Raw genomic sequence first — 54932 nt, 5'->3', positions numbered from 1 at the left:
AGTCGCCGATATTGCGGGTGAAATAGTCGCCCGGCGGCGGCTGATTCGGCGCGCCTATCACCAGATCGGCGCGATCGTCGTACAGCGCGTCCCAGATGCCGCCAAAACTCTCGCGGATGAAATACAAGCGGGTAGCCGATTCCAACTTATCGAAGTCCGCGATGGCCGGCAGCAGGTTCGAGAAATCGACCAGATCGCCCACCACGATGCGCAAGGTATCCTCCCAGCCCTGCGCCTGCTTGCTGACGCGCAACTCCAGTTGCCGCGCCGCGTCCAACAGATGGCGTCCGTCTTTCAGCAGCCGCTCGCCGGCCGGCGTCAGCCTGGCGCGATGCCCGCTGCGGTCGTAGATGGCCACGCCCAGGCCCTGCTCCAGCTTCTGCACGGTATAGGTCAAGGCCGACGGCACCTTGAACAAGGCCTCCGCAGCCGCGGCGAAACTGCCGTGCTGTTCGATCGCATCCAGCACCTGCAACGCTTCCAATGTCAGTTTCATCTAGCCACTTCATTCAATAATTTTGACAGCCTGCTTCGATTCTTTCCGATTTTATCGCAGACAACTTGACCATAGAATGAATTCCGTCAAGAGCACACCAGCAAAACCACAGAATCAGCATCAGTAATTTTGATGCATAACCGTTTGCTGGACACACATCAAAAAGGAAACCACCATGCTGAAGCAAACCGCCATCGCCGCCCTGTCCCTGATCCTGCTGTCCGGCGCCGCCGTAGCCGGCAGCGACGGCTACGACAATATGAAAACCATGCGAGACCGCATGAACGGCCAAACTGCGCAGACCAGCCAAGTCCAGGCTCCGGCGCAAAAGTAAGCGCCTGTTTGAGACAAGAAAAGCCGCGCGCTCCATGAGGAACGCGCGGCTTTTTATTGTTTCACCCCGCTTAAGCTGACAGCGTGCTCCGGTACAGGCACTCGCACGCCAAACTATTTCGGTCCAAGCGATACACCGACAAGCTCTCAACCCTTGCACTTGATGCAGGCGCTTCCGCCCTCATCAACAAGCCGTGCTCCACCTCGCCCAAAGGCGGGCCATTGCGCACGGTGCAGTGCGGCTCGTAGGTAAAAGCGGAAGTCCGCCAAGGCAGACCAGACACCGCCAAAGCCTGGTGCAAACGATCAAAAGGCTGCCTATCCCAGGGCGGCAGATAGTATATGCCAGTCCCCGCGAAGCGATGGACAGACCCCAGGCGCAAGTCGAAGGGATGGTGCCAAGCGCACAGCGCGTCCACCACCTGCGCGATGCTCTCCAGCGACGTATCGGCCGGCATAGGCCCCAGGCCGGACGAACCCGCCAGCGTGATTTCCACCGGCAGCCGCGCGCTGCGCGGACAAACCGCATCACGCAGGGCCTGCACTTGCTCTTTCAAGGGCGTTGGCACATCCAGCACCAGATAAATCACCCGAGACTCAAGCATGGCTCACTCTCGCCATCAGCAACGTGTCCCAATACTCGCCCTCGCGCAGCGAATGGGCTCGCAGCCTGGCCTCGGTCTCGAAGCCGAACTTGCGATACAGCGCGATGGCGGCGGCGTTGTCCGGATACACGCCCAGCTCGATGCGCTGCAGGCCCAGCCAGTTGTCAGCCAAATCCAGCATCGCCGCCATCAAGGCGCTGCCTACGCCCTTGCCTTGCCATTCCCGGCGCACCGCAATGCCCAAGCCAGCGCCATGGCTTTGCCGCGTCCCCTCCAGACGCCACAAGCCGCCATGGCCCAACAGCTTGCCGGCCGCATCCACGCATACCAACTGATAACGGCCCTCGCCCAGCAGGCGCTGAATGTTCTTCTGCCAATGGCTCAGCGAGGGGTGCGGCATCTGCAGCGTGTTGCGCACCACGCTGGCGTCCGCCATCAGCTCGCGCAAAGCGGGCGCGTCGTCCAGCTCGGCATGGCGAATTCGATAGTCGCTCATAAACCGCCCTCCCACAACCGCGCCATCGCCAGCACGTCGTGATAGGCACCGTCTCGCAGGGCGTAGGCACGCAGCCTGGCTTCAGGTTCGAAGCCAAAGCGGCGGTACAATGCCTGTGCGCGCGCGTTGTCGGCGAACACCGTCAGTTCGATGCGGCGCAAACCCAGCCAGTTATCAGCCAGCGCTATCGCCTCTTGCATCAGCAGCTTGCCTATGCCTTGTCCCTGCCAGTTTGCCGCCACGCCTATGCCCAGCTCCGCCGCGCCCGCCAGCCTGGGCTTGTCATGGGGCGACAGCATAACGGAGCCAGCCAATTCGCCCGTCGCCGATACCGCCAGCAATTCGACGCGGCTCGCATCGCGCTTGGCCATGCGCTGCCGCCGAGCGTGCAAACAGGGAAAGGGCAAACCCAGCATGGTGCCGAAGGTGCGGACATCGCTCATCATTGCATGGATCGCCTCGGCATCTTCCACTTCGGCATGACGTATGGTGATGCCATTCATGATTCCGCCCTCCTCGGCCAGTGCAGCCGCGACATCGCCAGCACGTCCTCCAGCTTGCCGGCGCGCAGCGTTTCGCGCTTGAGCCTCCCTTCGTACTCGAAGCCGAATTTTTCGTACAGCGCGATGGCGGGCGCGTTGTCATGCACCACTTTCAGCTCGATGCGGATCAGCCCCAGCCAGTTGTCGGCCAGATCCAGCACCGCCCGCATCAGGGCCGAGCCCACGCCCCTGCCCTGCCAGTCCTGGTCCACCAGCATGAACAGGCTGGCGGCGTGACGGGTGCGCGCCCGATCGTTGCCGATCAGGCCGCCCCAGCCCACCACGTCGCCCGCCTCGTTGCAGGCAACCAGCGCATGCACATGCGCCGGCTGTTCCAATAGCTGCTTTTCCGTGGCGGATAGCGGCTGGTAAGGCAGCTGCAAGGTGCCGGGGTAGACGCCGGGCTGGGTCTTGATGCGGTGGATGGCGGCCGCGTCGGAAGGCTCGCTGGCGCGGATGGAATAGGAATGGGCTTGGGACATGGTGGTCTCCTGAGTTGATGGGCATTGGCGGGATCGCCGCCAGGCCCGGCAGACCATCATGCCAAATAACTATTGTGCATTGCAATATAATTTTTATGCGGACAAGAACCTTCCCGGCGTCTGGCCAAAGCAGCGGCGGAAGGCGACGATGAAGGCGCTGCTGCCGGCATACCCCAGCTCCAGCGCGCAGTAACTGACGGATCGCCCCTCCGCCAGCAGCGCCTGCGCCCGCAACATGCGCAGCCGCTCGCGCCACTCGGCCACGCCCATGCCGGTTTCGGCGCGAAAGTGGCGGATCAGGCTGCGGCGCGACATGCCGATATGCTCGGCCCAGCGCTGCAAATCCCAGTCCAGCGCTGGGTCGGCCTGCAAAGCCTGCGCCAATTTGCGCAGCGCCGGATGGCGCGGCCAGGCCAGCGCCGCCGGATAGGGCGCGGCACAGGCCAGTTCGTCCGCCAGCACGCCAAGCAAGCGGCGGGCCGCTTCATCGCCCGCCTGCCGCGGCCAATCGGCCAAACGCTGGAAGAGGCCTTGCAACAGCGGTGTAGCCTGCCATACCCGCAAACCGGATGGCGCAGCTGGCAGCCACGTCATCTCCAACTGCAGGCTCCAGCCGCGCAAGGCGCCGTGGTAATGCGCGCCATGAGGCATGCCCGGCGGAATCCAGCCGACGCAGTCCGCAGCCAGCAGGATGCGTTCCGTTTCCGCCTCCAATTCCAGCGCGCCCTCGCGCACCCAGGTCAGCTGTCCGGCAGCGTGGGCATGGCGCTCGGTATGGTCGCCGACGCCATGCCGCAACTCGGTCATGCTCAGTCCGGACAGAATGGCTGGCTCCATATTGGCTCTTTTTGAATAGATATTGGCACTATATTTAAAGCAGGCCATTCGCGCCAGCGCGATACTAAGGGCTCATTTCCCCCCAGGAGCTCGACATGGACCGCATCGCACACACCGAAGAACTTTCCTCGATCAACCACAAAATCGTCGCCGACGGCGAAACGCTGCCTGCGGTGAAACTGCGCGACGGCAGCCTGGTGCAAACCGGCACCGTGGCGGCCATGCTGGTCAATCTTGCGGCCTATAACCAGGGCGAGCGTGGCGAGGTGGAACATCAATTGGCGCTGGCGGTACCCACCTTGCTCAAAGTGGGCCTGTTCGATCTGTTCCCGCCGGAGGAGTGGATGCGCGGCGACAATCCCGGGCGCCGCCTGATAGGAAAGCTAGCGCGCGACTGGCTGAACGAACAGGCCGTCAAGGCATAAATGCATTCACCAGCCGCCGCCGTCCACAGCGGGCGGCTTTGGCGTTAAGCTGTCGCTTCAAATCGACTGGAGTGGATCATGCTGATGCAAAAACAGAACGCCGGCCTGCTGGTGGTGGACATCCAGGACAAGCTGCTGCCGGCGGTGCACGATGCGGACGGACTATTGGCGCGCAGCCGCTGGCTGATTGCCGTGGCGCGCGACCACGGTCTGCCCATCGTGTTTTCCGAGCAATACCCGCGCGGCCTGGGCGGCACGCTGGCGACGCTGCGCGAAGCCGCGCCGCAAGCGCAGGTAGTGGATAAGCTGCACTTTTCCTGCGTGGCGGCAGAGTGCCTGCCGCCCACACTGATGGAAAGGCAGCAGATCATCGTATGCGGCATGGAAGCCCATGTTTGCGTGCTGCAGACGGTGTTGCAGTTGCTGGCTATCGGCAAGCAAGTGTTCGTGGTGGCCGATGCCGTCTCCAGCCGAAAACCGTCCGACATCGAGCTGGCGGTTGGCCGGATGCGCGCCGCCGGCGCCGTGATCGTCAGCCGGGAAATGGTGCTGTTCGAACTGCTGGAACAATCCGGCAGCGAGCATTTCAAGCAGATGAGCCAACGCTATCTGGTGGGCGAGCAGCCCTGAAAATGAATCGGGGTTGTCGAAGCTTACCTCTTCGACAACCCCGTCCAATGGCGGCTTTGCCGCTCTCATCCTCCCCTTTGCAGACCGGCGCGCGGACCTTGCGGTCCTGCTCACTAGCTTGCCCAATACCTAGCAAACAGCGTGCCAGCTTTTGCATGCTCAAAATCGCGGTTTTGACGGACGCATCACGCCATCTCACGACAAACAAGCACCTGAATGGTGCAAAGATTCATGACATGGCACCAAAATGAAACAGAAATTAATATTTCCTGTCAGATAACTGATACGTCTGCACTGGAACTGTCATCTTTCGCCCTTATCCTAAACAGGGAAAGCAAAGCGCACATAACAAGGAGAATGCCCATGACTTCGTTCCAGGATCTGCTGCCAACGCTGCCCGCCACCGACGGCATCGACGCCATCGTATTGCTCAGTCTGGAAGGCGAGGCGCTGCACCGGCTGGAAAACCGCCCCGGCACGGCGGGCTCCCTGCGCGTCTACCACGCGTTGGTGAAGCGCCACGGCCATATCGACCGCAAGGCGGCGCGCGAAGGACTGGAATTGTTCGCCGAGCATACCGCCGCCGCGCGCAGCCAACCCGGCAGCCATCCCAATATCGACCGCCTGCTGGCCATTGCCGAGCAAGGCGCGCCGGGACTGCGCGCCCGCGTGGTGCTGAAAGCCGAAGACTGAATCAACGCAGCGCCATCAGCGCAAAACCCGCCGCGATCGACACCGTGGTGCTGACCAATCCCGGCACGATGAAGCTGTGGTTGAATACCCAGCGGCCGATGCGCGTGGTGCCGGTGTAATCCATTTCCACCGCCGCGATCAGGCTGGGATAGCTCGGCAGCACATACACGCCCACCACCGCCGGATAGATGGCGATCAGCACCGGCGCGGCGATGCCCAGCGACACCCCCAGCGGCATCATCACCTTGGTGGTGGCGCCCTGGCTGAACAGAATCACCGCCATGGTGAACACCGCGAAGGCGAACAGCCAGGGGGCGGCTTCGATGATGCTGACGATATTGTGCTTGAACAGCGGCAGATTGCCCTGGATGAAGGTATCGCTCATCCAGGCCACGCCCAGGATGGTCACCGCCGCCACCGCGCCGGAGCGGAACATGCTGCCGGACACCATGGCCTGCAAATCGGCCTTGCACAGCAGCACCGCCAGCGCGGAGTAAGTCAGCATGCACATCTGGATCACATCCACCATCGCCACCGGCTCCAGCCCTTTGGCGCCGGGCCAGGCCGGGCGCAGCTGCGGCATGGCGGCCAGCAATACGATCAGCGCGACGGTCAGCAGGAAGCCGTACACCGACCAGGCCGCGCCGCGCGGCAGGTCGGCCGCATCGGCGCTTTGCGGCCGCGCGATCATGCCGGCCGCCAGCCGTTGCCGGTACACCGAATCATCGGCCAGCTCGCAGCCATAGCGCAGCATCGCCAGGCCGCCGGCCAAGGCCCCCAGCAGCGTCGCCGGTATGCTGATCATGACGATGTCGGTCAGGACAACGCCATGCGGCGCCAGCACCGTGGCCAGCGCCACGGTGGCGGCCGACACCGGGCAGGCGACAATGGCGTTCTGCGAGGCCACGGTCAGCCCGGCCAGCGGCCGCTCCGGGCGGATGCCGGTCTTCTCCGCCACCTCCACCACGATGGGCATCAGCGCCAAGGCGATGAAGCCGGTGCCGGCGAGAAAAGTGGACAGCCAGCCCACCAGCGGCGCCAGCAGCACGATATGGCGCGGATTGCGCCTGAGGAAGCGCGCCGCCACCTCCACCATGTAGTCCAGCCCCCTGGCCGACTGCAGCGCCGCCGACGCGGTGATGACCGAGATGATGATCAGAATGACGTCTATCGGCGCGTGCCCCGGCTTGAGGCCAAAGACGAAAGTCAGGATGAACAGGCCGGCGCCGCCGGTCACCCCCAGGCCGATGCCGCCCATCCGCACGCCAAGGAAAATCGCTCCGAGCACGACTAGCAGTTGCAGGTAAACCATAGTGCCGCTCCCCTTATCACAGAACCCGATTGTCGCAAGATAAACGGAACGGCGGCTTGTCCAGGATCAGGGCTGGCTTATATGCCGCTACAAGGCGCGCGCCATCGCGATCTCGCAACCGGCGCCATGGCCTGTCGCGCCCCAATGCGCCGGCAGCCGGACAAAGCCCTCGGCCTCATACAGGCAAACCGCCTCGGCCAGCGCCGCCGTGGTTTCCAGATAGCACTGGCGATAACCCAGCGCCCTGGCCTTGGCCAACAGCTGCCGCAGCAGGCGCCGGCCCAAGCCGCGCCGGCGCAGCGCGGCGTCGAAGTACATTTTCTGGAGTTCACACACGCCTTTTTCTCCGCCGGCCAGCGGCGCGATGCCGCCGCCGCCCAGCAGCCGGCCATCCGGGCCGACAATCACCAGATAGCGCGAATCGACACGGTTATACACGGAAAACAGCGCGTCCAGCTGCGGATCCATGAAGCCGCACCCTTGGCCCAGCCCGTACTCCGACGACACCTGCCGAATCAGCGCCGCCAGCGCGCCATTGTCCGCCGCCGCCAGCGACCGGATGACATAGCCCTGCTGCCTGCCGGCATGCTGCAGGGCGCGCCGGTACAGCCGCAACCCCTCTTCCAGCCTTGCCCGCTCCGCCTCGTCCAGCTGCAGCAGCACCCGCGCCATGTCGGCATCCATCGCCGCATGCAGCCGCCTCAGCCAGTCGCGGCCGGCATCGGTCAAGCCAGCCAGCTTGCTGCGGCCATCGGCCGGGCAATCGCGCCAGGCGATCAGGCCGCGCTCCGCCAAGCGCTGCAGCGGCCGGCTGCTATTGGACTTGTCCACGCGCAGCCGGTCCGCCAGCTGCTGATTGCTGGCCGGCCCGGCCTCCAGCTCGATCAGCAGATGCGCCTCCACCGGACTCAGCTCGACGTCGCCGCAACGTCCGGCCAGCATGCCCAGCTCCCTGACGATATCGCGCGACAGGCCGCGCAATTGACGCTCATCCATGGCTCACCCCTAATAGTTGCATAACGCAACCATAAAGGCATTTGGTTGCATTACGCAACCAAATTTTCCATGAACGTGAAAAAGCCCGCCGAAGCGGGCTTTTCGCTAAGCTTCCTGAAACAGGAATTAAGCTTCGCCGACCACAACCACCTTGATCGGAGCAACCACGTCGTGGTGCAGGGCGATCTCGATGTCGTATTCGCCGATGGCCTTGAACGGGCCGTTCGGCAGGCGAACTTCGTGACGCTTGATTTCGACGCCGAAAGCGGTAACCGCTTCAGCAACGTCGACGTTGGTCACGGAGCCGAACAGACGACCGTCCACACCGGCCTTCTGGGCGATGGTGATCACGGCTTCGTTCAGCTTCTCGGCGCGTACCTTGGCGTCGGCCAGGATAGCGGCTTGCTTGGCTTCCAGATCGGCGCGACGAGCTTCGAACTCTTTCAGGTTCGATTCGGTAGCGCGCTTGGCTTTGCCTTGCGGGATCAGGAAGTTACGGGCAAAGCCGTTCTTCACATTCACCACATCACCCAGTTGACCCAGGTTGGCAACTTTTTCGAGCAGAATGATTTGCATCTCTTAAGTTCCTTTCCCGGTCTTAGTGCTGGTCGGTGTACGGCAGGAAGGCCAGGAAGCGAGCACGCTTGATAGCGGTGGTCAGCTGACGCTGGTAGCGGGCCTTGGTGCCGGTGATGCGAGCCGGGATGATTTTGCCGTTTTCGGCGATGAAATCCTTCAGGAGATCAACGGACTTGTAGTCGATTTCCTTGATGCCTTCTGCCGTGAAGCGGCAGAACTTCTTGCGCTTGAAGAGTTGACGAGCCATTTTGACTAACCTTTTACAAATTCAACATATTCGATATTGAGTACCAACCGCGGATTGCGCAGACTGCGCTGACCCAGGAATCCAGTGACATTCATCACCTGCCCCGCCAGCTTCCCGGCATGTTTCCGGGCGTCTTCGCCTATCCATACGGCCTGTATATCGCAGGCCACATCACGCTCGAAGCCCCCGGCGCTTTGCCGGGATTGATGCTTGAGCCACATTTCCAGCACCGGCAAGCCGGCGGGCGTGTATCTCAGCGCATCTTCGCGCTCAACCGTGACGGTCAGTAGCAGACGATTCTGCAAGACCGCTACCTCTGCCTATCAGGCAGAAGCTTCAGTCTCGGCGGCCGGCTGGGCGTCCAGCAGGTTCTTCGCCTTTTCGTCCTTCATCATCGGGGACGCGTCGGTGATGGCGCGATCCAGCTTGATGCTGAGGTGACGCAGAACGGCGTCGTTGAACTTGAAGGCGTGCTCGATCTCGGCCAGGGTTTCCGACTGGCACTCAACGTTCATCAGAACGTAGTGAGCTTTGTGCAGCTTTTGGATCGGGTAAGCCAGTTGACGGCGGCCCCAGTCTTCCAGACGGTGGATCTTGCCTTCAGCGGCCAGAACCATGCCCTTGTAGCGCTCGATCATGGCCGGAACCTGTTCGGACTGGTCCGGGTGCACGATGAACACGATTTCGTAGTGACGCATGCGAACTCCTTTTGGCTATTCGTAGCCTTTTGCCATGCGGTTGCAAAAGGCAAGGTAGTAAACCGCAGCATTCTACGCACTTTGCTGCAGCTAGGCAAACATCAGTCGGTGGATTTTACGGATATGGGCTCGTCCGGCGCCGTGGCCGATGCGGATTTACAACTTTTTGCTGCGGCTGATATCCGTCACCACGCCGTTTTTCACGGTGACCGTGGTGGTGTAAGGCAACTGGTCGTTAGCCAGCCAGGTGAGGACGCGCGTACTGTCCACCGTCACCGTGCCATTGCCGCTCAAGCTTTTAGTCTGCGGGCCGTCGCTGGCGTAATCCGGCGCGCCGGCCTTGGATATCAGCTCGGCCTCCTGCATGCCGTTGTGCAGCCGGATATAAGTGGCAAACGGAATCGGCGCGGCCTGGGCGGCGCCGGCCAGCAGAACGGCCAGCCATAACAGTTTTTTCATTCTTCCCTCCCGCCTCAGCGGATTTTTTTCACCACGTCGATCAGCTCGGTCACCATGCCGGTGGCGTCGCCCTGCTGCATGGCGCGCGAGACGCAGCCCTTCATGTGGTTTTCCAGCAACTGCAGCGCCACCGCGTCCAGCGCGGACTTCACCGCCGCCACCTGGGTCAGCACGTCCACGCAGTAGCGATCCGATTCGATCATGCCGCTGATGCCGCGCACCTGTCCCTCTATCCGCGCCAGTCGCTTCAACAAGGCGGCCTTGCCCGGCTGCACCACCGTGCGTTCGGCAGGCGCGCGTTCGTGGCAGCAATCGTCTTTTGTATGGTTGGAGTCGGTCATCGTCGATCCCGATCAGTCAATGCGGCATTATCGCCGATTCTCATGCCGCCCGGCATCAGGCGCGCGCATCGAGCACACCCATCATGCCGGCATCCTCGTGCTCCAGGATATGGCAGTGAAACATCCTCGGCCCAGGCAATTCCTGGCGGAAGCGCAGCCTCACCTTCTGCTCCGGCGGCACGTTGACGACGTCGCGCCAGGCCAGATACGGCTCCTTTTTCCAGCCCTGGCCATCGTGCCGCTCGGTCACCTGGAACTGGGTGCCATGCAGGTGGAAGGGATGATCCATATCGGCCTGGTTATCAATCTCCCATTCTTCCACCTGGCCCACCTTGCCGATGAAATCCACGCGGTCCATGTCAAAGGTCTGGCCATTGATCAGGAACATGGCCGCCGGATTCGCCATATCCTCGCTGAACACCACGCGCCGCCTGACGGTTGGTTTGGGCAAAGCCGCCACCTTGCCGAGGCGGCGCGGCAACGCGGCGGTGGCCACGGCCGCGCCCGCCTCGATGCCCACCAGCGGCAAGGCCTTGTCCTGCTCCGGCCCCATCATCTTGCCGCGGGCGTACGGCAATGCCAGCAATCCGGATGGCTTGTCCGGCGCGAAACGGCCGGTCACCGCCAGCTCCACCCGCGCGCCGGGCGGCAGCAATACATATTCCATGCGTCGCGGCCGTTCGATCAGGCCGCCATCGGTGCCGACCAGCCAGACTTCATGCGCCGGCAGCGCCAGTTTCAGCACCCGCGCGCTGGTGGCGTTCCACACCCGCCAGCGCTGGCGCTCGCCCATGCCCAGCGTCAGCCTGGGCTGCCATGCGCCGTTGACCAGCACGAACTGCCCTTCGCGGCCATCCATTCGGTCCGCTTCGCTATTGGCGGCGATCTGCCCATCGTCATCCAGCTTCAGATCGGACAATACCAGCCAGCGCTCCGGCAGGTGGGCCAAAGGATCGTTGCGGCTTCTCACCACGAACACCCCCGCCAGGCCGCGATACACCTGCTCCGCGGTATAGCCATGCGGATGCGGATGGTACCAATAGGTGCCGGCGCTGCCTTGCGGCAGCGTGAAACGGTATTCGCGCGCCTGCCCCGGCTGCACCGCGTCATGCGGATTGCCATCCTGGTCGGCCGGAATCGGCAGGCCGTGCCAATGCACCGTGGTCGGCTGGGGCAAGCGGTTTTCGAAGCGCAGCGCCAGCGCCTCGCCTTCGAACAACTCGATGGCCGGGCCCGGCACGCTGTCGTTATAGGCCCAGAACGCCGTGGGCTTCCCTCCCGGCAGCAAGGGCAGATTCAGCGGCGCAGCGGTCAAACACCCGTGCAAGACGCCGTCCTTGCGCTCCAACGGCAAACGCAGCCCCTCCGGCAGCGCGCCGCCGCGCGGCATGCCCAGGGCCTGGACGCCAGGCATGACAGCCTCTGCCTGCTCCCCGCCATGCGCCGCCCCGGCCGTATCGGCCCGCGCGGAGCGGATCATCCATGGCGCCAGCGCCAGCGCGGCGCCCCATTGCATCAACCGACGTCGTTGCATCATTCGCTCCCTTTGATACCCCACATAGGTATATTCAAGATAGAACACCAACACGGCCAGCGGTTCCGCGCCATGGGCGCGCGGGCATAAAAAAACGGCAAGCCCAGGCTTGCCGTTTAGTGAAATCTGTTCGCTTACTTGGCGACGTGCGGCGTCAGCAGTTGCAGCAACTGGGCCAGAACTTTCGGACTGCCGGCCACGATGTCGCCGGACTCCAGCCAACCTTGTTCGCCGGTGAAGTCGGTGACGATGCCGCCCGCCTCTTGCACGATCAGGCTGCCGGCCGCGATGTCCCATGGCTTCAGGTTCAGCTCGAAGAAGCCCTCGACGCGGCCGCAGGCCACATTGCACAGATCCAGCGAAGCGGCGCCTTCGCGGCGCACGCCGGCGGTTTTGGCTATCACGTCCTTCAGCATGCCTAGGTACTGGTCGAGATAGCTCTGATCGGCCACCGGGAAACCGGTGGAAATCACGCACTCGTTCATCATGAAACGCTTGGACACGCGGATGCGGCGATCGTTGAGGAAGGCGCCCACGCCGCGCGAGGCGGTGAACAGATCGTTGCGGCTAGGGTCATAGACCACGGCCTGCTGGATCTGGCCCTTGTGCGCCAGCGCGATGGAAATGCCGTACTGCTGATGGCCGTGCAGGAAATTGGTGGTGCCGTCGATCGGGTCGATGATCCATTCGTATTCAGAAGAACCCACGCCTTTGGCGCCGGACTCTTCTGCTAGAATCGCGTGCTTCGGATAAGCTTCGAGAATAGTTTGGATGATCGCTTCTTCGGCAGCGCGATCCACCTCGGTCACAAAGTCATTGTGCTTTTTCTTCTCTACGCGGATGGTATCGAGATTAAGCGACGCGCGCTGGATAACACTGCCAGCGCGGCGAGCGGCTTTAACCGCGACATTGAGCATCGGATGCATTGACGGCCTCTACACTTGAACAATGGGCGGATGCCCGTCTATGACGCGACACCCGCCGGTAACAATCTGGGTTAAGGAACAAAAAAACCCGACGCGTGGGCGCGGGCTTTTGGTATTTGCCCGCTATTTTAATGTGAAAACGCCAATGAATAAACCCCAAGTACCTGATTTTCTGAAAAACATCCGCGTGGTGCTGGCCAGGCCCAACCATCCGGGCAATATCGGATCGGCCGCCCGCGCGATGAAAACCATGGGTTTGAGCCGGCTCTACCTGGTGGAGCCGAAGGTATTTCCCAGCGATGAGGCCAACACTCTGGCCTCCGGCGCAGTCGACCTGCTGGAGCGCGCCACCGTGGTATCGTCGCTGGCCGAAGCGCTGGCCGACGTCACCGTGGCCTGCGCGCTGACCAGCCGCCGCCGCGAACTGACCACCCCGTTGTCCACGCCGCGCCAGACCACCCCGGAACTGATCGCCCGCGCCCGCGACGGCGAGCAGGTGGCGCTGGTGTTCGGCAACGAAACCTTCGGCCTGTCGATCGAGGAAGTGGAGCAATGCAACCGGCTGGTCACCATCCCCGGCAACCCCGACTATTTCTCGCTGAACCTGGCGATGGCGGTGCAGGTGATGACTTACGAGCTGTTCAGCCACACTGGCGTGGACGTCGAATACCTGCGCGCCGACGGCGAAACCGCCACCCAGGGCGAGGTGGACGGCATGTGCGGACATCTGGAGCAGGCAATGGGCGAAATCGGCTACTTCGAACGCCGCAACGGCGAACGGCTGATGCGCCGGATGCGCACCATGTTCCATCGCGCCGGCCTGCTGCGCGAGGAAATCGACATCCTGCGCGGCTTCTACAAACAAGTGCAGCGCGTCGCCGGCAAAGCCTCCGGCCATGGCGACTGAGCCAGCCTTCGATCTGCCTTACGCGCACCCGGCGGTGCGCGACCTGGCCTTCCTGCTGACCTCCCCTTCTCCGTGGCGCTGCGGCGCCGACCTGCCGCCATCCTGCTTGCTGGGACCAGACGGCGCGGCGCTGCTGCGCGCGCTGGACCAAAACCCGGCGCCGCTGCTGGCCTGGCTGGCGGCCCGCCCCAGCAAACGGCTGGGCCACTATGCCGAAAGACTGTTTTCCTTCTGGTTCCGCCACGCGCCGCACATCCGCCTTGCCGCGGAAAACCTGACTGTCTGCAACGAGGAAGGGCGCACACTGGGCGAATTCGACTTCCTGCTTTGGCAGGATGGCGAGCCTTGGCATCTGGAAATCACCAGCAAGTTCTACCTGCAGCTGGGCGCGGGCCCGGACGGGCTGATCGGCCCCGGCCTGCGCGACGCCTGGCGTTTGAAAGCCGGCAAACTCGCCACCCAGCTGGAACTGAGCCGCCACCCGGCCGCCGCCACCCGCTTGCCGGACGGCTTTGCCGGCTGCCGCGTCGGCGCGCGCCTGACTGGCTGGTTCTTCTACCCGGCGGACCCGCCGCCATCGGCGCCGCTGGCCGCGGATCAGTTGCGCGGCTGGCACGCCCCCTTGGCGCTGCCCTGGCCGAGACGCCATGCCGACTCGCGCTGGGCTTGGCTGCCGCGCTTGTCATGGCTGGCGCCGGCCAAAGTGGACGCGGCTGACGCGCATGAGGAAGGCGAGCTGCGCGCGCGGCTGCAGCCCCATCCGACGCCGCAATTGGTGGCGGAACTGCAAGCGGCGGCGGACGGCAGCTGGCGCGAAGTGGCGCGCGGCTTCGTCACGCCGGCCGGATGGCCCGATCCAGACCGTCTGGCCGAGTTGCAAGCCCGCATCGCCGCCTTGCCGGCGCAATGACAGGCTTTTGCCACGCGATGCCAGTACCTGCATGCCCGCGCGCAAAAAAGCCCGCGGCCTTGCGGCGGCGGGCTTGGTCCAAATCAGGTGCGATCAGCGCGCGGCGACCAGTTTGATCTCGACCTTCCACGCCGGATTGGCCAGCTTGGCCTCCACCGTGGCGCGGGCGGGCACATGGCCGGCCGGCACCCAGGCGTCCCAGGCGGCGTTCATCGCGTCGTAATCGGCCAGGCTGGCCAGGAAGATGGTGACGTCGACGATCTTGGTCTTGTCCGAATCCAGTTCCGCCAGCAGGGCGTCGATCTGAGCCAGCACATTCTCGGTCTGGGCGCGCGCGTCGGCCTCGGTGTTTTCCGGCACTTGGCCAGCCAGAAAGATCAGGCCATTGCTGACCACGGCCTCGGCCAGGCGGGCGCCCTGCTTGTGACGGTAGATGCTCATATCGTTCTCCATATGCGGTGGGTTATCGCCGTCGATTCTAGCGGCAAAGCGCTCAGCTGTCCCGCTGGGCCTGCGCCAGATCGGCGATCAGCGCCGCCTCGCCCTCCACGCCCACCGACAGCCGGATCAGGTTGTCGTGGATGCCCAGCGCGGCGCGGCGCTCAGCCGGAATCGACGCGTGCGTCATCGCGGCCGGCAGGCAGACCAGGCTCTCGACGCCGCCCAGGCTTTCCGCCAGCGTGAACAGTTTCAGCCGCGACAGGAAGACTTTCACATCGCCCTTCAAATAGAACGACACGATGCCGCCGTAACCTTGCATCTGACTGCGCGCCAGCTCATGCTGCGGATGGCTCTCCAGCCCCGGATACAGCACCTGCTCCACCCACGGCTGCGCCTCCAGCCAGCGCGCGATGGCCAGCGCATTGCGGTTGTGCTGCTCCACGCGCAGCGCCAGCGTGCGCAAGCCGCGCAGCACCAGGAAGCTGGGAAAGGCGTCCAGAATGGCGCCGACGGCGTTGTGCAGGAAGGCCAGTTGCTCGGCCAGCTCGGGCTTGTCGCGGCTGACCACCGCTACGCCGGCCACCACGTCGGAATGGCCGTTCAGATACTTGGTGGCGGAATGGACGACGATGTCGAAGCCGAAGTCCAGCGGCCGCTGGTTGACCGGCGAGGCGAAGGTATTGTCGACCACGCCGATCAGCCCATGGCTGCGCGCGATGGCGGCAACCGCGGCCAGATCCACCAGCTGGTTCAGCGGATTGGACGGCGTTTCCACCCATATCATCTTGGTATTCGGGCGGATGGCGGCCTGCAGCGCGGCGCTGTCGGCGGAAGCCACGTAGGTCACCTCCAGATTGGCGCTGAGCTTGCGCACCTTCTCGAACAGACGATAGGTTCCGCCGTACAGGTCGTTGACCGCGATCAGGTGGCTGCCGGCCGGCAGCAGCTCCAGCACGGTGGAAATGGCGGCGAGGCCGGAACCGAAAGCGTAGCCGCGCAGGCCGCCTTCCAGCTCCGCCACGGCGCGCTCCAGCGCCTCGCGCGTCGGGTTCTGCGAACGCGAGTATTCATAGCCGGTGTGCTCGCCCGGCGCGCTCTGGCGATAGGTGGAGGTGGCGTAGATGGGCGGCATCACCGCGCCGAAAGCGTCTTCATGGGCGCCGGCGGTCACGGCCAGAGTGTGGAAATCGGTCATGTTTTCAATCCTCTCTCAAAATCATGCGCCCCGGCGCAATCGGCCAGGGCGGGAAATCGGCTTAAGCGGCGCGCGGCTGGCGGCGCCAGAACGACAGCAGGTCGGCCTGGGTGATCAACCCCAGGTAGCGGCCCTTGTCGACGATCAACGCGATGTGGCCGTCGTTGAACACCTGCAGCAGATCCTGCAAGGAGGCCTGCGGCGACAGCGTGCGCACATGGCTGCTCATCGCCGTGGCCACGGTCTGGCGGAAGTTTTCCGGCTCGCCGTGCACCGACAGCAGCAAGTCCCATTCGTCCAGCACGCCGACTACCTTGTCGTCATCCAACACCGGCATCTGCGACACATCGTGCAGGCGCATGCGCTGGTAGGCGACGTTGAGCGGCTCGTCCGGATGGCAAGACACCGTGCTGCCGTCCTGGTGGCGGCGGACGATCAGATCGGTCAGGCCGCCCAGCTCGGGCAGGCGCAACATGCCCTGGTCCACCAGCCAGTCGCGGTTGTACATCTTGGACAGGTACTTGTTGCCGCTGTCGCACACCAGCGTCACCACCCGCTTGGGCTCGGTTTGCTCGCGGCAATAGCGCAAGGCCGCCGCCAGCAAGGCCCCGGACGAGGAGCCGGCCAGGATGCCCTCGGCTCGCAGCAGCCGCTGCGCGGTGTCGAAGCTTTCCTGATCGCTGACGCGGAAGGCGCGCTTCACCATCGACAGATCGGTCTGCGGCGGGATGAAGTCTTCGCCTATGCCTTCGATCAGCCAGCTGCCGGCCTGGCCGTAGCTGCCGGTTTCGACATAGTCCGCCAGCACCGAACCCACCGGATCGGCCAGCACGAAGGCGGTATCGGGAGAGCGGGCGCGGAAGAAGCGGGTCAGGCCGGTCAGCGTGCCGCTGGAGCCGACCCCGACCACCACCGCGTCCACCTTGCCGTCCAACTGGCGCCAGATTTCCGGGCCGGTCGTGGTTTCGTGCGCCAGCGGGTTGGCCGGATTGTTGAATTGGTCGATGTAGTAGGCGCCGGGCGTTTCGCTGGCGATGCGCGCCGCCAGGTCCTGGTAATACTCCGGATGGCCCTTGCCGACGTCGGAGCGGGTCAGCACCACCTGGGCGCCCAGCGCCTGCAGATGCAGAATCTTCTCCCGGCTCATTTTGTCCGGCACCACCAGCGTCAGCGGGTAGCCCTTCTGCGCGGCCACCAGCGCGAGGCCCAGGCCGGTATTGCCGGCGGTGGCCTCGATGATGGCCCCGCCCGGTTTCAACTTGCCGTCCCGCTCGGCGGCCTCGATCATGGTCAAGGCGATCCGATCCTTGATCGAGCCGCCCGGGTTCTGGCTTTCCAGCTTCAGGTACAACTCGCAGGGGCCGGTATCCAGATGGCTTACCTTCACCAGCGGGGTATTGCCGATCAGCGACAAAACCGACATATCTTTCATCTCAATACTCCAGGCTATTTTGAAATTACTTTTAGTAATTTTTAGTTATATAAAAAGCAAAAAATTTTCTACTTCTTCGCCATCTTGCTACCCAGGTATAGCAAGGCTTTACACCACCGCGCTGGCTTGCATGAAACTGTAGAAAAACACCAGCTCCGGGTCGCTGCGCAGTTGACGCAGTTCGCGCGTCATTTCGTCGACCAGTTGCGCGTCCACACGGCCCGATTCGATCAGTTGATCCGCCGCCGACAGCAGCAGCTCGGTCCAATAGTCCAGCACCAACTGGCGGCGGTGCGGCTCGCGGCTGTCCAGATGCCAGGTCTTGACCCGCGTTTCGACATCGCGGAAACCCAGCCGCAGCAGCATATTGCCCAGCTTGGCGCCGACGAAGGGATCGCCGCCGACTGCCAGCTGATGGTCGTTGAAGGCCAGCCAGTATTGCTGCAGCCGCGCCGAATACGGCGCCATGAAGAAAGTGGCGTTCATCGCCTCGGTGGCGTACAAGCGGGCGCCAGGCTTGAGCACGCGCCGCGCTTCGGCCAATACCCGCTCCGGCGCATGCACGTGCTCCAGAATCCAGCACAGAAAAGCGCCGTCGAAGCTGGCCGGGGCGAAATCCATGTCTTCCGCGTCCATGTGCAGCAACGTGGCGCGTTCCTGGTACGGACTCCCCTGCAGCCTTTGCCGCGCCACCGCCAGCTGGCGTTGGCTGAAGTCGATGCCGGTTATGTTCAGGTCCGGAAAGCGGCGCAGCAGGATTTCCGTTTGCGCGCCGACTCCGCAACCGACCTCCAGCAGCCGGCCGCCGCCGGAAAAGTCGACGTCGCGGTACACCATGGACTCGAAAAATCGGGCCTGGCGCACCAGTCGCGCCTGTTCAGTGGCGGAAAAGCCATGGATGTACGGCTGATCCTGCGGCGCTTCCGCCAGTTGCAATGCACTCATCGATGACCTCGCTCGGATAAGCAACAGGCTCACATTATATTTCCATAAGCTATTTAGAAAACAAATTTTATTGGAAATTTGAATATAAAAAAAAACTCTAACCGCGCGCCGCGCAAGAAAAAACCCGCATCGGCTCGATGCGGGTTTGATCGTGGCGACCGCTGGGATCAGGCCAACGCGGTCTGCCTCAGGTTCTGCGAGAAACGCTGCAGCGCGGCGATGCCGGAGGCCTCGGCGCGGCTGCACCAGTCCTGCAACTCCTGCAGCAATTGTTCGCGGCTCAGGCTGGAGCGCTCCCACAGACGCGTCAGCTCCTGCCGCATCGTGTAGATGGTGGCCAATACCTGGCTTTGCTCCAGAATCTTGGCCAGTTGCGCGCGCTCGGCTTCCGGAATGTCCTTCTCGTCCTGTTTCAGCCATACCTTCATCTTGCGCTTCAAGTTGACCTGAGGCAGCTCAGGCAGGCTCAGCTTGGCCAGCTCCGCGCGGTATTCCGCCTTCAGCTCGCGCGCGTAGCGGGAGGCGATGGCGTAGCGGTTGGCGATGATGGCCTGCAGATGCTCCAGATCCAGCTGCGGCCGCGACGGATCCCGCGCCAGCTGCGGCGCCACCTTACGCACCGTGGCCAGCTTCAGGCTCGCCAGGATGCGGATGTACATCCAGCCGATGTCGAACTCGTACCACTTGTACGACAGCTTGGCCGAGGTGCCGAAGGTGTGGTGGTTGTTGTGCAGCTCTTCGCCGCCGACCAGGATGCCCCAAGGCACCAGATTGGTGGACGCGTCTTCGTTCTCGAAATTGCGATAGCCCCAGAAGTGGCCCAGGCCATTGATGACGCCGGCGGCCCAGAACGGGATCCATACCATCTGCACCGCCCAGATGGTCAGACCCAGCGGCCCGAACAGGATCAGGTCGATGATCAGCATCAGCACGATGCCCTTGGCGTTGTGGCGGCTGTAGACGTTGCGCTCCAGCCAGTCGTCCGGCGTGCCGTGGCCGAACTTGTCCATGATGGACTGGTCCTTGCAGGCGGCGCGGTACAGCTCGGCGCCTTCCCACAGCACTTTCTTGATGCCCAGCACCTGCGGGCTGTGCGGATCTTCCTGCGTCTCGCAGCGGGCATGATGCTTGCGGTGGATGGCCGCCCATTGCTTGGTGACCATGCCGGTAGTGAGCCACAGCCAGAAACGGAAAAAATGGCTGGCGACGGGATGCAGATCCAATGCGCGGTGCGCCTGGTGGCGATGCAGGAAAATGGTGACGGAGGCAATGGTGATGTGGGTCAGGATCAGGGCGGCAACGATATAGCCCCACCACGGAAGGTCCAGCAGACCGTTGAGCCAGTTCATGTCTTCAATCAATCCAATTACTTAGAGGTAAAGCTCTATTCTATAACACAGCCGACGCCGCTGTCAGAGCGTTTTTCCCGCATGCACCGCCGAAAACACCATGCAAACCGCTGTTGGTGTACCATAGAGCCTCATTTCACCCTAGTTCAGAAAAATACTAGTGTTGCCAAAACGTCAGCTGATCATTGCCGGCGCCGCCATCGGCGGCCTGTTTGTCCTGTACGCGGGTTCCAGCTATTGGGCCGGCGTCAAGGCCGAAGACACCTTGCAGGAGCAATACCGGATGCTTGCCGGTGTGCCGCTGTTCAAGGTCAAATCGCACAGTTACGAACGCGGCTGGTTCTCGTCCTCCGAGACCACCGAACTGGTGTTCAACCGCCATCTGTCCGGCCCTTACGAAAACATGCTGCCGGATAATATGAAGCCGTTGCTGAACGCCACGATCAAGTTCACCAACCATATCCAGCATGGTCCGCTGCCAGGCTTGGGTTCGTTCGACTTCCGCCCGGGGCGCGCGCTGGTGCGCACCGAGTTCGCGATGAGCGACGCCACCCGCAAGACGCTGAAGACCTTCTTCGGCGACAAGGAGCCGATCACCATCGTCAACCGCATCGGCTTTGGCGGCGGCGGCCTGCTTGACGTCAGCGTGCCGGCCTTCGACTACGAAGAAGCGCTGTCCGGCGTGAAAATGAAGTGGAAGGGCTTCGACCTCAAGGTCGACTATTCGCACAACTACCAGGACTACAAAACCGAGGCGCTGTCGCCGGGCTTCCTGCTGGAAGCGTCCAGCAAGGGCGGCGTGTCGTTCGACGGCGTGCATTACGCCTCCGACATGCGCTTGGGCGGCACCGGCGTCAAGCTGGGCACCAGCGAGCTGACCATAGGCAATGTGCAGCTGACCTCGCACGAAAGCGTGCCCTACAGCATCAAGCTCAACGAGCTGATCTACCTGATGACGCGCGTCCGCGTCGGCGAGTTCGTCAACCCGTCCGGCGAGTTCAAGCCGTCGTCGGTGGTGTTGAAGAATTTCAGCTACCAGATCGTCACCAGCGAGCAGGACGACTTCGTCAATACGCGCGGCAAGGTCAACTTTGCCGAGCTGAACATCAGCGACCATCGCTACGGCCCGCTGCGCCTCGACGTGTCGGCCAACCACCTGCACGGCCCGACGCTGGTCAAGCTGGACAAGGCGATCAGCGCGATTCCGTTTGAAGGCGTGGACCCGGCGGTGCTGCGCAAGCAATACGTCGACACCATCAAGAAGAACGCGGTGCCGCTCTTGGAAAACAATCCCAAGCTGCTGATCAACGAGTTCTACCTGAAAATGCCGACCGGCGAAGCCAAGCTGCAAGGCAGCCTGGGCATCAACGGGCTGACCCCGGCGGACCTGAACGACATCACGCTGCTGGCCAAGCGCATCGAGGCGGAAGCCAAGCTGAGCCTGCCGCGGCAGACCCTGGAAGACCTGGTGCTGACCCAGGCCCGCAATCTGTTCACGGTGGACCACACGGCGGAAGAGCAGCCGAATATGAAGGAAGTGGAAGACCTGGCGCGCAGCCTGCTGGACAGCCAGTTGTCGCAATGGAAGAACGACGGCTACCTGGTGGAGGACAAGGGGCAGATCTCCACCGATCTGAGCTACAACGCGCAGGGCCTGACCATCCTTCAGAAGAAAGTGCCGCTGCCCTGGCAGGATGAGCCTGCCGACGCTTCGGCGCCGGCGGCCGAGACCAAGGTCAAAAACTAAGGGCGCCATCCATGCAAAAGGGGCTGTCTCGCGACAGCCCCTTTTTTTCACCTCTACGCGCAATCGGTCAGGAGGCGTCTTCCATCTGGCTTTGCAGGTAGTTCTGCAAACCTACCTTCTCGATCAGGCCGAGCTGGGTCTCCAGCCAGTCCACATGCTCTTCCTCGCTTTCCAGGATGTCCTCCAGCAGATCGCGGCTGACGTAGTCCTGAGAGGTCTCACAGTAGGCGATGGCTTCGCGCAGCAGCGGCAAGGCATCCATCTCCAGCTTCAGGTCGCACTCCAGCATTTCCTTGGGATTCTCGCCGATATGCAACTTGCCCAGATCCTGCAGATTCGGCAGCCCTTCCAGAAACAGCACGCGCTCGATCAGCTTGTCGGCGTGCTTCATCTCGTCGATGGATTCTTCGTATTCGTGCTCGTTGAGTTTCTTCAGGCCCCAGTTCTTGTACATGCGGGCGTGCAGAAAATATTGATTGATGGCGGTGAGTTCGTTCTTGAGAATCTGGTTCAGGTATTTGATGACCTTCTTGTCGCCTTGCATGTCCTATCCTCCTGGGAAATCATCCAGGCATTATGGCACAGCAAGGCTTCATCTCAAGGCGCGATAGCGGCATGGCCGGCGAGAAATGCCGGCGGCGGGAGGAAATCAGGCGGCGTTGCGGGCCACCGAGCAGGAGGACAGCTCGGCCTGGGCGTCCTTGCGGATCTGATTGGCCATGCAAGCGCACTTGCCGCAATCGGAAGCGATGCCGAGCTCGCGGCGCAGGTCGCACATGCGCGTGGCGCCGCCATGCACCGCTTGGCGGATCTGGCTGTCAGTCACGGCGTTGCACAGGCAGACGTACATGGAAGCCCCCTCTGGCTTACAATCAATCAAGAATAGTTATCATCATCATAGAGACAAACAAGAATGATTGTCAATCACAACGATAGAGAATGGAAACCAAATACAACAGTCGCCGCCGTCATTGAGCGCGATGGGCGTTTTTTGATGGTCGAGGAGGAAACCGCGGACGGGCTGCGCCTCAATCAGCCGGCCGGTCATCTGGAGCGCGGCGAAACCCTGCGGCAGGCCGTCATCCGCGAAACGCGCGAAGAAAGCGGCTGGCATTTCACCCCGCGCGGCTTGGTCGGCGTTTACCTGGCGGACCGCGCCGGCAGCGACATCACCTATCTGCGCTTCGCCTTCGCCGGCGATGCCGCCGCGCCCGAAGGCGCCATCGCGCTGGATGAGGGCATCGTCGCCGTGCACTGGCTGACGCGCGAGGAGATCGCCGCCCAGTCCCAGCGGCTGCGCAGCCCGGTGGTGATGCAATGCATCGACGACTATCTTAATGGCATACTGCATCCGCTGGACCTGATACGCGACCTGCGCTGAGACCCTACCGGATACCGCCTATGATCAAAGCCCTGCTGGCCCTATTGCTCTTCTTCGCCCTGCCCCAGGCCTTCGCCGATGCGCTAAACATCTGTTATCATTACCGATGTTCCAGGCACGCCTCCTTCGAACTGTCCGCAGAGGAGCGTGATTGGCTGGCGGCGCGGCTATCCCAAGCCGATACGGCTCAAAACGAGCGCGAGGCGGTAGCAGACGCGGTTCAGGCCCTGTACTTCATCGCCGCGCGCGATATGCCGATCTGGCAGGACAAGGGCGGCAATTTCCATGACGGCCCGGCCGAAGGCCGGATGGATTGCGTGGACCACAGCAGCAACGTCACAACCTTTCTACGCTACCTGGATAGCCAGGGCTGGTTGAAATTCCACCATGCGGCGCCACCTGAATGGCGCGCGCCGTGGATACTGGATCTGCATTACACCGGCGTGCTGCACGACAACGCCGCCAATCAGGACTGGGCGGTGGACACTTGGTTCAAGGATTTCGGGGAACCGCCCGTGGTGGTTCCCCTTTCAGTTTGGATGACGGGTTACGAGCCGCCGGCCGTACCCGAGCCTGTCAAACAGGCAAGCAACAGCAAGGAAGGAAGCACCCCGTGACGGGTAAGAAACGCATCGTCGTCGGCATGTCCGGCGGCGTGGATTCGTCGGTAACGGCCTGGCTCTTGAAGCAGCAGGGCCATGAAGTGATCGGCGTGTTCATGCAAAACTGGGAAGACGACAACGACGACGAATACTGCTCCATCAAGCAGGACGCGCTGGACGCCATGAGCGTGGCCGACATCGTCGGCATCGACATGGAAATCGTCAATTTCGCCAAGGAATACAAGGACCGCGTCTTCTCGTACTTCCTGAAGGAATACTCGGCCGGCCGCACGCCGAATCCGGACGTGCTGTGCAATGCCGAGATCAAGTTCAAGGCCTTCCTCGACTACGCGATGGAACTCGGCGCCGACTGCATCGCCACCGGCCACTACGCGCGCAAGATGGAACAGGACGGCGTCCATTACCTGATGAAGGCGGTGGACCACACCAAGGACCAGAGCTACTTCCTGTACCGCTTGCAGCAGCATCAGCTGGCGAAAGCCATCTTCCCGCTGGGCGACATCAAGAAGACCGAAGTGCGCCAGCTGGCGGAGCAAGCCGGCCTGCCCACCGCCGCCAAGAAGGACTCCACCGGCATCTGCTTCATCGGCGAGCGGCCGTTCCGCGAGTTCCTGCAGCGCTATCTGCCCACCTCGCCCGGCCAGATGGTGACGCCGGACGGCAAGGTCGTGGGCGAGCACATCGGCCTGATGTACTACACGCTGGGCCAGCGCAAGGGTTTGACGATCGGCGGCAGCAAGGACGGCAACGGCGAGCCGTGGTTCGTCGCCGGCAAGGACATCCCGGGCAACAAGCTGATCGTGGTGCAAGGCCACGACCACCCGCTGCTGCTGAAGCCTGCGCTGTCCATGGCCGACCTGAGCTGGACGCTGCCGGACGCGCCGGCGCCAGGCGACTACAGCGCCAAGAACCGCTATCGCATGGCCGACGCCGCCTGCTCGCTGTCGCCCATCGTCGACGGCCAGGCCAGCCTGACCTTCCAGGAAAAGCAATGGGCCGTCACCCCAGGCCAATCCGCTGTGCTGTACCACGGCGACATATGTCTGGGCGGCGGCATCATCCAGTAATCCCTGGCGGCAGCCATCATCCGCGGGCATGAAAAAGGCAGGTCAATGACCTGCCTTTCGCTTTTCCATCGAGCCGGAATCAGTGGCCGTTGGCGTGGGAACAGCCGGAGATCAGGTTCTTCAGATCGTCCACTTTCACCAGCTGGATATGCTTGTGATCGACGGCGATCCAGCCCTGCTGCTGGAACTTGGACAGCGTGCGGCTGACAGTCTCCAGCTTCAGGCCGAGGAAGCTGCCGATCTCCTCGCGGCTCATGCGCAGGATGAAGTCGTTGGCGGCGAAGCCGCGGGTGGACAGACGCTGCGACAGGTTCAGCAGGAAGGCGGCAATGCGCTCCTCCGCCTTCATATTGCCCAGCAGCAGCATGACGTTCTGGTCGCGCACGATTTCGCGGCTCATCAGCCGGTAGAAATGGTGCTGCAGGCTGGGGATGTCACGGCTCAGCGTCTCCATGCGGCCAAACGGCAGCTCGCACACCTCGCTGTCCTCCAGCGCGATGGCGTCGCAGCTGTGGTTGCCGGTGGAAATGCCGTCCAGGCCCATCAGCTCGCCGGACATCTGGAAACCGGTGACTTGTTCGCGGCCGTCCTGGCTGGCGACGCAGGTTTTGAAGAAGCCGGTGCGCACGGCGAACAGCGACTTGAAAGACTCGCCGCTATGGAACAGGTACTCGCCTCGCTTCAGACGGCGACTCTGCCGAATCACCGTATCGAGCTGGCTCATCTCCTCGCGGTTGAGGCCAACCGGGAGGCACAGCTCGCGCAAACTACAGCTGGAGCAAGAGACTTTCAAACTATGCAGGGGTATGTGATTGTGTTCTGACATGCTGTATGGGCTGCAAGCCGGTAAAGGTTGACCCTTATCAATACTGAGTTCACGGGTTTTCCGCAAATTTACCAGTACACCAGAAGTTTTTCCATCAGAAAACGACATGAAAACCACCCATCCTTATTCTCCCGCTCATTTTGAGTTTGATCGCGAGCTGATCGAACGACTGGATGGCTCAGGGCCGCGGTACACATCGTACCCGACCGCGGATCGCTTTACATCCAATTTTTCCGAAAGCGACTATCTGCTCCGCTTGAAACAGCGCCGCATCGGCGCCAACCGCAAGCCCTTGTCGCTTTACGTACACATACCGTTTTGCAACACGGTCTGTTTCTACTGCGCTTGCAACAAGATCATCACCAAGGACAAAAGCAAGGCCGACATCTATCTGGACTATCTGGAGAAAGAAATCCGCCTGGTGGCCGAGCAGCTCGGCTGCCGTGAAAAAGTCATCCAGCTTCACTTTGGCGGCGGCACGCCCACCTTCCTGTCCGATGCCCAGCTTGAGCGATTGATGGGCATGCTTTCCACTCATTTTGAATTCATGTCAGATGGAGAATATTCCATAGAGATCGATCCGCGCAAGGTTTCGCGCGAAACGATGCGAAAACTGGCGCAATATGGCTTCAATCGCATCAGCGTCGGCGTGCAGGACTTCGAACCGGCCGTGCAGAAGGCGGTCAACCGCGTTCAAAGCGAAGAGGAAACCCGCGCCGTGATCGACGCCGGGCGCGCGGCCGGCATCCAGTCGGTCAGCCTGGACCTGATCTATGGCCTGCCGCTGCAAACGCGCGAATCGATGCTGCGCACCCTGGAAACCGCGCTGGCGCTCGACCCGGACCGGCTGGCGCTGTACAACTACGCCCACCTGCCGACGGTATTCATGCCGCAGCGCCGCATCCATGAGGCCGACCTGCCGCCTGCCGGCGTCAAGCTGGACATCCTGCAAGACGCGGTGAAGATGCTGACCAATGTCGGCTATGTGTTCATCGGCATGGATCATTTCGCCAAACCGGACGACGAGTTGGCCGTCGCCTTGCGCCAGGGCCGGCTGCAACGCAACTTCCAGGGCTATTCCACCCACGCCGACTGCGACATGCTCGGCTTCGGCGTGTCATCCATAGGCAAGATCGGCGCCTGTTACACGCAGAACGACAAGACGCTGGAAGGCTATTACGCCGCGCTGGATCAGAAAAAGCTGCCGGTGGTGCGCGGCCTGACGCTGGACAACGACGACGTGCTGCGCCGCACCATCATCCAGGGCCTGATGTGCCGCTTCTCGCTGTCAGTGGAGGCCATCGAGGAAATCTACGGCATCAATTTCGCCCAATACTTCACCGAAGAAATGCCGCAGATTCGGGTTTTCCAGCAGCAGGGCCTGCTGTCCTTCGACGGCGACTTCCTGATGGTGGAGCCCAAGGGCCGTTTCCTGATCCGCAATATCGCGATGATCTTTGACCGTCATCTGCGCGAACGGCAGACCCACGCCCGTTATTCCAAAACCATCTGATCTATCCCCCTCGCGCCTCTGGCGCGAGATTTCATGCCTGCGCGCCTTGCCCGGACACAAGCGGCAAGGCGCGCGCAGCCGGCCCCATCCAGTCGCCTCCTCTTCCACGGTCAGCGCCGCCCGATACTGTTTCCCGCGCGATAGCGGCACGTCTGTCAATCACTATGATTTAGACTTGTATTAAGCAATTCCACTTATACAGTTGAAGGGTAGAGAACTTCATTCCGCCACGTATTGCCCGCCGGCCTCCTGCGCGGGCAATACGAAAGGAGTATCGCCATGACCACCCCCATCGTCCGGCTGATGCAAGTCCTCAGCTATCCCAAGCGTTTTGCCGTCATCGGACTACTGTTCGCCTTCGCGCTGCTCTACTTGGTCTACGCCCTGTATCGAACCAATCAGGACAACATCGAGTCGACCAAAAAGGAAAAAATCGGCGTCGTCTATATGCAACCGCTAACCGCCTGCCTTGCCGCCGCGCAGCTGCAGCAAGAACTGGCGGTGCGCGCGGCGCTGGGCGACAGCCAGGCCCGCAGCAGCCTGAGCGATGCGACTCAGCAACTGCAGACCAAATGGCAGGCCTTGAAAACGGTCAACGATCAGATTGGCGGCACGCTGAACAGCGACAGCGCCTGGAAAGACACGCTTGCCGGCTGGAACGCTTTGCAGGCCGCCGGCAATGCTGCGCCTGCGCAGCAGATTGCCGCCTACGCCGCCTTCAACGACAAGCTGAACAACCTGATCGGCGCCATCAGCGACAATTCCAACCTGACGCTGGACCCGGACATCGATACCTATTATCTGATGGATGCCTCAACCTCCAAGCTGCCCACCTTGCTGATCCACCTGGGCGAAGCGCATGCCGTCGCCGCGCTGGCGGAGGCCAATCATCCGCTGGAACCCGGACAGCGGGACAGGCTGGTCGAACTGCGCCCGCTGATCGGAGAAGCCAGCGACGGCCTGGTCAGCGACGTCAGCAAGGCCTTCGCCTACAACGCAGGACTGAAAGCCGATCTTGCGCCCATGGGCGACAAGCTGGCCACCATCCTGAAACACCAAGGCCAGGGCATAGACGACGCCGTCGCCGGCAAGACCGGCGCCAGCGGGCTGAAGATCGCCGGCCATACCGCCGAAAACGTCCAGGCCATCTCGGCCTACATCTCCAACGGGCTGGCTAGGCTGAACGATCTATTGCAAGCCCGGATAGACCGCACCGCCCTGCAGCGCGACACCTATATCGGCATCAGCTTCGCCGCCATGCTGCTGGCCATCTTCCTGTTCCAGCAACTGTATCTGTCGATCACGCTGCAACTGGGCGGCGAGCCATTCTACGTGCAGGAAGTCGTCGAGCAGATCGCCTCCGGCCGGCTGGATACCCGCATCCAGTTGCGCGACAAGGACGAATCCAGCCTGCTCGCCACCATCCGCAGCATGCGCAATCAGTTGCGGGAAACCGTATCCCAACTGATCTCCACCGCCAATGAAGTCAACGGCGCTGCATCCCTGATGGCGCAGAGCGCGCAAAGCATCACCTCCAGCAGCTGCCAGCAAAACGAAGCCGCCGCCAACATGGCTGCCGCGATAGAGCAGCTAAGCACCAGTTTGTCGGTTTGCGCGGAACAATCGGAACAAGCGGATCGGCTCTCTACCGACGCCGTCCAAGAGTCCGGCGAGGGAGACAAGGTGATCGCCGCCACCTGCAGCAGCATGGACGGCATTGTGCGCGACGTGTCCACGGTGTCGGACACGATAGGCGAGCTGGGGAAACAGTCCGAATCCATCGTCGGGATCGTCGATGTGATCCGCGACGTGGCGGAGCAGACCAATCTATTGGCGCTGAATGCGGCGATCGAAGCAGCGCGAGCCGGCGAAATGGGACGCGGCTTTGCCGTGGTGGCGGACGAGGTGCGCAAGCTGGCCGAACGCACCGCGCTGTCCACCACCGAAATCAGCAACATCGTCAGCCAGATCCAGAGCACTGCGCAACGCGGCACGCAGAGCATGCAGGTGGGCATGCGCTCCATCATGGACGGCCAGCAGCGCGCGCGCGCGGCCGGCAACAGCATGAATGAAATACGTCTCCGCATCACCGACGTGCTGGCCAGCATCCATCAGATCACCGATTCGCTGCGCGAACAGAGCCACGCCAGCCAGACGCTGGCACTGAATGTGGAGCAGGTCTCAAAGATGTCCGAGCAGAACACGATGGCGGTCAAGGCCAGCGCCGAATCGAAAAGCCGGCGGGCTTTGGCTTACCAGATGCCCTTCTCCACCTTGTCGGCCAACTCGGGATAGCGGTCCGCCTTGAATTCCGGCACCGCCACGCCGGCCTTCAACTGGCGCTGGTAATCGCCGAGCACGATGAAGAAATAGCGCGACAACAGCAGGATGGCCGCCAGATTGATCAGCGCCATCAGGCCCATCGCCAGGTCGGCCATGTCCCACACCAGCGGCAAGCTAGCCAGCGCGCCGAACAGCACCATCGCCAGCACCAGAAAGCGGAAGGCCAGCAGGCCGCGCTTGCTATTGAGAATGAACTCGACATTGCCTTCGGCGTAGGCGTAATTGCCCAGGATGGACGTGAAAGCGAACAAAAACATCGCCACCGCCAGGAACGACACGCCGACCGGACCGAATTGCGATTCGATGGCCTTCTGGGTCAGCGCCACGCCGCTCAGGCCCTGGTCATGCACGCCGGACAGCAGAATGATGGCGGAGGTGGCGGTGCAGATCACCATGGTATCGATGAACACGCCGAACATCTGGATCGCGCCCTGGCTGGCCGGATGGCGCGACGCCGCCGTGGCCGCGGCATTGGGCGCCGAACCCATGCCCGCCTCATTGGAGAACAAGCCGCGCTTGATGCCCTGCATCATCGCCTGGCTCACCGCGTAACCGGCCGCGCCGCCGGCCGCTTGCTCCAGGCCCAGCGCGCTCTTGACGATGAGCACCACCAGACCGGGCAGTTCCGCCGCATGGATGGCCAGCACGTAGAAGGCCATCGCCAGGTAAATCAGCGCCATCACCGGCACCAGCCATTCGGCCACCCGCGCCACGGAACGGATGCCGCCGAAGATGATGGGCGCGGTCATCGCCGTCAGCGCCACCCCGACGAACAGCGGATGCCAGCCCCAGGCGCCGGTTGTGGCGGCGACGATGGAGTTGGCCTGCACCGCGTTGAACACCAGGCCGAAGGCCAGGATCAGGCACAGCGCGAACGCCACGCCCAGCCAGCGCTGGCCCAGGCCTCTCTGGATGTAGTAGGCCGGGCCGCCGCGGAAGGTTTCGTCATGGTGATTGGTCTTGAACAGCTGCGCCAGCGTCGATTCGACGAAGGCGCTGGACATGCCGAGCAAGGCGGTCAGCCACATCCAGAACACCGCGCCCGGCCCGCCGACGGCGATGGCGATGGCCACGCCGGCTATATTGCCGGTGCCCACGCGGCTGGCCAGCCCGGTGGCGAAGGCCTGGAACGGCGAAATATCGTTCTTGCTGCGGTGGCCGCCGCGGCCGCCCGTCATCTCCTGCCAACCGCGCCGGAACAGGCGCAGCTGCAACAGGCCGGAACGCAATGTGAAATACAGGCCGACCGCGATCAACAGCGCGATCAGTATCTTGCCCCACAACACATCGTTGACGGCATTGATCAGTGAATGAAACAACTCCATGGTTCTCCTTGGCGTTCTGAGCGTAAACCTTCCCGCAGCGGCAGTATGCGTCGCCGCGGGAATGGAAGGTTGGATGAATCCCGATCTGGCGCCGGGATAAGCACCTTGAGAACAGAAAGCAGATTCGGCGTCAGCCCCTGCCGATTGGCTTGCCGCAGCGCTGGCGGCAAAGTGGGCGAATCTAGCAAAAGACCTGGACAAATGGCAATAAAACAATTTTACATGCCGACATGCGCTGAATTCATTGCAACGGCAAATCGCTATATAAGAAGCGGCAAGGCCATTGCCACGTGGAGACGGCATGACGCGACATGCGATTGGCAAGGTGAAACCATCCTACAACAGCCATAGGGCCACGCCTGATCTGCATGGGCTTTTGCCAATCATTTTCAAGCAGATCAATTATTCAGCCTGAAGTAGATAAATGCTAATCTGAAAATGCGCGCGTGGCGGGCAATCGGAGCGGCAAGCAGCATGAAAGCGATAGGCTATTGGGTATTGGCGCTGTGGAGCCTCGCCTGTCTGGCGGGCGAACCGCCGTGGCGACTGGTCGCCGACGCCAGCTTCGAACCGTACAGCTACCAGGGACGGGACGGCAGCAGCGCGCAGGGGCTGGACGTGGAGCTGGTGAGCGCGGTGATGCGGGAAACCGGCACGCCGTTCCGCATCAGCCTGCTGCCCTGGGAGAGAGTCAAGCTGCAACTGGCGCAGAAGGAAGCCGTCGCCGGCTTCGTCTTCACCGGCACCGCCGAGCGCCGCGCCCAATATGAGCTGGTGGGGCCGCTGCGCACCGGACAAACCGTGTTCATCACGCTGGCGCAAAGCCGTCTTCGCTACTGGCGCGACCTTAGCGATCTCAAGCCCTATCTGATAGGCCAAGTGCACGGTTACAGCTACGAAACCGACTTCGACAAGGCGGACCTCGAACGCGACCAGCACGCCACCACGCCGCGCCAGCTGGTGTCGATGCTGCTGGCGGGACGGGTGGACGTGATCGTCGGCGACAAGACGCAGCTGCTGTACTTCATCCAGCAGCTGCAGGCGGAAAACCAGGTGCGGGTGCTGTCCAAGCCCTTGGTGGAAATGCCGCGCTACGTGGCCTTCGCCAAGGGCGACCCGCGCGCGCGGCAGTTCGAGGCCGCGCTGAGGAAATTACAGCAGAATGGCCAGCTGCAAGCCATCCAGCAACGCTGGTCGCCCTGAACGGCGCTAGCCGCGCGCCGGCAGCAGGTCCAGCCTGTCGGTGCACAAGCTGTCCACGCCCCAGGCCAGCAGCCGCTCGGCGTCAGCCGTATCGTTCACCGTGTAGCACAGCAGCTGGTAGCCGGCTTGCTTGATGTCGCCCGCCAGCGCCTCGGTCAGCGCATGGTGGTCGCAGTGCAGCGCCACGCAGTCCAGCTCGCGCAAAATCTCGCACCAGTTTGCCGGGATCTCCTCGCACAGGAAGGCGCGCGGCAGCACCGGCTCAGCCGCCTGGGCCGCGCGCAGCGCCTCGATCTCGAACGAGGACAACAAGGGCGGCACTGCCGCGCCGGCCCACAGCCGCGCCGCCTCTTGCGCCACCAGCCGGCCGGTTTCCTCGAAGCGGCCCGGACACGGCTTGATCTCGATGTTCAGCAGCATGTCCTGGCCGCGGCAGTAAGCCGCCACATTGGCCAGCGTCGGCAGCGCCTCGCCCGCGAACGCCGCCCCCTTCCAGCCGCCGGCGTCCAGCATCGACAGCTCGGCCATGGTTTTGAGCTTGGCCTCGCCCTGGCCGTTGCTGGTGCGGTCCACAGTGTCGTCGTGCAGCAGGAAGCAGACGTTGTCGGCCGACAGCTTCACGTCGCACTCCGCCGCGCGGTAGCCGTAGCGGATGCCCTCGCGGAAGCCGGCCAGGGTATTCTCCGGCGCCAGCGTGCCGCCGCCGCGGTGGGCGACGAGCTCAGGATACGGCCAGGACTGCTTCAGGTGCTGCGACATACTCGATTCTCCGTTGTGTTTGGGCGTCAAACAGGTGCAGCGCCTCCGGCCGCACCGTCAGTTCCAGCCGGCTGCCCGGCTGAGGCCGCTGGCCGTGGGCCAGCCGCGCCACCGCGTTTTGCCCGGCCATCAAGCCGTAGACGTAATTATCGGCGCCCAGCATCTCTATGCTGTCCACCCGCAGGCTCAGACTCAAGCCCGGCTCGCCGCCCAGGCGCAGGTGTTCGGGCCGGATGCCGACGCGCAACTTGCGTCCCGCCAGCTCACTCCTGGCCTGCGGCAAGGTCAAGGCCGAGCCATCGCCCAGCAGCAGGCGCTCGCCGCGCGGGTCGGCCTCGGCGTCCAGCAGGTTCATGCCCGGCGAGCCGATAAAGCTGGCGACAAAAGTGGAAGCCGGCCGGTCGTAGATCTCATCCGGCGCGCCGATCTGCTCGATATGGCCCTTGTTCAACACGATGACGCGGTCGGCCAGCGTCATCGCCTCCACCTGATCGTGGGTGACATACAGGCTGGTGGTGGACAGACGGCGGTGCAGTTGCTGGATCTCCAGCCGCATCTGGCCGCGCAGCTTGGCGTCCAGATTGGACAGCGGCTCGTCGAACAGGAACACCGCCGGCTCGCGCACGATGGCGCGGCCCATCGCAACGCGCTGGCGCTGGCCGCCGGACAGCTCGCGCGGCTTGCGTTCGAGCAGCGCCTCCAGCTCCAGCACCTTGGCCACGGCCAGCACCCGCTCCATGATGGCGGTCTTGGCCATGCCCTTGAGCTTGAGCGCGTAGCCCATGTTCTGCGCCACCGTCATGTGCGGATACAGGGCGTAGTTCTGGAACACCATGGCGATGTCGCGGTCCTTGGGCTCCAGCGGGTTGACCAGCCGCTCGCCGATGCGGATCTCGCCGTCCTCGGTGCTCTCCAGCCCGGCCACCATCCGCAGCAGCGTGGATTTGCCGCAGCCGGACGGGCCGACGATGACCACGAACTCGCCGTCGGCGATCTCCACCGAAATCTCTTCCAGCACCCGGCGCTCGGCGCCGGGATAGCGCTTGGCGATATTCTTCAGACTCAGTTTTGCCATTTGGCGCTCTTTCTCATTTCTCGTTGTCCACCAGGCCCTTGACGAACCAGCGCTGCATGCCGACCACCACCAGCAACGGCGGCAGCAGGGTCAAGAGCGCGGACGCCATCACCAGGTGCCACTGCACCGCGCCCTCGCCCAGCATGCCCTTGATCGCGATCACCGAGGTGGACATCGCCGGATCATGGGTGACCAAGAGCGGCCACAGATACTGGTTCCAGCCGTAGATGAAAGTAATGACGAACAAGGCCGCGATATTGGTGCGCGACAAGGGCAGCACCACGTCGATCATGAAACGGATCGGCCCCGCGCCGTCCACCCGGGCCGCCTCCATCAGCTCCTTCGGCAGCGTCATGAAGAACTGCCGCAGCAGGAAGGTGGCAGTGGCGGACGCGATCAAGGGCAGCGTCAGGCCGGTGTAGCTGTTGATCAGCCCCATCTGGGTCACCACTTCCACGGTCAGAAAAATCCGCACTTCCACCGGCAGCATCAGCGTGGCGAAGATCAGCGCGAAGCCGGTTTTTCTGAACGGAAACCGGAAATAGACGATGGCATAGGCCGACAGGAAGGAGATGAAAATCTTGCCGACGGCGATCAAGAGCGCCATCACCAGGCTGTTCCACAACGTGCGCGCCAGCGGCACCGCCAGGCCGCCGCTGCCGCTCCACAGCACGGTGGAGAGGTTGGTCCACAACTGGCCGCCGGGCAGCAGCGACAGCGGCACCCGCGTCACCTGATCGGCGCTCTGGCTGGCCGCGGCGAACATCAGATACAAGGGGAAGGCCACCACCAGCGCGCCTGCGATCAACATCGCGTGGCAGAACAGGTCCAGCCCTTTGCGGTTTTCCACCATCAGTACTGCACCTTTCTTTCCACGTAACGGAACTGGATCAGCGTCAGAATGCCGACCACGATCATCAGCACCACCGACTGCGCGGCCGAGCTGCCCAGATCCAGGCCCTTGAAGCCTTCCAGATATACCTTGAGGATCATGGTCTCGGTCGACTTGCCCGGCCCGCCGCCGGTGGCCGCGTCGATCACCGCGAAGGTATCGAAGAAGGCGTACACCAGGTTGACCACCAGCAGGAAAAAGCTGGTCGGCGACAGCAGCGGGAACACCAGGTCGCGGAAGCGGCGCAAGGGACCGGCGCCGTCTATCGCGGCGGCCTCGATCAGCGACGCCGGTATCGCCTGCAGGCCGGCGTAGAAAAACAGGAAGTTGTAGCTGATCTGCTTCCAGGCCGAGGCCAGCACCACCAAGAGCAGCGCCTGGCCGCCGTTGAGCGCGTGGTTCCACTCGTAGCCGGCCTCGCGCAGCAGATAGCTGATCCAGCCCAGGCTGGGGTTGAACAGGAACAGCCACAGCACGGCCACGACGGAAGGCGCGATGGCGTAAGGCGCGATCAACACCGTCTGGTAGACGCGCTTGCCGCGGACGATCTGATTGGCCATCACCGCCAGGATCAGCGCGCTGCCGGTGCCCAGCAGCGTCACCAAGGCGCTGAACAGCAGCGTGGTCTGGATGGTGCCGAGGTACAGCGGGTCATGGAACAGCTGGCTGAAATTGGCCAGGCCGACAAACTGGCTGTCCAGCCCGAACGGGTCCTGCATATGCGCCGATTGCCACAGCGCCTCCAGCGCCGGCCACAGGAAAAACACCAGCGTGATAGCCAGCTGCGGCGCCAGGAGCGCCAAGCCCAGCCAGCGGTTGGGGAAATATGTACGGTTTTGCATGAGGACACCAGGACACAGCGGACAGCCATCAGGCTGCCCGCTCATGGAACGGGAAATCAGCCTGCGGTCTTCTCGAAGCGGCGCAATAGCTCATTGCCGCGCAGCACCGCGTTGTCCAGCGCGTCCTTGGCGCTCTTCTTGCCCGTCCACACCTCCTCCAGCTCCTCGTCCACCACGCTGCGGATCTGCGGCATATAACCCAGGCGCAGGCCGCGGGTGTAAGACTTGGGCGGCTTGTTCTGCATTTGCTTGGTGGCGATGTCCGCGCCCGGATTCTGCTCGTAGAAGCCCTGCTTGCGGGACAGATCGTAAGCTGCGGTCACCACCGGCAGGTAGCCGGTGTCCTGGTGCCATTTGGCCATCACCTCCGGCGCAGTCAGCAGCTTGAAGAACTTGGCCACGCCCTTGTATTCGGCCGGGGATTTGCCGGCCATCACCCACAGGCTGGCGCCGCCGATCAAGGCGTTTTGCGGCGCGCCCTTCACCGCCGGATCGTACGGCATCATGCCCATGCCGAAGGCGAACTTGGCGTTTTTGCGGATATTGGCCAGGGAGCCGGAACTGCCGGTCATGATGCCGCATTCGCCGCTGTAGAACTTCAGCGTGGCCTCGTCCTTGCGGCCGGCGTAGCTGAAAGTGCCGTCCTTGGCCATCTTGGCCAGCATCTCGATATGCTTGACCTGGGTCGGGCCGTTGAACTGCAGCGTGGCTCCGGCGCCGCCAAAGCCATTATCCTGGCTGGCGACCGGCAGATTGTGCCAGGCGCTGTAGTTCTCCAGCTGCACCCAGCCTTGCCAGCCGGTGCTGTAGCCGCAACGCATGCCGGAGGCTTTCAACTTGGCGGCTGCTGCAGCCAGTTCCGGCCAGGTTTTAGGCGGCGCGTCCGGCAGGCCGGCCTTCTTGAAGGCATCCTTGTTGTAGTACAGCACCGGGGTGGAACTATTGAACGGCAAGGACAGCAGATGGCCGGTCTTGGCGTCGCTGTAATAGCTGGCCACTGCCGGAATGAAGGCTTTCTCGTCCAGCTTCTCGCCGGCGTCGGCCATCACCTGGTAAACCGGCTTGATGGCTTTCTTAGCCTGGATCATGGTGGCGGTGCCCACCTCGAACACCTGCACGATGGCCGGCGCGTTGCCGCTGCGGTAGGCGGCGATGGCGGCGGCCAGCGATTCGTCGTACTGCCCCTTGTACACCGGCACCACCTTGTAATCCTTCTGGCTGGCGTTGAACTGGGCGGCGATGGCGTTAACGCGGTCGCCCAGCGCGCCATCCATGGAGTGCCAGAACTGGATTTCGGTGGCGGCTTGGGCCGAAACAGACAGCGTCAGCAGCAGGGGGGCCAGCGCGCCGGCGCGGCGGGACAGAGCAAACTTCATCGTGATCTCCAGATGTCGTGGGCGGGCATGTCGTCAAGCGGCGGATTGTGGCCGGACAAAATGACAATATCGTTACAGTAATATGTCATCAGAATTTCAACAAGCGCCCATTTACAAATTTGCTCATGCCATCCATGCAAAAAGGGCACGCAAGGCGTGCCCTTTTACAAACGCGTCCGCGCGCTTTTACTGGTAACTCAGCTTATCGGCCTTGCCCCAGAACACCCGGTAAGCAAAAGCGGTGTAGCCGATGATGCATGGCAGCACCACCACAGCGCCCCACAGAATCACCCACAGCGCCTCCGGATCGGCCGCCGCTTGCCAGATTGTCATCCGCCCGATCACCATCTGCGGGAACACGCTATAAGCCAGGCCCCAGAACGACAACAGCACGATGCCGACGCTGGCGGCAAACGGCAGCCAGCAGAAGCTGTCGTTGCCGGCGGCTTGGCGCCGCGCCAGCCTGGGCAGGCTGAGCCACAGCAGGATGAACAGCGCCAGCGAGCCCAGCGGCAAAGGCAGCAACAACAGGAACTGCGGCAGCGCGAACCATTTGGCGGCGATGCCAGGATTGGCCAGCGGCGTCACCACCGATACCGCCAGCACGGCCAAGCCAGCGCCGTACAGCGCGTATTCCGCCCAAACGATCGCCTTGGCCTGCAGCTTGCCGTGCGTCTTCATCACCAGCCAGCAGGCGCCCAACAAAGCGTAGGCCAACGCCAGCCCCGCGCCGACCACCAGAGCGAACAGCCAGGCGGTAGCGCCCTCGGCAAAGCCGGTCAGGAAACGGCCCAGCATCACGCCCTGCGCCAGCGCGGCCAGCAGAGAGCCGCCGGCAAAGGCCGCGTTCCACCACGGCTTGTGCGGGTCCTGCGCCTTGACGCGGAAGTCGAAGGCCACGCCGCGCAGAATCAACCCCACCAGCATGGCCAGCACCGGCAGATACAAGGCGCCGAACACCACGCCGTGCGCTACGGGAAACGCCACCAGCAACAGGCCCGCGCCCAGCACCAGCCAGGTTTCGTTGGCGTCCCAGAACGGGCCGATCGAGCCCACCATCACATCCTTCTCGTCATCGGTCGCCAGCGGCAGCAGAATGCCGACGCCCAGGTCGAAGCCGTCCAGAATCACGTACACCAGCATCGCCAACGCCATCAGTCCGGCGAAGATCGCCGGCAGGTAGAATGCCTCGCTCATGCCAGTTTCTCCTTCAGTTGCGGTTCGTGCGCCAGCTCATGCGCGCCGGCCTTGCGCGCCAGGTAAAAAAGCACCGAGATATAAGCGGTCAGCAGCAGCGCGTACAAGGCCAGATACGTGCTCAGCGACGTGAACAGCATCGGCGCCGTCGCATGCCCGGCCGCCTGGGCGGTGGTCAGCACGCCCGTCACCAGCCATGGCTGGCGCCCTATCTCGGTGACAAACCATCCGGCCAGGGTGGCGATCCAGCCGGCAAACGTCATGCCCACCAGCACCCGCGCCAATGCCTGCGGCAGCTCGCCCCGCTTCTTCAGCTGCCAGGCGGCCAGCCAGGACACCAGCAGCATCAGCATGCCCATGCCCACCATCACGCGGAAACTCCAGAACACCTTGGCCACCGGCGGATGATGCTCGAACTCATTCAAGCCCTTGATCTCGCCGCCCCAGGTGTGGGTCAGGATCAGACTGCCCAGCTGCGGCACGCCTAGCGCATAGTCGTTGCTGCGGGTTTCGGCATTCGGCAGCGCAAACAAGAGCAGCGGCACATCCTTCTCGGTGTGCCAGATGCCTTCGATCGCCGCCAGCTTGGCCGGCTGGTGCTTCAGCGTGTTCAAACCGGACATGTCGCCCACGAACATTTGCAAGGGAATCAGCAACGCCGCCAGGAACACGCCGCTCTTCAAGGCCACCATGACGCCGCGGCCGCGCTCGCCGCGCAGGTAGCGGTAGGCGGACAGGCCGGCGATCAGGAACGCCACGGTCAGGCCGGAAGCCAGCAGCATATGGGTCAGCTGGTACGGCAAGGTCGGGTTGAAGATCACCTCCAGCCAGCTGACGACATGGGCGCGGCCGTCGCGCATCACGAAGCCGGTGGGCGTCTGCATCCAGGAGTTCAGCGCCAGAATCCAGAACGCCGACACGGTATTGCCGAAGGCCACCAGGAAGGTGGCCAAGGTGTGCACGCCCTCGGACACCTTGCTGCGCCCGAACAGCATGATGCCGAGGAAGCCCGCCTCCAGGAAAAACGCCGTCAGGATTTCATAGGCCAGCAACGGGCCGGCGATATTGCCCACCGTCTGCATATAACCCGGCCAGTTGGTGCCGAACTGGAAACTCATCGTCACGCCGGACACCACGCCCAGCGCGAAGGACAGCGCGAAGATCTTCACCCAGAAGCCGTAGGCGTCCATCCAGCCCTGGTCGCCGGTCTGGCGGAAGCGCATCTTGAAGAACAGCAGCACCCAGGCCATCGCGATGTTGATGGTGGGAAACAGGATGTGAAAACTGATATTGGTGGCGAACTGGATGCGCGCCAGCGTGACGGGATCGAGCTCCATGGCTTACTCCTTTTCTTCTTCGCGGTGGCCGAGCCGCGACAGCGATTGCGTGAACTGCAGCACTTTCTGCACCTGGGAGCCCAGCTTCATCAATCGCTGCAGCGTCTCCACGTCCATGTGCTGGATATCGGAAAACCAGGTGGTGACCAGCTCGATCAGCTGGTACATCTCTTTCATTCTTTCCTGCGCGTGCCGCTCCGCCTCGCTGGCCGGGCTGTCCATGATGGCGCCGCGCAGCATGGTCAGCGTCGGCTCCACCTCGCGCTTCTTGCGCTCCTCCGCCAGGGTCTTGAAGATCTGCCACACGTCTTCCGGCGTGGAGAAATACTCGCGGCGGTCGCTGGGGAAGTGCTGCAGCTTGACCAAACGCCACGACTGCAGCTCTTTCAAGCCCATGCTGACATTGGAGCGGGAACAGCCTATCGCCTCGCCGATCTCATCGGCGTTGAGCGGTTTTTCCGATACGTACAGCAAGGCGTAGATCTGGCCGACGGTGCGATTGATGCCCCAGCGGCTGCCCATCTCGCCAAAGTGCAACACGAACGATTGCACCAAAGGGGGGAGGTTCATGATTTTTCCAATTTTCAGTAATTTCTGAAAGTTTGATATCGATCATAGGTTGTCCAGTGGGATAGAGTCAAGACACAGACTGACCTTGCTCGGCGCGACAGACCGTCTTGCCGCAGTTTCGCGCTCAGCGCCATGGCATGAAAAAAGCCTCCGGGAAACCCCGGAGGCTGTTGAGCTTGGCCTGGATGGCCGCGATGACTTGGCGCGTGATAAAACGGCGTAGGCCAGGCTACATGCCCGGCATCAGCCGCTTGTCCACCCAGCTTAGGCCAGCACAGCGGCGATGGCCGCGTTGAAGGTGGCGCTCGGACGCATCACGGCGCTGCACTTGGCGGCATCCGGCAGATAATAGCCGCCGATGTCGGCCGGCTTGCCCTGCACTGCCTTCAGTTCGGCCAGGATCTTCTGCTCGCTGTCGGCCAGTTGCTTGGCGATGGGCGCGAAACGGGCTTGCAGCTCCTTGTCGTCGGACTGCGCGGCCAGCGCCTGGGCCCAGTACATGGACAGGTAGAACTGGCTGCCGCGATTGTCCAGCTCGCCGGTGCGGCGCGACGGGGATTTGTTCTCGTCCAGCAGCTTGCCGGTGGCGGCGTCCAGCGTCTTAGCCAGGATCTTGGCTTTTTCATTGCCGGTCTTGATGCCCAGTTCTTCCAGGCTGACCGCCAGCGCCAGGAACTCGCCCAGGCTGTCCCAACGCAGGTGGTTCTCTTCCAGCAGTTGCTGAACATGCTTGGGCGCGGAGCCGCCGGCGCCGGTTTCGTACATGCCGCCGCCGGCCATCAGCGGCACGATGGACAGCATCTTGGCAGAGGTGCCCAGCTCCATGATGGGGAACAGGTCCGTCAGGTAGTCGCGCAGGATGTTGCCGGTGACCGAGATGGTATCCAGGCCGCGCGCCACGCGCTCCAGCGTGTAACGCATCGCGCGCACTTGCGACATGATGTGGATGTCCAGGCCCGTGGTGTCGTAATCCTTCAGGTAGGCCTGCACCTTCTTGATCAGCTCGTTTTCATGCGGACGGTACGGATCCAGCCAGAACACGGCCGGCATGCCGGAGTTGCGGGCGCGGGTGACGGCCAGCTTGACCCAATCGCGGATCGGCGCGTCCTTGACCTGGCACATGCGCCAGATGTCGCCCTGCTCGACGTTCTGCGACAGCAGCACTTCGCCGGTGGCCAGATCGACGATGTTGGCGATGCCGTCCTCCTGGATTTCAAAGGTCTTGTCGTGCGAGCCGTATTCTTCCGCCTTCTGCGCCATCAGGCCGACGTTGGGCACGGTGCCCATGGTGCGCGGATCGAAGTTGCCGTGCCATTTGCAGAAGTTGATCATCTCCTGGTAGATGCGGGCGAAAGTCGATTCCGGCATCACGGCCTTGCAGTCGTAAGGCTTGCCGTCGGCGCCCCACATCTTGCCGCCGGCGCGGATCATCGCCGGCATGGAGGCGTCGACGATGATGTCGTTCGGAGAGTGGAAGTTAGTGATGCCCTTGGCCGAGTCCACCATGGCCAGGCGCGGACGGTGCTCCTGGCAAGCGTGCAGGTCGCGGATGATTTCTTCGCGCTTGGAAGCCGGCAGGGTCTCGATCTTCTCGTACAGCGTAGCCATGCCGTTGTTGACGTTGACGCCCAGTTCCTCGAACAGCTTGCCGTGCTTCTCGAATGCGTCCTTGTAGTAAATCTTGACGCAATGGCCGAACACGATGGGATGGGACACCTTCATCATGGTGGCCTTCACGTGCAGGGAGAACAGGATGCCGGCCTCGCGGCAGTCTTCCATCTCGCGCTCGTAGAAGTCGCACAGCGCCTTCTTGCTCATGAACATCGAGTCGATGATCTCGCCGGCTTGCAGCGCCACCTTGGGTTTCAGCACGATGGCCTGGCCGCTCTTGGTCACCAGCTCCATCTTGACGTCGCGCGCCTTGTCCAGCGTCATCGACTTTTCGCCGTGGTAGAAATCGCCGTGGTGCATGTGGGAAACGTGAGTCTGCGACCACTGCTTCCATTCGCCCATCGAATGCGGATGCTTCTTGGCGTAGTTTTTCACCGCCAACGGCGCGCGGCGGTCGGAGTTGCCTTCGCGCAGCACCGGGTTCACCGCCGAGCCTAGACACTTGGCATAGCGGTCGCGGATCGCCTTTTCTGCGTCTGTCGTCGGGTTTTCCGGGTAGTCGGGAATGTTATAGCCCTTGGACTGCAGCTCCTTGACGCAGGCGATCAACTGGGCCACGGAGGCGCTGATATTGGGGAGCTTGATGATGTTGGTGTCCGGGTGCTGGGTCAGCTTGCCCAGCTCGGCCAAGGTGTTCGGCACTTTCTGTTCGTCGGTCAGATGGTCGGGGAACTCCGCCAGCACGCGAGCGGCCACGGAGATGTCGGCGGTTTCCACCTGGATGCCGGCGGAAGCGGCAAAAGCCTGGACCACAGGCAGGAAGGCGCTGGTGGCCAGCGCCGGCGCTTCGTCAGTCAGGGTGTAGATGATTTTCGATTGTTCTGCTGGCATTACTCTATCTCCATGTTGATCTTGTGACGACAGAACGATTGCGCGAAGAGGTCATGGCTCGGACGGCATTCCGGGGAAGGCCGGAGATCTTGGCTGGGCGGACGCGGGCGTCACGCCGCTCTTTGGCAATTTTCAAAAGCGAATTATACCCCTTCTCATCGTCTTGGTTGGCGACGCAACTGAAACTTTTATGCCTGATAATTGGCCCGATGACGTTCGGATGCGAATAAAACGCTTGTTCGAACACCAGTTTAGCCGCCGGCCCCCAAACGCGACATACGATATCGCTCACGCGGTGGCCAGGCCTTGCTATCATTCGCCTACTTTATTTCGCCGTGTTTTCCGCATGCCCCAGCTGATTCTGCTCAACAAACCCTATGGCGTGATCTGCCAGTTTTCCGACCATCCCACGCATCCGACGCTGAAGTCCTGCGTCCCCCTGCCCGGCGTCTACCCAGCAGGCCGGCTGGACACCGACAGCGAAGGCCTCCTGCTGTTGACCGGCGATGGCACGCTGCAGCACCGCATCGCCGATCCGCGCTGGAAGCTGCCCAAGACCTATTGGGTGCAGGTGGAGGGAGAACCCAAGGAAGAACAGCTGGAGATGTTGCGCGCGGGCGTAGACCTGGGCGATTTCGTCACCCGGCCGGCCCAGGTGCGCCGCATCGAGACGCCGGAGCTGTGGCCGCGCAATCCGCCGGTGCGCTTTCGCAAGACCGTGCCGGACTGCTGGCTGGAAATCATCATCAGCGAAGGCAAGAACCGCCAGGTGCGGCGCATGACGGCCAAGGCGGGCCTGCCCACGCTGCGCTTGGTGCGAGTGGCGATCGGCCCGTGGCGGCTGGACGGCCTGCAGCCCAGCGAGATGCGCCAGCTGGAGGTAAGCCTGCAAGACTTGCCGCGGTCAGGCGCTGCCGGCCGCAAGCCTGGTGCGCGAGCGTCGGACCGCTCGCAGCCGCCGGCTGCCAAAGGCGGCAAGGGCCCGACTTTCCGATTTGCCCGCAACCGGAAAGACTAACGCCAGCTCCCTCCCGGCCATAGTCCCGCTCGCTCAGCGCCTTACCCGGATGAAAGTTCTCCGCTCGGTTTGAATGCGCGGAGCTGAAAAGCAAAGCGGGAAAGCCTTGGCTTCCCCGCGGGGTGGAGGCGCATGACGGCGCCGATTTGGGGTCACGGATGGTTTGCCTTATTGGCTATTATGATCCTCGAAATAAGCGATCGGGCCGGCGCTGGTCAGGCCGATATGGAAGCTGGAGCTTTCCGGAAACAACTCGCCTGCGCTTTCCGCCGCGCGGACGAATTCGAACAGCACCTCGACTTCCTTGAACTTACGGGCCAGGATCAGATTGCCCTTCAACCAGTTTTGGATTTCGGCTTCATGCGGATGCGTATTTTCCATCTCAAGCTGGAAACCATCGCCGCTGATCAGACTGATGGCGGGCGGCATGCTGATGTCGAACTGGTTCAGCTCCTTTTGCGCCAGCTCCGCGAAGCTGGACAATTCGTGGTTCGCCTTTTCCCGGATCTCGGACAGGGCGATGGACCCGTCGTCTGCCAGCTTGCCAAGCAGTTGGCTGATGCTGGGTGCGGCGGAGGCGGTCTCAAGCGACATCATGTTACTCCTCTGTTGGACGTTACCATTTAGTAATAATAGGTAAAGATTCCGACAGTAGCTGATCAATAGGCCAGTTTTTTCAGTTCGAACAAAATTTCCAGCGCTTGCCTGGGGCTGAACTCATTCGGATCCAGCTCTGCCAGCCGCTCCAGCGCCGGATGCGGCTCGGGCTCCGCCGCAGGCGCCGGGGCGGCGAACAGGTCCGGCTGCACCCGTGCCGCCGACTGGTTCTCCAGCTCGGCCAGGTGGCGGCGCGCGTCGCGTATCACCTTGCCCGGCACGCCGGCCAGCTGCGCCACAGCCAGGCCATAGCTCTGGCTGGCCGGGCCATCCTCCACATGGTGCAGGAACACGATGCGGTCCTTATGCTCCACCGCCGACAGATGCACATTGGCTACCGCCGGGTATTCGCCAGCCAGCGAGGTCAGTTCGAAATAATGGGTGGCGAACAAGGTGTAGGCGCGGTTCTTTTCGATCAACGCGCGGGCGATGGCCCAGGCCAGCGCCAGGCCGTCGAAGGTGGACGTCCCGCGGCCGACCTCGTCCATCAGCACCAGAGAATGCTCGCTGGCGTTGTTGAGAATGTTGGCGGTTTCGGTCATTTCCACCATGAAGGTGGAGCGGCCGCCGGCCAAGTCGTCCGACGCGCCGATGCGGGTGAAGATGCGGTCGATCGGGCCGACCACGGCGCTGTCGGCCGGCACGAAGCTGCCGACGTGGGCCAGCAGCGTGATCAGCGCGTTTTGCCGCATATAGGTGGACTTACCGCCCATGTTCGGGCCGGTGATCAGCAACAGCTTGCGCTCGGCCGACAGCTTGGTGTCGTTGGCGATGAAGCGTTCGACTTCCGCTTCCACCACCGGGTGGCGGCCGGCGACGATCTCCAGCCGCGGCTCGGCGACAAACTGCGGCTCGGCGTAGTTGCCGATGGCGGCGCGTTGGGCGAAGGCGGACAGCACGTCCAGCGCCGCTACCGCCTGGGCGATCAGCTTCAATTCGGCGATGTGCGGCGCCAGCTGGTCCAGCAGCGCCTCGTACAGCTGCTTTTCCAGCGCCAGCGCCCGGTCCTGCGCGGTCAGCGCCTTGTCCTCGAATTCCTTCAGCTCCGGCGTGATGTAGCGCTCGGCGTTCTTCAGCGTCTGGCGGCGGCGATAGTCGTCCGGCACCTTGTCCGATTGGGCCTTGGACACCTCGATGTAGAAGCCGTGCACGCGGTTGAATTCGACTTTCAGCGTGGTGATGCCGGTGCGCTCCTTCTCGCGGGCTTCCAGCTTGAGCAGGAAGTCTCCGCAGTCGGTCTGGATCGCCCGCAATTCGTCCAGCACCGGGCTGAAGCCGTTGTTGATGACGCCGCCGTCGCGCAGGAAAGTGGCCGGCTCCGGCAGGATGGCGGCGGCCAGCATCTTTTGCACCGGCGATTCGGTCGGCAGCACGCCGGCCAGCTCGCGCAACAATTCGGAATCCAGCGAGGCCGCCAGCGCCTTGACGCCAGCCAGCGCCTTCAGCGAGTCGCGCAATGCCGACAAATCGCGCGGCCGCGCCGAGCGCAGCGCCACACGGGCGGTGATGCGCTCGATGTCGGAAACCTGGTCCAACTCGGCGTGCACGTCCTGATGCCGCGCCAGCAGCGCGCGCACCGCGCCGTGGCGGCGCGCCAGCTTGCGGTGGTTGCGCATCGGATGATGCAGCCAGTGGCCGAGCAGGCGGCTGCCCATGCTGGTGGCGCAGGTATCGAGCAAGGAAGCGAGCGTCGGCGAGGCCTCGCCGCGTATGGTTTCGGTCAACTCCAGATTGCGGCGGGTGGCGGCATCCATGCGGATCAGCTCGCCGGCATCTTCCACCGACAGCGCGGAGATGTGGGCCGGGTTCACGCCCTGGGTGGACTTCACGTATTCCAGCAAGGCGCCGGCGGCGCCGACGGCCACCGGCAGCGTGTCCGCGCCGAAGCCGGCCAGATCGCGGGTGCCGAAGTGGCGGGTCAGCGCCAGCTTGGACGATTCGATGTCAAACTGCCAAGGCGGCAGCTTCTTCCTGGGGATGGCGATCTGCTCGAACGCCGCGAGGCCGGTGTCGTCGGGAATCACCAGCTCAGCCGGTTTCAGCCGTTCCAGCTCGCTGGCCAAGTCCTCGACGCCAGCCTGCATCACCTTGAACTCGCCGCTGGCGAGAGACAGCCAGGCCAGGCCCAGCACGCCCTTGACCATGTTGACCGCCAGCACCAGGTTGTCGCGCTTGTCGTCCAAGAGCGCGGCGTCGGTCAGCGTGCCCGGCGTGACGATGCGCACCACTTTGCGTTCCACTGGCCCTTTGGACAGGGCCGGATCGCCGATCTGCTCGGCGATGGCCACCGACTCGCCCATCTTCACCAGCCGCGCCAGATAGCCCTCGGCGGCATGGTAGGGAATGCCGGCCATCTTGATCGGCGTGCCGGCGCTGGCGCCGCGCGCGGTCAGGGTGATGTCCAGCAGCCGCGAAGCCTTTTCCGCATCCTCGTAGAACAGCTCGTAGAAGTCGCCCATGCGGTAGAACAGCAGCTTGTCCGCGTGTTCGCGCTTCAGGGCTAGATATTGCTGCATCATCGGGGTGTGCTGGGGCGTGCTCATCGGGTGTCTGGCTCTGCTCTTGGTCGGTCTGGATAAATGCGCGACGCCCCGGAAAGGCGGGGCGTCGAAGTTGGCGACATTTTAGCGCGCGGCGGCGGGGGTGTCAGCCTGGGCGGCTTGCGGCACAATGATTCCACAACCATAAGGAGAAAAGCCATGTCCCGCCTGTCGCCGCAGCAAGTCTTGCGCCGCCTGTTCGATGTCGCCGTCGCCAGCGTCAAGCCGGAACGGCTGCTGGATCACCTGCCGCCTCCGCCTGCGGGCCGTACGGTGGTGATCGGCGCCGGCAAGGCCGCCGCCGCGATGGCGCGCGTGCTGGAACAGGCCTGGCCTGGCCCGTTGTCCGGCGTGGTGGTGACGCGCTATGGCCATGCGGTGCCCACTTCGCGCATCACGGTGCTGGAGGCGTCCCATCCGGTGCCTGACGCGGCCGCTTGCATCGCCGCCCAGCGGGTTCTGGACGCGGTGCGCGGGCTGAGCTCGGACGATCTGGTGATCTGCCTGCTGTCCGGCGGCGGTTCGGCGTTGCTGTCGCTGCCGGCCGAAGGCATCAGCCTGGAAGACAAACAGCAGGTCAACCGGCAGTTGCTGGCCTGCGGCGCGGGCATCGACGAAATCAACGCCGTGCGCAAGCACCTGTCGGCCATCAAGGGCGGGCGGCTGGCGCTGGCCTGCGCGCCAGCGCGGCTGGTGACTTTGGCGATTTCCGATGTGGTGGGCGACGATCCGGCCGTGATCGCGTCGGGACCGACGGTGGCGGATCCCAGCACTTATGCCGACGCGCGCGCCGTAGTCGCCAAATACGGCCTGAGTTTGCCGCCGGCGGCGCAAGCTCTGTTGGACGCGGAACCCGACGAGACGCCCAAGCCGGGCGACACGCGACTGGCCCATGCCGAATACTGGCTGATCGCCGCTCCGCAAATCGCCTTGCGGGCGGCGGAGGCCGAAGCGCGGCGGCTCGGTTACGACGTGTTGTTGCTGGGCGACAGCATAGAGGGCGAGGCGCGCGAGGTGGCGAAAGTCCATGCCGGCATCGCTCGTCAGATCGCGGCGCATGATCTGCCGGTAGCGCGGCCCGCCCTCATCCTGTCCGGCGGCGAGACTACGGTGACGTTGAAAGGCCAGGGCCGCGGCGGCCGCAACGGCGAGTTCCTGCTCGCCCTCGCCGTGGCGCTTAACGGTCTGCCCGGCGCCTACGCTCTGGCGGCGGACACCGATGGCATAGACGGCAGCGAGGATAATGCCGGCGCGCTGATCGCGCCAGATACGCTGGCCCGCGCCCTTGCGCTAGGCCTCAAGGCCGAAGACTGCCTGGCGGATCATGAAAGCTATGGTTTTTTCTCCGCGCTGGGCGATTTGCTCCTTACCGGGCCGACACACACCAATGTCAATGATTTCAGAGCGATCTTGCTGTGCTAGGCGGACATAGGGCAGGGAAGACGGCGACGGAGGCAGGACCGACGTCCCCAGTATTTCCCCGCCAAGCATCAGACGCCATGCTCGCAGGGATTGCAGAAAACAAAAAAGCCCTGATTGCTCAGGGCTTTGATGCGTTCTACTGGCGGAGAGGGAGGGATTCGAACCCTCGGTACGCTTGCACGTACGCCTGATTTCGAGTCAGGTACATTCGACCACTCTGCCACCTCTCCAGCGGTCAGTCGAGATGCGCATTATGGTTTGAAGCGGTTTTCCTGTCAATACCCGGTTGCAGCTTATTGCGGGCAAACCCCACCCTACTTGGCCTGCCTAGTCGACGCGCCAATCTCGAGCCAGTTGCCGCGCCGCGGCCAGCGCCCTCTCCTTGGCTGCATCCCGGCGCTTGCCGCCCCGCCAGGCCATCACCACCCTCCAGCGCCCCAGCTCCGGTTCGGCCAGATCCAATTCGTGGAGCAGTCCCTGCGCCAGCTCTTCCCGGACCGCCAACCTGGGTACGAACGCCACGTAGCCATGCCACAAGGCCAGGTCGCGCGCCGCCGTCGCCGGCTGCAGCAGATGGATCGGGCTGTTGGACTGACGCAGCGGCCGCAAGCGCCTCACCAAGTCCTCCGTCGCATCTCCCCAGCGCTGCGGCGCCAAGGGATGAGCGGCAAGCTCGCGCAAGGAAAGGCCGCGCTCGCCCGCCAAAGGATGCGTAGCGCAGACCACGGCCACAATCGGCGACTCGCCCAGCGCTTCCTGCGCTATGCCGGAAACCGCAGGCCGTTGCAGCACGAATCCAATGTCCAGCGTTCCCGCCAACAGCTGTTGCAGAATTTGCGGCGAATGGTCGGTATCGCAACGGATTTCCAACGGCGCGTCCGCCAGTTTGCGCAATAGCGGGCCGAATATCACTCCGGCCAGCGAAGGCAGGCAAGCCAGCCTCAATTTGGGCAGGCCCTGCCCCACGCCTAACTGCTCCCGCCCATCGGCCAACGCCTCCAACGCAACGCGCGCGGCAGGCAAAAAGGCCAGGCAAGCCGCTGGCGGTTCCGCGCCGCGACGATGGCGGCTGAACAGGCGGGTTCCCAGCGATGCCTCCAGCTGCGCGATGCGCTGGCTGACCTGCGGCTGCGTCCAGCCATGCTTTGCCGCGGTCTGGCTGAAACTGCCCAGCTCCGCCGCGTCGAGCAGCAATTGCAGATCGCTCAAGACAATAGCCATAACCAAAATCCATACCAAACATCACCAGATAACGTCTTCCATGATATCTAAATAATCAAGACAATGACATTTCATTCTTATGGAGACGCCCCCCCATGCGCTATCTCGAAACCGAAAGACTCATTTTGCGCGCCGTGACAACAGAAGATACCCAAGCTTTGTTCGACATCTACGGCGACCCGGCCACCAATCTCTACAACCCCAATGGCCCCTACCCTAGCCTGGAATATGCCCGACAACGAATGGCCAGCTGGCTGGAGGGCTGGGCAGCGGATGGCATCGGACAGTGGGCTGTAGAAAAAAGAGAGGAGCCGGGCCATGTGATCGGCTTTGGTGGACTATCCTATAAGGACTACGGCGGCGAAATGCGCTTGAATCTGGGCTACCGTTTCGCCACTTCGGCCTGGGGCTGTGGCTATGCCAGCGAAACGGCGCGCGCGGCTAAAGCGTTTGCGTTCGACGAAGGGAAGCGAGAGGCGATTTACGGCATGGTGCGGCCAAACAACCTGCAATCGATCCGCGTGTTGGCCAAGCAGGGTTTTCAACAGGTTGGGCAGCTGTCGGATGTCCCCGGCAACCCGCCGTCGCTGGTCTTTATGCTGAGCCGGGACGACTACGCCAGAGAAAGCGGAAAATGAAAAACCCGCCGGGGCGGGCTTTTTGGAATACGACTGTCAGCTCGCCGCGCGGCGAGACTGGCCCAGAACCTGATTATGCGTTCTGGATATTAGACGCTTGCTTACCTTTCGGACCGGACACCACTTCAAAGCTTACGCGTTGACCCTCTTTCAGAGTCTTGAAGCCTTGCATGTTGATGGCCGAGAAGTGAGCGAACAGATCCTCGCCGCCTTCATCCGGAGTAATAAAGCCGAAGCCTTTTGCGTCATTGAACCACTTCACGGTACCAAATGCCATTTAACTTCCTTGCAAAAAAAAGGCTGGTGAAGCCGACCAACTTAGAGCTTAATAGAGTGACAGAACTTGCTGGATCGCAAAATGCCAAACAGTTAAGCCAAGCACCAGCTGCATTTCTACGCAACCCGGGCGACGACGTCAAGTGATAGCGGTCTTACGGCCCCCCTTGAAAAAAAGTCAGGGGGAACCAAAATTGAAGTAAGGCACCGTTTCCATGAAAGTCGACATGTCCACCTCGGTCAAAGACGATGCCCAGCTTGAGGCGTCACGGGTTAGGGAAAACCCTCCCCCGATGTATAAGGTGTTGTTATTGAACGATGATTTTACCCCGATGGACTTCGTGGTGCAGGTTCTCCAGCAGTTCTTCCACATGAACAGAGAGAAGGCCACGCAAATCATGCTGCAAGTCCACACGCAAGGTCACGGCGTGTGTGGCGTTTATACCAAAGACGTGGCTGCAACGAAGGTCGAGCAGGTGTTGCAATATGCGAAAGCGCATCAGCATCCGCTTCAGTGCGTAATGGAGGAAAACTGATGATTGCCCAGGAGCTTGAAGTAAGCCTGCACATGGCGTTCATGGACGCACGGCGCAAGCGCCACGAGTTCATCAGCGTGGAGCATCTGCTGCTCGCGATGACCGACAATCCGTCGGCCGCAGAGGTGTTGCGAGCCTGCGGGGCGAATATCGACCAACTCAAAAAGCAACTGTCCGACTTCATCGACGAGCACACGCCCACCGTGCCCGGCGAAACCGAGGTCGAGACGCAACCCACCCTCGGCTTCCAGCGGGTGATTCAACGCGCCATCCTGCACGTGCAGTCGTCGGGCAAGAAAGAAGTGTCCGGCGCCAACATCCTGGTCGCCATCTTTGGCGAAAAGGATTCGCACGCGGTGTATTACCTGCACCAGCAGGGCATCTCGCGCCTGGATGTCGTCAACTTCATCTCCCATGGCATCACCAAGCAGCGGTCGCAGCAGCAGCCGCAGGAGCCGCGCGACAATAGCAACAGCGACGCGGACAGCGAGGAGCAGGCCACCGGTCCGGGTGGGGCGCTGGAGAACTACACCCAGAACCTCAACCAGATGGCACGCGACGGCAAGATCGATCCCTTGATCGGCCGCGAGCAGGAGCTGGAGCGCACGGTGCAGATCCTGTGCCGCCGCCGCAAGAACAACCCGCTCTTGGTCGGCGAGGCCGGCGTCGGCAAAACCGCCATCGCCGAAGGCCTGGCGCGCCGCATCGTCAACGGCGAAGTGCCGGAGATTTTGTCCAAGTCCACCGTTTACGCGCTGGACATGGGCGCTCTGCTCGCCGGCACCAAGTACCGCGGCGATTTCGAACAACGGCTGAAGGCCGTCATCAAGCAGTTGACCGATGACACCAACGCCATCCTGTTCATCGACGAGATCCACACCCTGATCGGCGCCGGCGCGGCCTCCGGCGGCACGCTGGACGCCTCCAACCTGCTGAAGCCGGCGCTGTCCAACGGCAGCCTGCGTTGTATAGGCGCGACCACGTACAACGAGTACCGCGGCATCTTCGAGAAGGACAACGCGCTGTCGCGCCGTTTCCAGAAGATAGACGTGACCGAGCCTACCGTGCAGCAGACGGTGGAAATCCTGAAGGGGTTGAAATCCCGCTTCGAGGCCCACCACGGCGTCAAGTACACGCAATCGGCGCTGTCCACCGCGGCGGAGCTGTCGGCGCGCTACATCAATGACCGCCACCTGCCGGACAAAGCCATTGATGTGATCGACGAAGCCGGCGCGGCGCAGAAGATTCTGCCGAAGTCGAAGCAGAAGAAGGTCATCAATAAATCGGAAATCGAGGAGATCGTCGCCAAGATCGCCCGCATTCCGCCGAAGACCGTCTCCAGCGACGACAAGAACGTGCTGAAGAACCTGGAGCGCGACCTGAAGAACGTGGTGTTCGGCCAGGAGAAGGCGATCGAGGGCCTCGCCAGCGCGATCAAGATGACCCGCTCCGGCCTGGGCAATCCGCAGAAGCCCATCGGCTCCTTCCTGTTCTCCGGGCCCACCGGCGTCGGCAAGACCGAACTGGCGCGCCAGCTGGCCTACATCCTCGGCGTCGAGCTGATCCGCTTCGACATGTCCGAGTACATGGAGCGCCACGCGGTTTCCCGCCTGATCGGCGCGCCTCCGGGCTATGTCGGTTTCGAACAGGGCGGCCAACTGACGGAAGCCATCAACAAGCATCCGTACGCCGTGCTGCTGCTGGACGAGATCGAAAAAGCCCATCCGGACATCTACAACGTGCTCTTGCAGGTGATGGACCATGGCACGCTGACCGACAACAACGGCCGCAAAGCGGACTTCCGCAACGTGGTACTGATCATGACCACCAACGCGGGCGCGGAATCGCTGTCCAAGCCGTCGCTGGGCTTCACCCAGACCAAGGCCGCGGGCGACGAGATGGGCGACATCAAGAAGATGTTCAGCCCAGAGTTCCGCAACCGCCTGGACGCCATCATCCCGTTCGGCATGCTGGACGAGCAGATCATCCTGCAGGTGGTGGACAAGTTCCTGATGCAGCTGGAGCAGCAACTGTCGGAGAAGCATGTCGACATCCACTTCACCGACGATCTGCGCCGCTACCTGGCGAAGAACGGCTTCGATCCGCTGATGGGCGCGCGTCCGATGGCGCGCCTGATTCAGGACACGCTGCGCAAGGCGCTGGCGGACGAGTTGCTGTTCGGCCGTCTGGTAGCCGGCGGCGAGGTGACGGTGACGGTCATCGACGGCAAGGTGGAGCTGCAGTTCGACCAGGACGCCCTGGCCGCCGCCGAACCGGCCTGATGCCAGCCTGCCCTTTCAAGCAAACGCCCGCGCATGCGGGCGTTTTTGTTTGGCGCTTGCCCGGCATCACCCGCGCGGATGATGGCGCGCATGCAGTTGCTTCAGCCGCTCCCGCGCCACATGGGTATAGATCTGGGTGGTGGAGATGTCGGCGTGGCCCAGCAGCAGCTGCACCACGCGCAGGTCGGCACCGTGATTGACCAGGTGGGTGGCGAAGGCATGGCGCAGCACGTGCGGGCTGACCTTGGACAGGCCCTGGCGGCCGGCGTACTGGGTGATCAGATGCCAGGCCATCTGCCGCGTCATCCCGGCCTTGCGCTGGGTGACGAACACCGCGTCGCAGGGATGGCCGGCCAGCAGCAGCGGCCGCGCCTGTTTCAAGTAGCGCAGCAGCCAGTCCTGCGCGATTTCGCCCAAGGGCACCAGCCGTTCCTTGCTGCCCTTGCCCATGGTTTTGACCACGCCGTCCAGCAGATTCAGCTGGTTCAGCGTCAAGCCCACCAGTTCGGACACCCGCAGGCCGCTGGCGTACAGCACCTCCAGCATGGCGCGGTCGCGGAGGCCCAGCGGCGTCGCCACATCCGGCGCGGCCAGCAAGGCCTCGACATCGACTTCGGACAGGGATTTGGGCAAGCGCTGGCCCTGCTTGGGCGAGGCCAGATTGGCGCTGGGATCATCCTGCCGTTGGCCGCTTTGCAGCAGGTATTGGTAATAACGGCGCAAGGCCGAAGTCAACCGGGCGCGGGTGGCCGGCTTCTCGCTGCCCGCGCCGATCAGCATCGCCCGCTCCAGCTCGTCCCGCCCGGCCCGTTCCAACGACGCGCCCACCTCCGCCAGCCGGGAGGCCAGCTTGGACAGGTCGCGGCGATAGGCCGCCAAAGTGTTGTTGGATAGCCCGTCGGCCAGCCATAACTGGTCGAGAAAGGCGTCGATGCTGTCCTTATCCGAGCTCATGCCGCAGCAGCCATCGCTTGATGTCCAGCGTTTCGTCGCCGGTGGATTGGTTGAAGCCCCCAAGGCCCGCGCTGGCCACCACGCGGTGGCACGGCACGATGATAGGGATGGGATTGCGGCCGCAAGCGCCGCCGACAGCGCGCGGCGATGAGGCCAGCGCTTGGGAGAGGTCGAGGTAACGGCGGGTCTCGCCGCACGGAATGGCTGCAATCCGCTCCCATACCCGCAACTGATAGGGCGTGCCGTGCAAGCGGTAAGGCACAGTGAAGGCGTGGCGCGCATCGGCGTAATAGGCGTCCAGCTGCCTGGCCACTTCGGCCGCCAAACTCCCCGCAGCCGGCGGCAGCAAAGCCGCATCCGCCGGCAGGAAACGCAGTTCGACCAGCGCGCCGTCGCGGCAGGCCATGCCCAGCCGTCCAAATGGCGCGGCGATCACGGCGCGGTATTCCATCGCATCCCCCCTGAAACGAAAAAAGCGCAAGGCCAGGCCTTGCGCTTTGATGATAGCGGCGGTCGCCGACAGGATTAACCCTGCTTGCGAGCCGGCAGCTTTTCCTTGATGCGAGCGGACTTGCCGGTGCGGCCGCGCAGGTAGTACAGCTTGGCGCGACGAACGTCACCGCGACGCTTCACTTCAACGGAAGCCACCAGCGGGGAGTAGGTTTGGAAGGTACGCTCAACGCCTTCGCCGGCGGAGATCTTGCGCACGGTGAACGCGCTGTTCAGACCGCGGTTACGCTTGGCGATGACCACGCCTTCGTAAGCCTGCAGACGCTCGCGGTTGCCTTCCTTTACCTTCACCTGAACCACTACGGTGTCGCCCGGGGCGAATTCCGGCAGGGTCTTGCCCAGGCGTGCGATTTCTTCTTGCTCGAGTTTTTGGATCAGATCCATGATTTACTCCGATTTGTTCTGGACATCTTGTTCCTGCTGGTACTCCGCCAGCAGCCGAGATTCCTGTTTTGTCAAAATACGGTCTTTCAGCAGTTCGGGCCGACGT

Annotated in this window: 59 protein-coding genes and 1 tRNA gene (1 of these 60 running past the window's edge); 18 read left to right on the top strand and 42 right to left on the bottom strand. The window is 62.9% G+C overall.

The genetic code is table 11. From position 1 onward, the window contains the following. On the bottom strand, window positions 1-496 hold the 5' portion of the coding sequence (locus BI343_RS08300) for a LysR family transcriptional regulator (protein WP_071109349.1). 404 nt of this gene lie to the left of the window's left edge; the window shows 496 of its 900 coding nt (coding positions 1-496); it begins with the start codon at window positions 494-496; its stop codon lies beyond the left edge, outside the window. A gap of 175 nt (window positions 497-671) precedes the next feature. Between BI343_RS08300 and BI343_RS19975 the strand changes: the two genes are divergently transcribed. Beyond that, window positions 672-830, top strand: a complete 159-nt coding sequence (locus tag BI343_RS19975; RefSeq protein ID WP_169828994.1) for a hypothetical protein — start codon at window positions 672-674, stop codon at window positions 828-830. A 70-nt stretch (window positions 831-900) separates the two neighbouring features. On the opposite strand, the gene BI343_RS08295 is transcribed toward BI343_RS19975, so the two are convergent. From BI343_RS08295 to BI343_RS08275, 5 genes are all read right to left on the bottom strand, one after another. After that, complete coding sequence (locus tag BI343_RS08295; RefSeq protein WP_071109348.1) at window positions 901-1434, bottom strand: 2'-5' RNA ligase family protein; 534 nt, start codon at window positions 1432-1434, stop codon at window positions 901-903. Beyond that, window positions 1427-1930, bottom strand: coding sequence for a GNAT family N-acetyltransferase (locus BI343_RS08290; protein ID WP_071109347.1), 504 nt, complete (start codon window positions 1928-1930; stop codon window positions 1427-1429). The genes BI343_RS08295 and BI343_RS08290 overlap by 8 nt, the downstream gene beginning before the upstream one ends. After that, window positions 1927-2433 (bottom strand): GNAT family N-acetyltransferase, encoded by a 507-nt coding sequence (locus BI343_RS08285; RefSeq protein ID WP_071109346.1) that lies wholly within the window; start codon window positions 2431-2433, stop codon window positions 1927-1929. Before BI343_RS08285 ends, BI343_RS08290 begins: the two co-directional genes overlap by 4 nt. Next, entirely contained in the window at window positions 2430-2954 is a 525-nt protein-coding gene (locus BI343_RS08280) for a GNAT family N-acetyltransferase (protein ID WP_071109345.1), read from the bottom strand. The genes BI343_RS08285 and BI343_RS08280 overlap by 4 nt, the downstream gene beginning before the upstream one ends. A 93-nt stretch (window positions 2955-3047) precedes the next feature. Continuing rightward, entirely contained in the window at window positions 3048-3791 is a 744-nt protein-coding gene (locus BI343_RS08275; protein WP_169828993.1) for a helix-turn-helix transcriptional regulator, read from the bottom strand. 95 nt (window positions 3792-3886) lie between these two features. On the opposite strand from BI343_RS08275, the gene BI343_RS08270 reads away from it, so the two are divergent. From BI343_RS08270 to BI343_RS08260, 3 genes are all read left to right on the top strand, one after another. Further along, the gene (locus BI343_RS08270) at window positions 3887-4216 is read left to right on the top strand and encodes a DUF7709 family protein (RefSeq protein WP_071109344.1); all 330 of its coding nucleotides are present in this window, start codon (window positions 3887-3889) and stop codon (window positions 4214-4216) included. A 78-nt stretch (window positions 4217-4294) separates the two neighbouring features. Next, window positions 4295-4846, top strand: a complete 552-nt coding sequence (locus tag BI343_RS08265) for a hydrolase (protein ID WP_071109343.1) — start codon at window positions 4295-4297, stop codon at window positions 4844-4846. Window positions 4847-5209: 363 nt separating this feature from the next. Next, window positions 5210-5539 carry a DUF2322 family protein gene (locus BI343_RS08260; RefSeq protein WP_071109342.1) on the top strand — a complete coding sequence of 110 codons (330 nt, stop codon included), beginning with the start codon at window positions 5210-5212 and terminating at the stop codon, window positions 5537-5539. 1 nt (window position 5540) lies between these two features. On the opposite strand, the gene BI343_RS08255 is transcribed toward BI343_RS08260, so the two are convergent. From BI343_RS08255 to BI343_RS08210, 10 genes are all read right to left on the bottom strand, one after another. Next, window positions 5541-6851 (bottom strand): anaerobic C4-dicarboxylate transporter family protein, encoded by a 1311-nt coding sequence (locus BI343_RS08255; protein WP_071109341.1) that lies wholly within the window; start codon window positions 6849-6851, stop codon window positions 5541-5543. Between the two features lie 87 nt (window positions 6852-6938). Then, entirely contained in the window at window positions 6939-7847 is a 909-nt protein-coding gene (locus tag BI343_RS08250; protein WP_071109340.1) for a MarR family transcriptional regulator, read from the bottom strand. A 126-nt stretch (window positions 7848-7973) separates the two neighbouring features. Beyond that, entirely contained in the window at window positions 7974-8423 is a 450-nt protein-coding gene (rplI, locus tag BI343_RS08245) for a 50S ribosomal protein L9 (protein ID WP_043624291.1), read from the bottom strand. A gap of 22 nt (window positions 8424-8445) precedes the next feature. After that, window positions 8446-8673 carry a 30S ribosomal protein S18 gene (gene rpsR / locus BI343_RS08240; protein WP_011137185.1) on the bottom strand — a complete coding sequence of 76 codons (228 nt, stop codon included), beginning with the start codon at window positions 8671-8673 and terminating at the stop codon, window positions 8446-8448. A gap of 5 nt (window positions 8674-8678) precedes the next feature. After that, complete coding sequence (gene priB / locus BI343_RS08235; RefSeq protein ID WP_071109339.1) at window positions 8679-8978, bottom strand: primosomal replication protein N; 300 nt, start codon at window positions 8976-8978, stop codon at window positions 8679-8681. A gap of 18 nt (window positions 8979-8996) precedes the next feature. After that, a complete protein-coding gene (rpsF, locus tag BI343_RS08230) occupies window positions 8997-9371 on the bottom strand; it encodes a 30S ribosomal protein S6 (RefSeq protein WP_071109338.1) in 375 nt (124 codons plus the stop codon). A gap of 156 nt (window positions 9372-9527) precedes the next feature. After that, a complete protein-coding gene (locus tag BI343_RS08225) occupies window positions 9528-9830 on the bottom strand; it encodes a hypothetical protein (protein WP_043624298.1) in 303 nt (100 codons plus the stop codon). Window positions 9831-9844: 14 nt separating this feature from the next. Beyond that, a complete protein-coding gene (locus BI343_RS08220) occupies window positions 9845-10171 on the bottom strand; it encodes a metal-sensitive transcriptional regulator (RefSeq protein ID WP_043624301.1) in 327 nt (108 codons plus the stop codon). Between the two features lie 55 nt (window positions 10172-10226). Then, complete coding sequence (locus tag BI343_RS08215; RefSeq protein WP_139165680.1) at window positions 10227-11708, bottom strand: multicopper oxidase family protein; 1482 nt, start codon at window positions 11706-11708, stop codon at window positions 10227-10229. Window positions 11709-11839: 131 nt separating this feature from the next. Continuing rightward, a complete protein-coding gene (locus tag BI343_RS08210) occupies window positions 11840-12631 on the bottom strand; it encodes an inositol monophosphatase family protein (protein ID WP_071109337.1) in 792 nt (263 codons plus the stop codon). A gap of 145 nt (window positions 12632-12776) precedes the next feature. Between BI343_RS08210 and BI343_RS08205 the strand changes: the two genes are divergently transcribed. After that, entirely contained in the window at window positions 12777-13538 is a 762-nt protein-coding gene (locus BI343_RS08205; protein WP_071109336.1) for an RNA methyltransferase, read from the top strand. Next, window positions 13528-14448 carry a DUF1853 family protein gene (locus tag BI343_RS08200; protein WP_083340867.1) on the top strand — a complete coding sequence of 307 codons (921 nt, stop codon included), beginning with the start codon at window positions 13528-13530 and terminating at the stop codon, window positions 14446-14448. The genes BI343_RS08205 and BI343_RS08200 overlap by 11 nt, the downstream gene beginning before the upstream one ends. A 93-nt stretch (window positions 14449-14541) precedes the next feature. Here the strand turns inward: BI343_RS08200 and BI343_RS08195 are convergent, their stop codons facing one another. The 5 genes from BI343_RS08195 to BI343_RS08175 form a co-directional block, all read right to left on the bottom strand. Beyond that, on the bottom strand, window positions 14542-14889 hold the full coding sequence (locus BI343_RS08195; RefSeq protein WP_043624316.1) for a RidA family protein: 348 nt from the start codon (window positions 14887-14889) through the stop codon (window positions 14542-14544). A 52-nt stretch (window positions 14890-14941) separates the two neighbouring features. Next, a complete protein-coding gene (locus BI343_RS08190) occupies window positions 14942-16084 on the bottom strand; it encodes a trans-sulfuration enzyme family protein (RefSeq protein ID WP_071109335.1) in 1143 nt (380 codons plus the stop codon). A 61-nt stretch (window positions 16085-16145) separates the two neighbouring features. After that, window positions 16146-17516: a pyridoxal-phosphate dependent enzyme gene (locus BI343_RS08185; protein WP_071109334.1), complete on the bottom strand. Its 1371-nt coding sequence runs from the start codon at window positions 17514-17516 to the stop codon at window positions 16146-16148. Between the two features lie 108 nt (window positions 17517-17624). Further along, complete coding sequence (locus tag BI343_RS08180; RefSeq protein ID WP_043624323.1) at window positions 17625-18461, bottom strand: class I SAM-dependent methyltransferase; 837 nt, start codon at window positions 18459-18461, stop codon at window positions 17625-17627. Between the two features lie 167 nt (window positions 18462-18628). Continuing rightward, window positions 18629-19810, bottom strand: a complete 1182-nt coding sequence (locus tag BI343_RS08175) for a DesA family fatty acid desaturase (RefSeq protein ID WP_071109333.1) — start codon at window positions 19808-19810, stop codon at window positions 18629-18631. Between the two features lie 160 nt (window positions 19811-19970). Here BI343_RS08175 and BI343_RS08170 point away from each other — a divergent pair, with 160 nt between their 5' ends. Beyond that, entirely contained in the window at window positions 19971-21557 is a 1587-nt protein-coding gene (locus BI343_RS08170) for a YdgA family protein (RefSeq protein WP_244886599.1), read from the top strand. Window positions 21558-21624: 67 nt separating this feature from the next. Here the strand turns inward: BI343_RS08170 and bfr are convergent, their stop codons facing one another. Continuing rightward, a complete protein-coding gene (bfr, locus tag BI343_RS08165; RefSeq protein WP_043624334.1) occupies window positions 21625-22101 on the bottom strand; it encodes a bacterioferritin in 477 nt (158 codons plus the stop codon). A 105-nt stretch (window positions 22102-22206) separates the two neighbouring features. After that, window positions 22207-22407 (bottom strand): (2Fe-2S)-binding protein, encoded by a 201-nt coding sequence (locus tag BI343_RS08160; protein ID WP_071109331.1) that lies wholly within the window; start codon window positions 22405-22407, stop codon window positions 22207-22209. Between the two features lie 63 nt (window positions 22408-22470). Here BI343_RS08160 and BI343_RS08155 point away from each other — a divergent pair, with 63 nt between their 5' ends. The 3 genes from BI343_RS08155 to mnmA are packed head-to-tail and all read left to right on the top strand — an operon-like array spanning window position 22471 to window position 24628. Then, window positions 22471-22938, top strand: coding sequence for an NUDIX hydrolase (locus BI343_RS08155; protein WP_071109330.1), 468 nt, complete (start codon window positions 22471-22473; stop codon window positions 22936-22938). 20 nt (window positions 22939-22958) lie between these two features. After that, window positions 22959-23555: a hypothetical protein gene (locus BI343_RS08150; RefSeq protein ID WP_071109329.1), complete on the top strand. Its 597-nt coding sequence runs from the start codon at window positions 22959-22961 to the stop codon at window positions 23553-23555. Then, complete coding sequence (mnmA, locus tag BI343_RS08145) at window positions 23552-24628, top strand: tRNA 2-thiouridine(34) synthase MnmA (protein ID WP_043624339.1); 1077 nt, start codon at window positions 23552-23554, stop codon at window positions 24626-24628. The genes BI343_RS08150 and mnmA overlap by 4 nt, the downstream gene beginning before the upstream one ends. Before the next feature lie 79 nt (window positions 24629-24707). Here the strand turns inward: mnmA and fnr are convergent, their stop codons facing one another. Continuing rightward, a complete protein-coding gene (gene fnr, locus BI343_RS08140) occupies window positions 24708-25454 on the bottom strand; it encodes a fumarate/nitrate reduction transcriptional regulator Fnr (protein WP_043624341.1) in 747 nt (248 codons plus the stop codon). A 106-nt stretch (window positions 25455-25560) separates the two neighbouring features. On the opposite strand from fnr, the gene hemN reads away from it, so the two are divergent. Beyond that, window positions 25561-26967 carry an oxygen-independent coproporphyrinogen III oxidase gene (gene hemN, locus BI343_RS08135; protein ID WP_071109328.1) on the top strand — a complete coding sequence of 469 codons (1407 nt, stop codon included), beginning with the start codon at window positions 25561-25563 and terminating at the stop codon, window positions 26965-26967. 279 nt (window positions 26968-27246) lie between these two features. Continuing rightward, window positions 27247-29262 (top strand): methyl-accepting chemotaxis protein, encoded by a 2016-nt coding sequence (locus BI343_RS19970; protein WP_071109327.1) that lies wholly within the window; start codon window positions 27247-27249, stop codon window positions 29260-29262. Here the strand turns inward: BI343_RS19970 and BI343_RS08125 are convergent. Next, window positions 29220-30635 carry an alanine/glycine:cation symporter family protein gene (locus BI343_RS08125; RefSeq protein WP_071109326.1) on the bottom strand — a complete coding sequence of 472 codons (1416 nt, stop codon included), beginning with the start codon at window positions 30633-30635 and terminating at the stop codon, window positions 29220-29222. The genes BI343_RS19970 and BI343_RS08125 overlap by 43 nt on opposite strands. A gap of 474 nt (window positions 30636-31109) precedes the next feature. Between BI343_RS08125 and BI343_RS08120 the strand changes: the two genes are divergently transcribed. Further along, complete coding sequence (locus BI343_RS08120; protein ID WP_139165679.1) at window positions 31110-31838, top strand: substrate-binding periplasmic protein; 729 nt, start codon at window positions 31110-31112, stop codon at window positions 31836-31838. Between the two features lie 6 nt (window positions 31839-31844). Here the strand turns inward: BI343_RS08120 and ugpQ are convergent, their stop codons facing one another. From ugpQ to BI343_RS08075, 9 genes are all read right to left on the bottom strand, one after another. After that, window positions 31845-32597, bottom strand: a complete 753-nt coding sequence (ugpQ, locus tag BI343_RS08115; protein WP_071109325.1) for a glycerophosphodiester phosphodiesterase — start codon at window positions 32595-32597, stop codon at window positions 31845-31847. Continuing rightward, window positions 32560-33672, bottom strand: a complete 1113-nt coding sequence (locus tag BI343_RS08110) for a sn-glycerol-3-phosphate import ATP-binding protein UgpC (RefSeq protein ID WP_071109324.1) — start codon at window positions 33670-33672, stop codon at window positions 32560-32562. Before BI343_RS08110 ends, ugpQ begins: the two co-directional genes overlap by 38 nt. A gap of 13 nt (window positions 33673-33685) precedes the next feature. Next, on the bottom strand, window positions 33686-34525 hold the full coding sequence (ugpE, locus tag BI343_RS08105) for a sn-glycerol-3-phosphate ABC transporter permease UgpE (RefSeq protein WP_071109323.1): 840 nt from the start codon (window positions 34523-34525) through the stop codon (window positions 33686-33688). Next, window positions 34525-35406: a sn-glycerol-3-phosphate ABC transporter permease UgpA gene (gene ugpA / locus BI343_RS08100; RefSeq protein ID WP_071109322.1), complete on the bottom strand. Its 882-nt coding sequence runs from the start codon at window positions 35404-35406 to the stop codon at window positions 34525-34527. The genes ugpE and ugpA overlap by 1 nt, the downstream gene beginning before the upstream one ends. A 56-nt stretch (window positions 35407-35462) precedes the next feature. Then, window positions 35463-36782 (bottom strand): sn-glycerol-3-phosphate ABC transporter substrate-binding protein UgpB, encoded by a 1320-nt coding sequence (gene ugpB, locus BI343_RS08095; RefSeq protein ID WP_071109321.1) that lies wholly within the window; start codon window positions 36780-36782, stop codon window positions 35463-35465. Window positions 36783-36968: 186 nt separating this feature from the next. Further along, the gene (locus tag BI343_RS08090; protein ID WP_071109320.1) at window positions 36969-37979 is read right to left on the bottom strand and encodes a cytochrome d ubiquinol oxidase subunit II; all 1011 of its coding nucleotides are present in this window, start codon (window positions 37977-37979) and stop codon (window positions 36969-36971) included. Next, entirely contained in the window at window positions 37976-39316 is a 1341-nt protein-coding gene (locus tag BI343_RS08085) for a cytochrome ubiquinol oxidase subunit I (RefSeq protein ID WP_043624362.1), read from the bottom strand. Before BI343_RS08085 ends, BI343_RS08090 begins: the two co-directional genes overlap by 4 nt. Before the next feature lie 3 nt (window positions 39317-39319). Further along, complete coding sequence (locus BI343_RS08080; protein WP_043624364.1) at window positions 39320-39886, bottom strand: GbsR/MarR family transcriptional regulator; 567 nt, start codon at window positions 39884-39886, stop codon at window positions 39320-39322. Window positions 39887-40150: 264 nt separating this feature from the next. Beyond that, window positions 40151-42388 (bottom strand): NADP-dependent isocitrate dehydrogenase, encoded by a 2238-nt coding sequence (locus BI343_RS08075; RefSeq protein ID WP_071109319.1) that lies wholly within the window; start codon window positions 42386-42388, stop codon window positions 40151-40153. Window positions 42389-42734: 346 nt separating this feature from the next. Here BI343_RS08075 and BI343_RS08070 point away from each other — a divergent pair, with 346 nt between their 5' ends. Continuing rightward, window positions 42735-43406, top strand: a complete 672-nt coding sequence (locus tag BI343_RS08070) for a pseudouridine synthase (protein WP_071109318.1) — start codon at window positions 42735-42737, stop codon at window positions 43404-43406. A gap of 168 nt (window positions 43407-43574) precedes the next feature. Here the strand turns inward: BI343_RS08070 and BI343_RS08065 are convergent, their stop codons facing one another. Together BI343_RS08065 and mutS are read right to left on the bottom strand one after the other, a co-directional pair. Next, window positions 43575-44000 carry a hypothetical protein gene (locus BI343_RS08065; protein WP_071109362.1) on the bottom strand — a complete coding sequence of 142 codons (426 nt, stop codon included), beginning with the start codon at window positions 43998-44000 and terminating at the stop codon, window positions 43575-43577. Window positions 44001-44065: 65 nt separating this feature from the next. Then, window positions 44066-46606: a DNA mismatch repair protein MutS gene (gene mutS, locus BI343_RS08060; protein ID WP_071109317.1), complete on the bottom strand. Its 2541-nt coding sequence runs from the start codon at window positions 46604-46606 to the stop codon at window positions 44066-44068. Between the two features lie 156 nt (window positions 46607-46762). Here mutS and BI343_RS08055 point away from each other — a divergent pair, with 156 nt between their 5' ends. Continuing rightward, window positions 46763-48025 (top strand): glycerate kinase type-2 family protein, encoded by a 1263-nt coding sequence (locus tag BI343_RS08055; protein WP_071109316.1) that lies wholly within the window; start codon window positions 46763-46765, stop codon window positions 48023-48025. 140 nt (window positions 48026-48165) lie between these two features. On the opposite strand, the gene BI343_RS08050 is transcribed toward BI343_RS08055, so the two are convergent. Next, a tRNA-Ser gene (locus tag BI343_RS08050) sits at window positions 48166-48255 on the bottom strand. A 97-nt stretch (window positions 48256-48352) separates the two neighbouring features. Beyond that, window positions 48353-49246 (bottom strand): LysR family transcriptional regulator, encoded by an 894-nt coding sequence (locus tag BI343_RS08045; protein ID WP_071109315.1) that lies wholly within the window; start codon window positions 49244-49246, stop codon window positions 48353-48355. Between the two features lie 95 nt (window positions 49247-49341). Here BI343_RS08045 and BI343_RS08040 point away from each other — a divergent pair, with 95 nt between their 5' ends. Continuing rightward, window positions 49342-49884 (top strand): GNAT family N-acetyltransferase, encoded by a 543-nt coding sequence (locus tag BI343_RS08040; RefSeq protein ID WP_071109314.1) that lies wholly within the window; start codon window positions 49342-49344, stop codon window positions 49882-49884. A gap of 73 nt (window positions 49885-49957) precedes the next feature. Here BI343_RS08040 and BI343_RS08035 read toward each other — a convergent pair whose 3' ends face one another. Then, window positions 49958-50161, bottom strand: a complete 204-nt coding sequence (locus BI343_RS08035; protein ID WP_011137214.1) for a cold-shock protein — start codon at window positions 50159-50161, stop codon at window positions 49958-49960. A gap of 214 nt (window positions 50162-50375) precedes the next feature. Here BI343_RS08035 and clpS point away from each other — a divergent pair, with 214 nt between their 5' ends. Together clpS and clpA are read left to right on the top strand one after the other, a co-directional pair. Beyond that, on the top strand, window positions 50376-50696 hold the full coding sequence (clpS, locus tag BI343_RS08030) for an ATP-dependent Clp protease adapter ClpS (protein ID WP_199153121.1): 321 nt from the start codon (window positions 50376-50378) through the stop codon (window positions 50694-50696). Continuing rightward, on the top strand, window positions 50696-52978 hold the full coding sequence (clpA, locus tag BI343_RS08025) for an ATP-dependent Clp protease ATP-binding subunit ClpA (RefSeq protein WP_043624383.1): 2283 nt from the start codon (window positions 50696-50698) through the stop codon (window positions 52976-52978). Before clpS ends, clpA begins: the two co-directional genes overlap by 1 nt. A gap of 66 nt (window positions 52979-53044) precedes the next feature. Here the strand turns inward: clpA and xerD are convergent, their stop codons facing one another. The 3 genes from xerD to rplS all read right to left on the bottom strand — a co-directional run bounded on the left by xerD (window position 53045) and on the right by rplS (window position 54826). Further along, on the bottom strand, window positions 53045-53932 hold the full coding sequence (gene xerD, locus BI343_RS08020; protein ID WP_071109313.1) for a site-specific tyrosine recombinase XerD: 888 nt from the start codon (window positions 53930-53932) through the stop codon (window positions 53045-53047). Then, entirely contained in the window at window positions 53919-54383 is a 465-nt protein-coding gene (locus BI343_RS08015; RefSeq protein WP_043624388.1) for a methylated-DNA--[protein]-cysteine S-methyltransferase, read from the bottom strand. Before BI343_RS08015 ends, xerD begins: the two co-directional genes overlap by 14 nt. A 74-nt stretch (window positions 54384-54457) precedes the next feature. Next, the gene (gene rplS / locus BI343_RS08010; RefSeq protein WP_043624391.1) at window positions 54458-54826 is read right to left on the bottom strand and encodes a 50S ribosomal protein L19; all 369 of its coding nucleotides are present in this window, start codon (window positions 54824-54826) and stop codon (window positions 54458-54460) included. Window positions 54827-54932 lie beyond the last annotated feature (106 nt).

Source organism: Chromobacterium amazonense, assembly GCF_001855565.1.
Classification (GTDB): Bacteria; Pseudomonadota; Gammaproteobacteria; order Burkholderiales; family Chromobacteriaceae; genus Chromobacterium; species Chromobacterium amazonense.
The sequence above is the reverse complement of the archived record's forward strand: the minus strand, read 5'-3'. Positions and strand labels throughout refer to the sequence as shown.

Coding starts and splice junctions, on each gene's coding strand:
- BI343_RS08295 (WP_071109348.1), bottom strand. CDS start 1,434: ATGCTTGAGTCTCGGGTGATTTATCTGGTGCTGGATGTGCCAACGCCC.
- BI343_RS08085 (WP_043624362.1), bottom strand. CDS start 39,316: ATGGAGCTCGATCCCGTCACGCTGGCGCGCATCCAGTTCGCCACCAAT.
- BI343_RS08125 (WP_071109326.1), bottom strand. CDS start 30,635: ATGGAGTTGTTTCATTCACTGATCAATGCCGTCAACGATGTGTTGTGG.
- BI343_RS08075 (WP_071109319.1), bottom strand. CDS start 42,388: ATGCCAGCAGAACAATCGAAAATCATCTACACCCTGACTGACGAAGCG.
- BI343_RS08195 (WP_043624316.1), bottom strand. CDS start 14,889: ATGAGCATCTACCGTCACAAGCAGGGCGCCCGCCTGGCCGAGGCCGTG.
- BI343_RS08160 (WP_071109331.1), bottom strand. CDS start 22,407: ATGTACGTCTGCCTGTGCAACGCCGTGACTGACAGCCAGATCCGCCAA.
- rpsR (WP_011137185.1), bottom strand. CDS start 8,673: ATGGCTCGTCAACTCTTCAAGCGCAAGAAGTTCTGCCGCTTCACGGCA.
- BI343_RS19970 (WP_071109327.1), top strand. CDS start 27,247: ATGACCACCCCCATCGTCCGGCTGATGCAAGTCCTCAGCTATCCCAAG.
- hemN (WP_071109328.1), top strand. CDS start 25,561: ATGAAAACCACCCATCCTTATTCTCCCGCTCATTTTGAGTTTGATCGC.
- BI343_RS08290 (WP_071109347.1), bottom strand. CDS start 1,930: ATGAGCGACTATCGAATTCGCCATGCCGAGCTGGACGACGCGCCCGCT.
- BI343_RS08275 (WP_169828993.1), bottom strand. CDS start 3,791: ATGGAGCCAGCCATTCTGTCCGGACTGAGCATGACCGAGTTGCGGCAT.
- BI343_RS08120 (WP_139165679.1), top strand. CDS start 31,110: ATGAAAGCGATAGGCTATTGGGTATTGGCGCTGTGGAGCCTCGCCTGT.
- BI343_RS08200 (WP_083340867.1), top strand. CDS start 13,528: ATGGCGACTGAGCCAGCCTTCGATCTGCCTTACGCGCACCCGGCGGTG.
- rplS (WP_043624391.1), bottom strand. CDS start 54,826: ATGGATCTGATCCAAAAACTCGAGCAAGAAGAAATCGCACGCCTGGGC.
- clpA (WP_043624383.1), top strand. CDS start 50,696: ATGATTGCCCAGGAGCTTGAAGTAAGCCTGCACATGGCGTTCATGGAC.
- BI343_RS08055 (WP_071109316.1), top strand. CDS start 46,763: ATGTCCCGCCTGTCGCCGCAGCAAGTCTTGCGCCGCCTGTTCGATGTC.
- BI343_RS08180 (WP_043624323.1), bottom strand. CDS start 18,461: ATGAGTGCATTGCAACTGGCGGAAGCGCCGCAGGATCAGCCGTACATC.
- BI343_RS08045 (WP_071109315.1), bottom strand. CDS start 49,246: ATGGCTATTGTCTTGAGCGATCTGCAATTGCTGCTCGACGCGGCGGAG.
- mutS (WP_071109317.1), bottom strand. CDS start 46,606: ATGAGCACGCCCCAGCACACCCCGATGATGCAGCAATATCTAGCCCTG.
- BI343_RS08220 (WP_043624301.1), bottom strand. CDS start 10,171: ATGACCGACTCCAACCATACAAAAGACGATTGCTGCCACGAACGCGCG.
- BI343_RS08260 (WP_071109342.1), top strand. CDS start 5,210: ATGACTTCGTTCCAGGATCTGCTGCCAACGCTGCCCGCCACCGACGGC.
- BI343_RS08215 (WP_139165680.1), bottom strand. CDS start 11,708: ATGATGCAACGACGTCGGTTGATGCAATGGGGCGCCGCGCTGGCGCTG.
- rplI (WP_043624291.1), bottom strand. CDS start 8,423: ATGCAAATCATTCTGCTCGAAAAAGTTGCCAACCTGGGTCAACTGGGT.
- BI343_RS08210 (WP_071109337.1), bottom strand. CDS start 12,631: ATGCATCCGATGCTCAATGTCGCGGTTAAAGCCGCTCGCCGCGCTGGC.
- bfr (WP_043624334.1), bottom strand. CDS start 22,101: ATGCAAGGCGACAAGAAGGTCATCAAATACCTGAACCAGATTCTCAAG.
- BI343_RS08280 (WP_071109345.1), bottom strand. CDS start 2,954: ATGTCCCAAGCCCATTCCTATTCCATCCGCGCCAGCGAGCCTTCCGAC.
- BI343_RS08090 (WP_071109320.1), bottom strand. CDS start 37,979: ATGAGCGAGGCATTCTACCTGCCGGCGATCTTCGCCGGACTGATGGCG.
- ugpA (WP_071109322.1), bottom strand. CDS start 35,406: ATGCAAAACCGTACATATTTCCCCAACCGCTGGCTGGGCTTGGCGCTC.
- BI343_RS08270 (WP_071109344.1), top strand. CDS start 3,887: ATGGACCGCATCGCACACACCGAAGAACTTTCCTCGATCAACCACAAA.
- BI343_RS08185 (WP_071109334.1), bottom strand. CDS start 17,516: ATGAAAGATATGTCGGTTTTGTCGCTGATCGGCAATACCCCGCTGGTG.
- BI343_RS19975 (WP_169828994.1), top strand. CDS start 672: ATGCTGAAGCAAACCGCCATCGCCGCCCTGTCCCTGATCCTGCTGTCC.
- BI343_RS08110 (WP_071109324.1), bottom strand. CDS start 33,672: ATGGCAAAACTGAGTCTGAAGAATATCGCCAAGCGCTATCCCGGCGCC.
- BI343_RS08265 (WP_071109343.1), top strand. CDS start 4,295: ATGCTGATGCAAAAACAGAACGCCGGCCTGCTGGTGGTGGACATCCAG.
- BI343_RS08255 (WP_071109341.1), bottom strand. CDS start 6,851: ATGGTTTACCTGCAACTGCTAGTCGTGCTCGGAGCGATTTTCCTTGGC.
- fnr (WP_043624341.1), bottom strand. CDS start 25,454: ATGTCAGAACACAATCACATACCCCTGCATAGTTTGAAAGTCTCTTGC.
- BI343_RS08190 (WP_071109335.1), bottom strand. CDS start 16,084: ATGACCGATTTCCACACTCTGGCCGTGACCGCCGGCGCCCATGAAGAC.
- BI343_RS08250 (WP_071109340.1), bottom strand. CDS start 7,847: ATGGATGAGCGTCAATTGCGCGGCCTGTCGCGCGATATCGTCAGGGAG.
- rpsF (WP_071109338.1), bottom strand. CDS start 9,371: ATGCGTCACTACGAAATCGTGTTCATCGTGCACCCGGACCAGTCCGAA.
- BI343_RS08205 (WP_071109336.1), top strand. CDS start 12,777: ATGAATAAACCCCAAGTACCTGATTTTCTGAAAAACATCCGCGTGGTG.
- ugpB (WP_071109321.1), bottom strand. CDS start 36,782: ATGAAGTTTGCTCTGTCCCGCCGCGCCGGCGCGCTGGCCCCCCTGCTG.
- ugpE (WP_071109323.1), bottom strand. CDS start 34,525: ATGGTGGAAAACCGCAAAGGGCTGGACCTGTTCTGCCACGCGATGTTG.
- BI343_RS08035 (WP_011137214.1), bottom strand. CDS start 50,161: ATGGCATTTGGTACCGTGAAGTGGTTCAATGACGCAAAAGGCTTCGGC.
- clpS (WP_199153121.1), top strand. CDS start 50,376: ATGAAAGTCGACATGTCCACCTCGGTCAAAGACGATGCCCAGCTTGAG.
- BI343_RS08080 (WP_043624364.1), bottom strand. CDS start 39,886: ATGAACCTCCCCCCTTTGGTGCAATCGTTCGTGTTGCACTTTGGCGAG.
- BI343_RS08175 (WP_071109333.1), bottom strand. CDS start 19,810: ATGAACTGGCTCAACGGTCTGCTGGACCTTCCGTGGTGGGGCTATATC.
- BI343_RS08285 (WP_071109346.1), bottom strand. CDS start 2,433: ATGAATGGCATCACCATACGTCATGCCGAAGTGGAAGATGCCGAGGCG.
- ugpQ (WP_071109325.1), bottom strand. CDS start 32,597: ATGTCGCAGCACCTGAAGCAGTCCTGGCCGTATCCTGAGCTCGTCGCC.
- BI343_RS08065 (WP_071109362.1), bottom strand. CDS start 44,000: ATGTCGCTTGAGACCGCCTCCGCCGCACCCAGCATCAGCCAACTGCTT.
- BI343_RS08155 (WP_071109330.1), top strand. CDS start 22,471: ATGATTGTCAATCACAACGATAGAGAATGGAAACCAAATACAACAGTC.
- BI343_RS08040 (WP_071109314.1), top strand. CDS start 49,342: ATGCGCTATCTCGAAACCGAAAGACTCATTTTGCGCGCCGTGACAACA.
- BI343_RS08070 (WP_071109318.1), top strand. CDS start 42,735: ATGCCCCAGCTGATTCTGCTCAACAAACCCTATGGCGTGATCTGCCAG.
- BI343_RS08150 (WP_071109329.1), top strand. CDS start 22,959: ATGATCAAAGCCCTGCTGGCCCTATTGCTCTTCTTCGCCCTGCCCCAG.
- xerD (WP_071109313.1), bottom strand. CDS start 53,932: ATGAGCTCGGATAAGGACAGCATCGACGCCTTTCTCGACCAGTTATGG.
- BI343_RS08015 (WP_043624388.1), bottom strand. CDS start 54,383: ATGGAATACCGCGCCGTGATCGCCGCGCCATTTGGACGGCTGGGCATG.
- BI343_RS08225 (WP_043624298.1), bottom strand. CDS start 9,830: ATGAAAAAACTGTTATGGCTGGCCGTTCTGCTGGCCGGCGCCGCCCAG.